The organism is Streptomyces sp. NPDC059866 (assembly GCF_042731325.1).
In the GTDB taxonomy this organism is placed as follows: Bacteria; Actinomycetota; Actinomycetes; order Streptomycetales; family Streptomycetaceae; genus Streptomyces; species Streptomyces flavusporus.
On record NZ_JBHWJT010000023.1, the window covers coordinates 1 to 57671 of the forward strand.

39 protein-coding genes and 6 pseudogenes (1 of these 45 running past the window's edge) are annotated in these 57671 nt (G+C 69.7%); 40 read left to right on the forward strand and 5 right to left on the reverse strand.

From position 1 onward, the window contains the following. Positions 1–1257 precede the first annotated feature (1257 nt). Positions 1258–1353 (forward strand): annotated as a pseudogene (locus ACFV7R_RS31270) (carbohydrate ABC transporter permease); the annotation flags it as partial. Between the two features lie 512 nt (positions 1354–1865). Beyond that, a complete protein-coding gene (locus ACFV7R_RS31275) occupies positions 1866–3404 on the forward strand; it encodes a ricin-type beta-trefoil lectin domain protein (protein WP_385269447.1) in 1539 nt (512 codons plus the stop codon). A gap of 260 nt (positions 3405–3664) precedes the next feature. Here the strand turns inward: ACFV7R_RS31275 and ACFV7R_RS31280 are convergent, their stop codons facing one another. Continuing rightward, complete coding sequence (locus tag ACFV7R_RS31280; protein WP_385269449.1) at positions 3665–5188, reverse strand: long-chain fatty acid--CoA ligase; 1524 nt, start codon at positions 5186–5188, stop codon at positions 3665–3667. Positions 5189–5352: 164 nt separating this feature from the next. On the opposite strand from ACFV7R_RS31280, the gene ACFV7R_RS31285 reads away from it, so the two are divergent. The 9 genes and pseudogenes from ACFV7R_RS31285 to ACFV7R_RS31325 all read left to right on the forward strand — a co-directional run bounded on the left by ACFV7R_RS31285 (position 5353) and on the right by ACFV7R_RS31325 (position 17245). Then, positions 5353–6522, forward strand: a complete 1170-nt coding sequence (locus ACFV7R_RS31285) for a PucR family transcriptional regulator (protein WP_385269705.1) — start codon at positions 5353–5355, stop codon at positions 6520–6522. Between the two features lie 729 nt (positions 6523–7251). Continuing rightward, complete coding sequence (locus tag ACFV7R_RS31290; RefSeq protein ID WP_385269451.1) at positions 7252–9567, forward strand: FdhF/YdeP family oxidoreductase; 2316 nt, start codon at positions 7252–7254, stop codon at positions 9565–9567. 34 nt (positions 9568–9601) lie between these two features. Beyond that, positions 9602–10295: pseudogene (locus ACFV7R_RS31295) on the forward strand (chorismate-binding protein). Between the two features lie 265 nt (positions 10296–10560). Further along, on the forward strand, positions 10561–12312 hold the full coding sequence (locus ACFV7R_RS31300; RefSeq protein WP_385269453.1) for a BCCT family transporter: 1752 nt from the start codon (positions 10561–10563) through the stop codon (positions 12310–12312). Positions 12313–12532: 220 nt separating this feature from the next. After that, positions 12533–13618 carry an S-(hydroxymethyl)mycothiol dehydrogenase gene (locus ACFV7R_RS31305; protein WP_385269455.1) on the forward strand — a complete coding sequence of 362 codons (1086 nt, stop codon included), beginning with the start codon at positions 12533–12535 and terminating at the stop codon, positions 13616–13618. Beyond that, positions 13618–14247 carry an MBL fold metallo-hydrolase gene (locus ACFV7R_RS31310; protein WP_385269457.1) on the forward strand — a complete coding sequence of 210 codons (630 nt, stop codon included), beginning with the start codon at positions 13618–13620 and terminating at the stop codon, positions 14245–14247. Before ACFV7R_RS31305 ends, ACFV7R_RS31310 begins: the two co-directional genes overlap by 1 nt. Positions 14248–14461: 214 nt before the next feature. Then, on the forward strand, positions 14462–14824 hold the full coding sequence (locus ACFV7R_RS31315; protein WP_067276415.1) for a bifunctional 3-phenylpropionate/cinnamic acid dioxygenase ferredoxin subunit: 363 nt from the start codon (positions 14462–14464) through the stop codon (positions 14822–14824). Beyond that, positions 14821–15984: an NAD(P)/FAD-dependent oxidoreductase gene (locus tag ACFV7R_RS31320; protein WP_385269459.1), complete on the forward strand. Its 1164-nt coding sequence runs from the start codon at positions 14821–14823 to the stop codon at positions 15982–15984. The genes ACFV7R_RS31315 and ACFV7R_RS31320 overlap by 4 nt, the downstream gene beginning before the upstream one ends. Positions 15985–16114: 130 nt before the next feature. Then, positions 16115–17245: an aromatic ring-hydroxylating dioxygenase subunit alpha gene (locus ACFV7R_RS31325; RefSeq protein WP_385269461.1), complete on the forward strand. Its 1131-nt coding sequence runs from the start codon at positions 16115–16117 to the stop codon at positions 17243–17245. Between the two features lies 1 nt (position 17246). On the opposite strand, the gene ACFV7R_RS31330 is transcribed toward ACFV7R_RS31325, so the two are convergent. Further along, positions 17247–17993: an IclR family transcriptional regulator gene (locus ACFV7R_RS31330; RefSeq protein WP_385269707.1), complete on the reverse strand. Its 747-nt coding sequence runs from the start codon at positions 17991–17993 to the stop codon at positions 17247–17249. A 202-nt stretch (positions 17994–18195) separates the two neighbouring features. On the opposite strand from ACFV7R_RS31330, the gene betA reads away from it, so the two are divergent. The 3 genes and pseudogenes from betA to ACFV7R_RS31345 all read left to right on the forward strand — a co-directional run. Then, a complete protein-coding gene (betA, locus tag ACFV7R_RS31335; protein ID WP_385269463.1) occupies positions 18196–19866 on the forward strand; it encodes a choline dehydrogenase in 1671 nt (556 codons plus the stop codon). A 3-nt stretch (positions 19867–19869) separates the two neighbouring features. Further along, positions 19870–20706 carry a 5,10-methylenetetrahydrofolate reductase gene (locus ACFV7R_RS31340; RefSeq protein ID WP_385269465.1) on the forward strand — a complete coding sequence of 279 codons (837 nt, stop codon included), beginning with the start codon at positions 19870–19872 and terminating at the stop codon, positions 20704–20706. A 12-nt stretch (positions 20707–20718) separates the two neighbouring features. Continuing rightward, a pseudogene (locus ACFV7R_RS31345) lies at positions 20719–21339 on the forward strand (alpha/beta fold hydrolase); the annotation flags it as partial. 183 nt (positions 21340–21522) lie between these two features. On the opposite strand, the gene purU reads toward ACFV7R_RS31345, so the two are convergent. Continuing rightward, the gene (purU, locus tag ACFV7R_RS31350) at positions 21523–22404 is read right to left on the reverse strand and encodes a formyltetrahydrofolate deformylase (protein ID WP_385269467.1); all 882 of its coding nucleotides are present in this window, start codon (positions 22402–22404) and stop codon (positions 21523–21525) included. A 217-nt stretch (positions 22405–22621) separates the two neighbouring features. On the opposite strand from purU, the gene ACFV7R_RS31355 reads away from it, so the two are divergent. The 11 genes and pseudogenes from ACFV7R_RS31355 to ACFV7R_RS31405 all read left to right on the forward strand — a co-directional run bounded on the left by ACFV7R_RS31355 (position 22622) and on the right by ACFV7R_RS31405 (position 37479). Further along, the gene (locus ACFV7R_RS31355; protein WP_385269469.1) at positions 22622–24091 is read left to right on the forward strand and encodes an aldehyde dehydrogenase family protein; all 1470 of its coding nucleotides are present in this window, start codon (positions 22622–22624) and stop codon (positions 24089–24091) included. Between the two features lie 20 nt (positions 24092–24111). Then, positions 24112–25197: a glycine betaine/L-proline ABC transporter ATP-binding protein gene (locus ACFV7R_RS31360; protein ID WP_385269470.1), complete on the forward strand. Its 1086-nt coding sequence runs from the start codon at positions 24112–24114 to the stop codon at positions 25195–25197. Beyond that, positions 25197–27206 (forward strand): ABC transporter permease, encoded by a 2010-nt coding sequence (locus ACFV7R_RS31365; protein WP_385269471.1) that lies wholly within the window; start codon positions 25197–25199, stop codon positions 27204–27206. The genes ACFV7R_RS31360 and ACFV7R_RS31365 overlap by 1 nt, the downstream gene beginning before the upstream one ends. Positions 27207–27219: 13 nt before the next feature. Beyond that, positions 27220–28197 carry an ABC transporter substrate-binding protein gene (locus ACFV7R_RS31370; RefSeq protein ID WP_385269473.1) on the forward strand — a complete coding sequence of 326 codons (978 nt, stop codon included), beginning with the start codon at positions 27220–27222 and terminating at the stop codon, positions 28195–28197. 225 nt (positions 28198–28422) lie between these two features. After that, positions 28423–30861: an FAD-dependent oxidoreductase gene (locus tag ACFV7R_RS31375; RefSeq protein ID WP_385269475.1), complete on the forward strand. Its 2439-nt coding sequence runs from the start codon at positions 28423–28425 to the stop codon at positions 30859–30861. Positions 30862–30897: 36 nt separating this feature from the next. Next, on the forward strand, positions 30898–31758 hold the full coding sequence (locus ACFV7R_RS31380; protein ID WP_385269477.1) for a bifunctional methylenetetrahydrofolate dehydrogenase/methenyltetrahydrofolate cyclohydrolase: 861 nt from the start codon (positions 30898–30900) through the stop codon (positions 31756–31758). A 58-nt stretch (positions 31759–31816) separates the two neighbouring features. Continuing rightward, the gene (locus ACFV7R_RS31385) at positions 31817–33049 is read left to right on the forward strand and encodes a sarcosine oxidase subunit beta family protein (RefSeq protein WP_385269479.1); all 1233 of its coding nucleotides are present in this window, start codon (positions 31817–31819) and stop codon (positions 33047–33049) included. Positions 33050–33060: 11 nt separating this feature from the next. Then, positions 33061–36303, forward strand: coding sequence for a sarcosine oxidase subunit alpha family protein (locus ACFV7R_RS31390; protein ID WP_385269481.1), 3243 nt, complete (start codon positions 33061–33063; stop codon positions 36301–36303). After that, the gene (locus tag ACFV7R_RS31395) at positions 36296–36898 is read left to right on the forward strand and encodes a sarcosine oxidase subunit gamma (protein ID WP_385269483.1); all 603 of its coding nucleotides are present in this window, start codon (positions 36296–36298) and stop codon (positions 36896–36898) included. Before ACFV7R_RS31390 ends, ACFV7R_RS31395 begins: the two co-directional genes overlap by 8 nt. A 94-nt stretch (positions 36899–36992) precedes the next feature. Then, positions 36993–37124, forward strand: a pseudogene (locus ACFV7R_RS31400) (dihydropteroate synthase); the annotation flags it as partial. 88 nt (positions 37125–37212) lie between these two features. Then, positions 37213–37479: a dihydropteroate synthase gene (locus ACFV7R_RS31405; RefSeq protein ID WP_385269709.1), complete on the forward strand. Its 267-nt coding sequence runs from the start codon at positions 37213–37215 to the stop codon at positions 37477–37479. A gap of 249 nt (positions 37480–37728) precedes the next feature. Here ACFV7R_RS31405 and ACFV7R_RS31410 read toward each other — a convergent pair whose 3' ends face one another. Both ACFV7R_RS31410 and ACFV7R_RS31415 read right to left on the reverse strand, forming a co-directional pair. Continuing rightward, positions 37729–38526 (reverse strand): IclR family transcriptional regulator, encoded by a 798-nt coding sequence (locus ACFV7R_RS31410; protein ID WP_385269485.1) that lies wholly within the window; start codon positions 38524–38526, stop codon positions 37729–37731. Between the two features lie 57 nt (positions 38527–38583). Further along, complete coding sequence (locus tag ACFV7R_RS31415) at positions 38584–38808, reverse strand: hypothetical protein (protein ID WP_385269717.1); 225 nt, start codon at positions 38806–38808, stop codon at positions 38584–38586. Between the two features lie 322 nt (positions 38809–39130). On the opposite strand from ACFV7R_RS31415, the gene ACFV7R_RS31420 reads away from it, so the two are divergent. The 15 genes and pseudogenes from ACFV7R_RS31420 to ACFV7R_RS31490 all read left to right on the forward strand — a co-directional run. Further along, complete coding sequence (locus tag ACFV7R_RS31420; RefSeq protein ID WP_385269487.1) at positions 39131–40216, forward strand: S-(hydroxymethyl)mycothiol dehydrogenase; 1086 nt, start codon at positions 39131–39133, stop codon at positions 40214–40216. Continuing rightward, positions 40213–40571, forward strand: a pseudogene (locus ACFV7R_RS31425) (hypothetical protein). Before ACFV7R_RS31420 ends, ACFV7R_RS31425 begins: the two are co-directional and overlap by 4 nt. A 36-nt stretch (positions 40572–40607) precedes the next feature. After that, positions 40608–43055, forward strand: a complete 2448-nt coding sequence (locus ACFV7R_RS31430; protein WP_385269489.1) for an FAD-dependent oxidoreductase — start codon at positions 40608–40610, stop codon at positions 43053–43055. Between the two features lie 61 nt (positions 43056–43116). After that, a complete protein-coding gene (gene solA / locus ACFV7R_RS31435) occupies positions 43117–44265 on the forward strand; it encodes an N-methyl-L-tryptophan oxidase (RefSeq protein ID WP_385269491.1) in 1149 nt (382 codons plus the stop codon). A gap of 20 nt (positions 44266–44285) precedes the next feature. Then, positions 44286–45419, forward strand: coding sequence for an aromatic ring-hydroxylating dioxygenase subunit alpha (locus ACFV7R_RS31440; protein ID WP_385269493.1), 1134 nt, complete (start codon positions 44286–44288; stop codon positions 45417–45419). A gap of 366 nt (positions 45420–45785) precedes the next feature. Continuing rightward, entirely contained in the window at positions 45786–46967 is a 1182-nt protein-coding gene (locus ACFV7R_RS31445) for an NAD(P)/FAD-dependent oxidoreductase (protein ID WP_385269495.1), read from the forward strand. 47 nt (positions 46968–47014) lie between these two features. Then, a complete protein-coding gene (gene gcvH, locus ACFV7R_RS31450; protein ID WP_385269497.1) occupies positions 47015–47404 on the forward strand; it encodes a glycine cleavage system protein GcvH in 390 nt (129 codons plus the stop codon). Continuing rightward, positions 47401–48663 carry a serine hydroxymethyltransferase gene (gene glyA, locus ACFV7R_RS31455; RefSeq protein WP_385269499.1) on the forward strand — a complete coding sequence of 421 codons (1263 nt, stop codon included), beginning with the start codon at positions 47401–47403 and terminating at the stop codon, positions 48661–48663. The genes gcvH and glyA overlap by 4 nt, the downstream gene beginning before the upstream one ends. Before the next feature lie 67 nt (positions 48664–48730). Beyond that, entirely contained in the window at positions 48731–50113 is a 1383-nt protein-coding gene (locus tag ACFV7R_RS31460; protein WP_385269501.1) for an L-serine ammonia-lyase, read from the forward strand. A 49-nt stretch (positions 50114–50162) separates the two neighbouring features. Beyond that, positions 50163–50801 (forward strand): annotated as a pseudogene (locus tag ACFV7R_RS31465) (GTP 3',8-cyclase MoaA); the annotation flags it as partial. 69 nt (positions 50802–50870) lie between these two features. Further along, the gene (gene fdhD / locus ACFV7R_RS31470; RefSeq protein WP_385269503.1) at positions 50871–51731 is read left to right on the forward strand and encodes a formate dehydrogenase accessory sulfurtransferase FdhD; all 861 of its coding nucleotides are present in this window, start codon (positions 50871–50873) and stop codon (positions 51729–51731) included. Between the two features lie 8 nt (positions 51732–51739). Then, complete coding sequence (gene mshA / locus ACFV7R_RS31475; protein WP_385269505.1) at positions 51740–53104, forward strand: D-inositol-3-phosphate glycosyltransferase; 1365 nt, start codon at positions 51740–51742, stop codon at positions 53102–53104. A 299-nt stretch (positions 53105–53403) separates the two neighbouring features. Continuing rightward, on the forward strand, positions 53404–54330 hold the full coding sequence (locus tag ACFV7R_RS31480) for an oxygenase MpaB family protein (protein WP_385269507.1): 927 nt from the start codon (positions 53404–53406) through the stop codon (positions 54328–54330). After that, positions 54312–56537 (forward strand): tetratricopeptide repeat protein, encoded by a 2226-nt coding sequence (locus tag ACFV7R_RS31485; RefSeq protein WP_385269509.1) that lies wholly within the window; start codon positions 54312–54314, stop codon positions 56535–56537. The genes ACFV7R_RS31480 and ACFV7R_RS31485 overlap by 19 nt, the downstream gene beginning before the upstream one ends. Before the next feature lie 52 nt (positions 56538–56589). After that, positions 56590–57671 carry the 5' portion of a phytoene desaturase family protein gene (locus ACFV7R_RS31490; protein WP_385269511.1) on the forward strand. 496 nt of this gene lie beyond the right edge of the window, so only the first 1082 of its 1578 coding nucleotides appear in the window; it begins with the start codon at positions 56590–56592; its stop codon lies beyond the right edge, outside the window.

Consider the following 57671-nt stretch of genomic DNA (forward strand, 5'->3'; position numbering starts at 1 on the left):
GGACGACTCGACGGCCGCCCACAAGACCCTGCTGGACGCGGCCCGGCTGATCCGGTCGGGAGGCTGACCCCGTCGGGACCGCGTGAAGCAGCGGCCCTGTGCGGGGCCCCGGCCGGGCCGGGGCGCGGATTGGTTTCACGGAACTCTTGATCTCTCTTCGACGTGCACCGGCGACCTACTGGCATGTCCCGGCCTGGGGGCAGCCCGGCTAGGAAGTCCGAGCGACCGCCCCCAGAGGGTAGGAAGACCGGTCGTTCTACCGTCTGACGATAACTCCCTCGACGTCCGTGCGCCACTTATCGACCCGCTTGTGGGCTCCCTCACGAGTTCCTGCTCCGGCTGGGTGGTGACGGAGCCCGGTAGGTTCGGTTTTATGTAGATTTTCTACAGGCATTCTCAGTCGCGTGACCAGACGAGTGCGTCATGCGTTCCGAGCCGGTTGAGCCCGTGTCGACTTGCGTATTTCTGCAGGCAGAGGGGATCTTCAGCCGAGGCGGGGGCAAGGATGCTGCCCGGATCCGCTCGGAGCGTGTCCATTCACTGCCCGCGTCTTCTTCTGTGGATCGGCAACGTTCCAGGGCGGCCGGTAGGCAGCATCGAGGTCGGGTGCGTGCTGCGGCAGTCGGACGCCTCCTTGGCTCGCAGGGCTGAGTGCGAGTCTTGTCGAGGTTGTTGCCCGTGGGTCGGGTTCGCGGCGGTTTTGGGGGTGATTGGCGTTCCCGGTTCTTCGTCGCCGACATGCTGACACCCCTGCCCGATGTTCGGCTGCCGCGCTTACGGCTCGACTTGAGATGGCTCCAACGGTGCTGCGCCCGGAAACTTAGGAGTTCCACAGGGCTTCTGCAAGGGGTTAGGGGAAGCCTCTTCCAATCTCTCGGAGCTGCGTGCGGGAGTCGCGCCTGTGACGCCCTGTCGCTCGACGGCCCCTGCGACTGCGAGTGCCGGCAGGCGGATTCACGCCATGGAGGCGTGCCCATCACTCCCGGCCTGCGGAAATCCATCAATGACCGCCCAGGGAAAGCGATTTCTCCAGCTCACCGGTTTTCATAAGGGTCAGAAGAATCGGATGCACGACTCTTGACGTTCGGCAGGCCGAACGGATCTCATGGGCGCGCCGTTTGGTCTCGTTTGCTTCTGATTGAAGTTGTGTCCTCGTGGGCTGCACCCCAAGGGCCCGCTGCTCTGCCCCAGGAGTCGTCATGCAACTTTCTTCCTCCGGTCTTTCCTCTCCCGGCCCCGACCGCCGCGCGCTGTCGCGGGGGCTGGGCGCCCGCGATCCCCACGCTGATCGTCTACTTCGTGCTCCAGCGGCAGTTCGTCAGCGGCCTGACGCTCGGCGCCAACAAGGGCTGACTCAGCGGTTGTCAGAGGCCGGTCCGAGCCGTTGAGGACCGAACACACAAGTCTGCCGGAGGCAGGAGTTGTTCGCTGCGCGCTCCTGCCTCCGGTACCCAGCACCGATCCACCCATCCGCGAGTGGCGGACGACTACGCCGCAAGGCAGCGGCGGCGCGCGTGGCGCCGTCCGAACAAGTCCATGAGATGGGCCGCTCGGCAGGCGAAGCCTTGCTGGCTCGACTCCTGGAGACAGCGAAGAAGGAGCCCGAGGCCGGGCTGATGAAGGACCTTCCGCAGTCTCTGCGACATTTGCGTGATCAGCCTGCCAACTCGGACACCGGCGTCTCCGCCACTTCACACCACGCGGGCACCACAGGCGAAGCCGACTCCAGCGGACTCACCTTGAGCCGACAGCTGCCACGGCTCGAACGAAGTCGACCCTCGGCCTCGGCGCCCGTCCGCGCCACTTCGATCGGCGGCCGGCACAGAGCCGTATGTACAGAGTCGCAAGCACAGAAGGGACACGACATGCTCAACTACCAGCGCACCCGACCCAGCCCTCACCCCACCGCACCCCCTCTCGCGGGTACCCGCTCCCTGCGCCGCGCGGCAGCTGGTCTGCTGGCCGGGCTGATCACCGTGTTGATCAGTGCCGTGTCAGGGGCATCACCGGCCGCCGCCGAAGAGCCCACGCTGGACGCCGGCCAGTTCCAAGGCGTGAACTGGGCCAGAGTGGGGGACAACTTCACCTACGGCGCCGTTGTCCCCGAGGGGCTGAACGAAGCCGACAGCTACGAGGCCGTCAAGGTCAAGGCCAACGCCATCCTCAGCGGGTTCCGGAGCACGCTCGGCGCCAACACCGTACGGCTGCCGATCAACAGCCACTCCGTCCCGGGCACGACGTGGGGCGACAGGTACGCCGGCGCCATCGATGCCGCGACAGCCAAGGGCTTCAAGGTCATCCTCTCCTACTGGGAAGGGGACGGCGAGGACAGGAACAACGACGGGAAGCCGGACGGGCCCGGCTGGAACGGCAAGGTCGTCGACGCGGATGCGTTCAAGTCGATGTGGAAGGCCGTGACGGACAGGTACGGGTCCAACGGCCTGGTCTACTTCGAGCCGTTCAACGAGCCCCATGGACACAGTGCCACCGAGTGGGCGGACATCGCCGCCAAGTGGATCGCCGACCACCCGTCGGTCCCCAGGAACCGGATCATCGTGAGCGGACCCGGCTACAACGACTACGTCACGAGCGTGTGCGCCGACTCCCGCCTCGACGGGACCTACCTCTCGCTGCACCACTACGCCTTCGGTAAGCCGGCGAGGACCTATGGCGAGTGGGTCACCGACTTCAAGAGCAAGGTCGGCACCTGTGCCAAGCGCACCATCCTGGACGAGTTCGGCGCACCGATGGGCGGCGCAGGGGCAGACGCCGGCAAGGACTACAACGACGCCAACAGCACCGACAACTTCGTGCGGTACCTGCGCGCCGACACCGACACCGTCCACGAACTCGGCATGGGCGCGGTCTACTGGCCGGCCATCGGCGGCAAGTACCAGGAGTACCCCGACCACGACTACTACTCGCTCTTCGACCTCGAGGGCAGCGGTGCCAACCTGACGCTGGGCATCCGCAACATCAGCGGTATCGACGCCGTCAAGCGTGCCTGGGGTGCCGATCCCGGCTCACACACGAGCATCCTGCGCAACGCCGACGGCAACGGCTGCCTCGACGTCCCCTATGTCAGCCACGACAACGTCCAGGTTCAGGTCTATGACCAGTGCTCGGGCGGCGCCAACCAGCAATGGACCCTGACGCCCTCCGGACAGCTCACCGTCTATGGCGGCACGAAGTGCCTGGACGCCTACCGTGAAGGCACGAGCAACGCCACCGAGGTCGGCACCTACGACTGCAACGGGCAGAACAACCAGAAGTGGATGTTCTACTCCGACGGCACGATCCGCTCAGTGAAGTCCGGTCTGTGTCTGGACAAGGACCTGGCCACCTCCAAGGTCCAGCTCTGGTCCTGCTGGGGCGGCGACAACCAGAAGTGGAAGACCAGCTAGCGGAAATCCCCACGGGGCACGCCCGTAGGCCGGTCGCGGACGCCGAGAGCCGCGACCGGCCTTCCTCGGGGCGCCCCTGAGCACCACCCTGATTCATTCGCCCACGGTGTGTCCTACGAATTGCTGCTGCGCTACAAGTCATCCCGGCACGCGGGGGAGTGCGAGCGAGCCGGTCGTATGGCCCCAGAGCAAGAACGTGTCGACGTCCCTCAAGGGCAGCCGGGAGCTGCCCTCCCCTCCCACCTTGATCAACCAGAAGATCATCCCACCGGGTCGGTCAAAGTGACAGAGCCCGTCCGGTGGGTCGGCGCGGTGATCTCCCTTTTAAGGATCTTGCCGCTGGGGCCCGTGGGCAGTGTGTCCACGAGCCACACCTGGCGCGGGTACTTGTACGCCGCCACGCGCTCCTTGACGAACTGCTGGAGCTCGTCGGGCGTGACCTGCGCCTTCGGGCGCAGCACCACCGCGGCCGCGATCTCCTCGCCCAGATGTGCGTCGGCCACGCCCACCACCGCGGCCAGCGCAACGGCCGGGTGCTCGTGGAGGACCTCCTCGATCTCGCGCGGGTAGACGTTGTAGCCGCCGCGGATGATCATGTCCTTCTTGCGGTCGACGATGTAGAGGTAGCCGTCCTCGTCCTGGCGCGCGAGGTCGCCGCTGCGCAGCCAGCCGTCCGGGATGGTGGCCGCCGTCTCCTCCGGCCGGTTCCAGTAACCCTTCATCACGTTCGGGCCGCGGACGGCCAGTTCGCCGACCTCGCCGGGCGCCACGTCCTGGCCCTTGTCGTCGAGGAGCCGCACCTCCACGTCCTTGATCGGGGTGCCGACGGACCCGGCCTTGCGCGGCCGGTCGGGGTGGTTGAAGGTGACCACCGGACTGGTCTCGGACATGCCGAAGCCCTCCAGCACCACGCAGCCGAAGCGACGCTCGAAACCGTGCAGGATCTCCACCGGCAGCGAGGCCCCGCCGGAGACGCACATCCGCAGCGTGGACACGTCGGCCTGCGACGGGTGCTGGAGCAGCGCCGCGTACATGGTCGGCACTCCCTCGAAGATCGTCGCCCGGTCGCGGGCGATGGCGTCCAGGACGGTCTGCGGGTCGAAGCGGGGGATCAGGGTGAGCGAGGCACCGGCGCGGACGGTCACGCTCATCGTGCAGATCTGGCCGAAGATGTGGAACAGCGGCAGACAGCCCACCACCACGTCCTCCGCCGTCATCTGCTGCACATGCACCGCGTTGACCTCGGTGTTGTGCCGCAACCCGGTGTGGGTGAGCGTGGCGCCCTTGGGACGGCCGGTGGTGCCCGAGGTGTACAGCAGCACGGCCACGTCCTCACCGTCCGGCTCGCTCACCTCCGCCAGCGGCTCGTGACCGGCCAGCAGGCCCGCGAAGGCTGCGGGCTCGACGGCCATGTGCCGCACTCCGGCGGCGGCCGCGCCCTGCGCGCCCTCGCCCGGCGCCTGGTGCCACTCGAAGAGCAGCACCGCGCCGGAGTCGCGCAGGTGGTACTCGGTCTCCCGGGTCTTCAGCAGCGGGTTCATCGGTACGACGACCGCCCCGGCGCGCAGCACGCCGTAGTACAGGACGACGAACTCAGGCACGTTGGGCAGCATCAGAGCGACCCGGTCTCCCGGTCGTACGCCCTCGGCCCGCAGCAGCGCGGCGGCGCGGGCGCTGCGCTCGTCGAGCTCCGCGTAGCTGGTGACCTGGCCCCCCAGTCGCAGTGCGGGGCGTTCCGGCTGCCGCCGTGCCGTCTCCACCAGGAACTGAGCCAGATTGGCCATGACCGCCTCCACGAACGTCGCCGTCGAAATCCGCTGTTCACGCTGACGACATCGTGCAGATGTCCGTGGCGACGGCCTATGTGCGGTACGACAGCGTCTGGCCTCCCGGATTGTTCCCGAGAACAAAACAGGGGCGTTACGCTGCGGGAATGAACCTCTCAGGGGTGGTCTCGGCGCTGCATGCGAGGCTGCCGGAACTGGGCGAGCGGATGGCGCAGCGCATCCGCTCGGACGTCGACGCCTACAAGGACGAGGCGCTGATCCCCTTCGACTCGCTGCGCCGCTCGTGCACCGCCAACGCGGACCTGCTCCTGGACCAGCTCGGCCGCGCGGGCGCACAGGACCCGAGCCCGGCCCGGGAGACCGGCCGCCTGCGCGCCGAGCAGGGCGTGCCGCTGGCGGACACCCTGCACGCGTACCGGATCGGCTTCGAGCTCCTGTGGACGGACATCCTCGCCGAGGCACGCACCCATCCCGAGGTCACCGACGCCCAGTTGGTCTCCCAGTCGGCGGAGATCTGGGCCCTGTTCGGCCGCTACGCGGAGGCGGTGGCGGCGGCCTACCGGGAGACCACCGCCGAACTGACCTTGCGGCGTCAGGCCCGCCGCTCGGCCCTGGTGGAGGCGCTGTTCACCGGCGTCATCGCCGACCGCACGCTGTGGGAGGCCGCCCGCGAGCTGGGACTGCCCGACCGCGGGCCCTACGTGGTCGCAGCGGCTGCCGCCGACGCCCCCGGCGAGGAGCCGCTGGCGGGGACGGAAGCGGCGCTGCGTCAGGCCCAGGTCCACTTCGCCTGGCGGCTGCTGCCCGACCAGCAGATCGGTCTGGCCGCCCTGCCCACCGCGACCGCGGAGGGCACCTTCCTGCGCATCCTGCGCCGCGCGGGCGCCCGCGTAGGCATCAGCCCGTGCTTCCACTCGCTGCAGGACACCCCCCGGGCTCTGCGCTTCGCCCGTCTTGCTCTGGCCGGCCTCCCGGGCACCGGCCCCGGCGTCGCGCGCTTCGACGACGACCCACTGGCGATGGTCGTCTCCGCGGCCCCAGCCGAGGCGGCGCACCTGGTGGAGGTGGTCCTCCAGCCCCTGCTCGATCTCCCGGCCGCCGAGCGTGCCCGGCTCCTGGAGACCATGGAGCACTGGTTCGCCGCCGCAGGCTCCGCCATGGACGCGGCGCGCAGCCTGTTCGTCCACCCCAACACCGTCCGCTACCGGCTGCGGCGCGTCGAGGAGCTCACGGCCCGCTCGCTGTCCGATCCACGGGCGGCGGCGGACATCCGCGTCGCGCTCCTGGCGGCACGCCGGGCGAGCGCGTCGTTCGGTGACGTCATTCAGTAACTCGGCTGCGTACTGCTGCCGCACACGGCGTGTCGTGATGCTCAGTGCCTCGGGCCGCGCCAGCGTTGGTACACCTTGCGACCTGCGCTGTACCAAAGTGCCAACTATCTCTCTGATTCCGTACCTTCAGTCGCTACACCTGGTTGGTATCAGCACAGGTCATGAACGTTGCCTGGTGCCAACTAGCGATCCTGGTCACATGCTGCGATCACGATCTTTAGTTGGCACAAAACAGGGGTACTTGGCGCCAAGATCACCGTCAGTCCGGAGCGGTGGCGGCATCATTCGACGCATGAGGCGCGGGCCAGGTGTACCTGGCCGTCCTCGCCGGGTCGCTTCTCGTCCAGCATCCCGTGTCCTTGGCGCGGGCGCCTGTCCCGGCTGTGCGAGGAAGGGGGATCGACCGGCACCTTCGCTGGTCGGCCGCCTTTCGCCGTAACCCTTTCGGGGGCGCAGCAGACCGGCCCTTGCCTCCTCGTCCGACGACTGATCCGCAGCTGTCGGGGAGATTGCGAGTCACCGCGCAGGCCGGGCCCGGCCTCGAATCGGCAGAGCAGCGGCCTTGACAGGAGGTCGCAAGTCGGGCTTCCTTAGACGCGTTGCGTATGACGATACTGTTGTGCAATTCGCAACCGATCTGGTCTCCGGTGGCGGCTCCCCTTACGGCGGGCCGCGATGCCCGGCGATGGAATGGCTCTGATTCCCCTACACCGCGGAGTAGCGCTTCAGATGACTCGCAAGGCACCTGCTGAGGATCCCGGCGACGCCCGTCTGCGGGTCGGCCCCCCGAAGGAGTACGCCGCCGGCATCCCAGCGGTCACCTCCTCGCTCCGGCACGCCGGCGAGCAGATGGGGGCCCGCCGCAGCATGCTCGCTCTCCTCCAGGTCAACCAGAAAGAGGGCTTCGACTGCCCCGGTTGCGCCTGGCCCGAGCCGGAACACCGGCACCGAGCGGAGTTCTGCGAGAACGGGGCCAAGGCCGTGGCCGAGGAGGCCACCCTCCGCCGGGTCACCCCGGATTTCTTCGCCGAGCACACCCTCGAGGATCTCTTGCCCCGCACCGACTACTGGCTCGGGCAGCAGGGACGCCTCACCCACCCCATGTACCGCCCGGCCGACAGCGACCGCTACCGACCGATCTCCTGGGACGACGCGTTCGCCGTGATCGCCCGCGAACTCGCCGCACTCGATCACCCGGACCAGGCCGCCTTCTACACCTCCGGACGGGCGAGCAACGAGGCCGCGTTCGTCTATCAGCTCTTCGTCCGGATGCTCGGCACCAACAACCTGCCGGACTGCTCCAACATGTGCCACGAGTCCAGCGGTTCGGCCCTGACGGAGACCATCGGCATCGGCAAGGGCAGCGTCAGCCTGGACGACCTCTACGAGGCCGACCTCATCCTCGTCGTCGGCCAGAACCCCGGCACCAACCACCCCCGCATGCTCTCCGCACTGGAACAGGCCAAGCGTCGGGGCGCTCGCGTCATCGCGGTCAACCCCCTCCCCGAGGCCGGGCTGCTCCGGTTCAAGAACCCCCAGCGCCCCTCCGGCATCGTCGGTGGCGGCACCCGGTTGGCGGACCAGTTCCTGCAGATCAGGCTGGGCGGAGACCAGGCGCTGTTCCAGGCCTTCAACCGCATGCTGCTGGAGGCGGAGGACGAAGCACCCGGCACCTGCCTGGACACGTCTTTCATCGACCAGTACACGCATGGTTTCCAGGAATTCGCCGAGCACGCCCGCAAGGCGTCGTGGGACGACATCCTGAAAGCCACGGGCCTGCCCGAGGAAGAGATCCGGGCCGCGTTCCGCCAGGTGCTGGCCGCCGAGAAGATCGTCGTCTGCTGGGCGATGGGACTCACCCAGCACCGCCACTCGGTACCCACCATCCGAGACGTCGTCAACTTCCTTCTGCTGAGCGGCAACATCGGCCGCCCGGGCGGCGGCCTCTGCCCGGTACGCGGCCATTCCAACGTGCAGGGCGACCGGACGATGGGCATCTACGAGAAGCCGGACGACGCGTTCCTGGACAGGCTTGGCGCCGAGTTCGCCTTCACACCCCCGCGGCACCACGGGCACGACGCGGTCGACAGCATCCGCGCCATGCGCGACGGTGACGTACGGGTCTTCGTCGCGCTGGGCGGCAACTTCGTCGCCGCGGCCCCCGACACCGAGCTGACCGAGCAGGCGTTGCGCAGTTGCCGCCTCACCGTGCAGATCTCGACCAAGCTCAATCGATCACATGTCATCGCCGGGGAGCAGGCGCTCATCCTCCCGTGTCTCGGCCGAACCGAGGCCGACCTGCGGCCGACCGGCCCCCAACTGGTCACGGTGGAGGACTCCATGGGCATGGTGCACCTCTCGCAGGGGCGGCTGGCCCCCGCGTCCGAGCACCTGCTGAGCGAGGTCGCGATCATCTGTCGGATGGCACGGGCCGCCCTTGGAGAAGCAGGCCCGCAGGTGCCGTGGGACGACTTCGAGTCGGATTACGACCGCATCCGCGACCGCATCGAACGCGTGATCCCCGGCTTCGAGGACTTCAACGCCCGGGTACGGCAGCCGGGCGGCTTCGCCCTGCCCCACCCGCCCCGCGACGAGCGCCGGTTCACCACCGCCACCGGCCTGGCCAACTTCACCGTCAACCTGCTGGAGAGCCCCCACGTCCCGCCGGGCCGGCTGCTGCTGCAGACGCTCCGCTCCCACGACCAGTACAACACCACCATCTACGGCCTGGACGACCGCTACCGCGGCATCCACCAGGGCCGCCGGGTCCTCTTCCTGCACCCCGACGACCTCACCGAGCGAGGTCTGGCCGATGGGGACCTCGTCGACATCGTCAGTGAGTACGGGGACGGCGTGGAGCGGAGGGCGCCGGCCTTCCGGGCGGTGCCGTACCCGACGCCCCGCGGATGCTGCGCCGCTTACTTCCCCGAGACCAACGTCCTGGTACCCCTGGACTCCACCGCAGCCACCAGCAACACCCCCACGTCGAAGTCGATCGTCGTTCGGTTGGAACCGGTCTTCGCCGGAGCGGACGCGAGTGCTTGACCTCGATGAGCAGAGCCGAGCACCACTCGCCCCTCTGGCCCGCTTCGGCGGCCTCGTCGCCACCGGCCTCCGGGACGTGACCAGTGATCCCGCTGCCCTGGACTCCACCGGTTTCTGGGCCGTGGTCGCCGACTTCGAGGGGCGCCTGGTCCGCGCGCGCTTCGGGGACGTACGCCGTGCACCCGTGCCCGCCGCCGAGCCCGGTGCGGCCTCGCCCGAGCTCTTCCTCCGCCGCGACGGCCGTACGGTGGAGTCCGGCCCCGTCAAGGGCACCGGCCGGACCGCCGCGGACCTCCTCGAAAAGGACCACGCCGAGAACGTCATGATCGTGGACCTGGTCCGCAACGATCTGGGACGCGTCTGCGCCACCGGCTCCGTGACCGTTCCCGAGCTGTGCGCGGTCGAGGAACACCCCGCTTGGTGCACCTGGTGTCCACCGTGCGCGGCGAGCTCGCCGAGGGCGCCGGATGGCCGGAGCTGCTGGCCGGAACCTTCCCAGCCGGTCGGTCACGGGCGCCCCCCAAGTCCACCACGGCACGGGTGAACTCGCGGTCGGTATCCGTACGTTCTGGATCGACCGCACCGCTCCCGGCGGCCCGTTACTGCGCTTCGGGACGGGGGCCGGGATCACCCGGGCCTCTCATGCCGAGCGCGAGTGGGCCGAGACGGAGCTGAAGGCGCGCCGGCTGCTCGGGGTGGCGTCGGCTGCGTACCAGCTGACCGGTTGACCGCGGTCGGGCAACTCTCCTCGACGTGCCCCTTGACAGCCTCTCTGAGGCGTCAGATTGTTGTTGCTCATAGTGAATAATCATGCATTATTCGCAACAGTGTCCGGATGGTGGCCGCTCCACCCCCCTTCCCTCGCCGATCTCCCACCCGATCCGGTGTGTCCATGGGGCACGGCGGAATCACCGACGAATTCCCCTCTTGCTCGGTCGCGCATCCGTCGTCCGCGACAGAGAGTGCACCGCCGTCTGCGGAAAGGACGAGCTGATGAACAAAACCCGCGAAAGGAACGGGAGCCGAAGCCATCCCGGCGGGGCGGATCTGCCGGGAAGCCCGCCGGCATCCGTCGGTCCCCGGACCGACCTTGTCGTCTTCGGCGTCGCCGCGGTCCTCACCCTCGCCTTCGTCGTGTGGGGAGCCACGGCGACCGACACGCTGGAGAGCGTGTCCGGGAAGCTGCTGGACGGGACCATCCGAAACGGCGGCTGGGCATTCGTCCTCGCCGCCTCGGGCTTCGTCGTCTTCGCCCTCTGGCTGGCGATGAGTCGTTACGGGCGGATCACCCTGGGCGGGGAGGGCGAGCAGCCCGAGTTCCGCACCGTCTCCTGGATCGCCATGATGTTCAGCGCGGGCATGGGCATCGGCCTGATGTTCTACGGCGTGAGTGAACCGCTGTCCCACTTCACCACGCCACCGCCGGGCACCGACCCGGCCGACGCCGCCCAGGCCATGGAGACCGCCATGGCCACCACCCTCTTCCACTGGACGCTCCACCCGTGGGCGATGTACGCGGTCGTCGGCCTTGCCATCGCCTACAGCACCTTCCGGCGCGGACGCCGGCAGCTGATCAGCGCCGTGTTCACCCCGCTGATCGGCGAGAAGCGGGCGAACGGCTGGGGCGGCAGGGTCATCGACATCCTCGCCATTTTCGCCACCCTCTTCGGCTCTGCGGCCTCTCTGGGACTCGGCGCCCTGCAGATCGGCAGCGGCATCACCGGACTGGGATGGATGGGATCTGTCGGCACCGGCCTGCTGGTCGCCGTGATCGCGGTGCTGACCGCGGCATTCGTCGCCTCGGCGGTGTCCGGGATCGCCAAGGGCATCCAGTGGCTGTCCAACATCAACATGGTGCTGGCGGTGACGCTGGCGGTCTTCGTGTTCGTCGTCGGGCCGACCATCTTCATCCTTGACCTGCTGCCCACCTCCATCGGCGCCTTCCTCGGCGACCTGACCCAGATGGCAGGACGTACCGAGGCATCGAGCGGTGAGGGAGTCGCCGACTGGCTGGCCGGCTGGACGGTCTTCTACTGGGCCTGGTGGATCTCCTGGACGCCGTTCGTCGGCATGTTCATCGCGCGCATCAGCCGCGGCCGGACCATCCGGCAGTTCGTGGGCGGGGTCATCCTGGTACCCAGCACCGTCAGCCTGCTGTGGTTCGCGATCCTCGGCGGCTCGGCGATGCACCTGCAGGACGAAGGCCGCCTCAGCGACGCCGCGACAGCCCAGGGACAGCTCTTCGACGTGCTCCAGCAGTACCCGATCGCCACGGTGACGAGCATTGTGGTGATGATCCTCGTCGGGATCTTCTTCGTGTCCGGCGCCGACGCCGCCTCGATCGTGATGGGGGCGCTCTCGCAGCGCGGATCCCTGGAGCCGACCCGGGCCATGGTGGTGTTCTGGGGTGTGCTGACCGGTGCGGTCGCGGCGATCATGCTGCTCATCGGAGGCGGCAAGGGTGACGCGCTCACCGGACTGCAGAACCTCACCATTCTCGCGGCGGCCCCCTTCACCGTGGTGATGGTCGGGCTGTGTGTCGCCCTCACCCGCGACCTGCGGCACGACCCGCTCATCATCCGTGGGCGGGAATGCAAGGAAGCCATCGAAACGGCCGTCATCGCCGGCCATGAGAAGTACGACGGCGACTTCGAGCTCCGCATCGGACCCGCCACGTCCACCAACGGCACGGAGTCCAGGGAGCCCGAGCAGCCCAGGGGGTCCACATCCTCCTCCGCCCGCTGAGGCCGGAGGAACCCTTGCCCGGGGGGTCGTGGAACCGACATGTGCGGCCATGACCTCGCCGGGCGTTCGCGCTGTTCCGCCGCGCTCATGGCCGGCTGAGGGAACCCCGTCGAGCTCCTTGACCCCCGGTCGGCACTCCACGATGCTGTGTTGCGGCACATGAGATGTGTGCCGTAATGAGCAACATCTGATTCAAGTCTCGACCAGCCGAGGAGTGGCCATGACGCACCAGGTCCGTGCTGTCGTCGCGCGGGGCAAGGGCGCCCCCGTCAGCCTGGAAACGATCATCGTGCCCGACCCGGATCCGGGTGAGGCGCTGGTGAAGATCGAGGCCTGCGGGGTCTGCCACACCGATCTGCACTATCGCGAGGGCGGCATCAACGACGACTTCCCGTTCCTGCTGGGCCACGAGGCCGCGGGTGTCGTGGAGTCGGTGGGGGAGGGGGTCACCGACGTCGCCCCCGGAGACTTCGTCATCCTCAACTGGCGTGCGGTGTGCGGCCAGTGCCGGGCCTGTCTGCGCGGACGGCCGTGGTACTGCTTCAACACCCACAACGCGAAGCAGAAGATGACCTTGACCGACGGCACCGAGCTCTCGCCGGCGCTGGGCATCGGTGCGTTCGCAGAGAAGACGCTGGTCGCGGCCGGGCAGTGCACGAAGGTCGACCAGACCGCGTCGGCGGCCGCCGCCGGTCTGCTGGGGTGTGGCGTGATGGCGGGTATCGGCGCGGCCATCAACACCGGGAACGTCGGACGGGGCGACTCGGTTGCCGTCATCGGCTGCGGCGGGGTCGGGGCCGCGGCGATCGCCGGGTCGAACCTGGCGGGCGCGGCGAAGGTCATCGCGGTGGACATCGACGACCGCAAGCTGGAGACGGCCAAGAAGCTGGGCGCGACCCACACCGTCAACTCCAAGGACGCCGACGCGGTCGAGGCGATCCGCGAGCTGACCGGCGGCTTCGGCGCCGACGTCGTCATCGAGGCGGTCGGCCGCCCGGAGACGTACAAGCAGGCCTTCTACGCCCGCGACCTCGCCGGCACCGTCGTCCTGGTCGGTGTGCCGACCCCGGAGATGAAGCTGGAGCTGCCGCTGCTGGACGTCTTCGGCCGGGGCGGCGCGCTGAAGTCCTCCTGGTACGGCGACTGCCTGCCGAGCAGGGACTTCCCGATGCTCATCGACCTCTACCTGCAGGGCCGTCTGGACCTGGATGCCTTCGTCACGGAGACCATCGCGCTGGACGAGGTCGAGAAGGCCTTCGAGCGGATGCACCACGGCGACGTGCTGCGCTCGGTGGTGGTCCTCTGATGGCCGCCCGCATCGAACACCTCGTCACCTCGGGGGCGTTCTCGCTGGACGGCGGCACCTGGGACGTCGACAACAACGTGTGGATCGTCGGCGACGACACCGAGGCGATCGTCATCGACGCCGCGCATGACGCCGAGGCGATCGCCCAGGCCGTCGGTGGGCGTACCCTGCGGGCCATCGTGTGCACGCACGCGCACAACGACCACATCGACGCCGCGCCCCAACTCGCGGCGCGCACGGGTGCTCCGGTCCTCCTCCACCCGGACGACCTGCCGCTGTGGAAGCAGACCCACCCCGACAAGGCGCCGGACGCCGAACTGACCGACGGCCAGGGCCTCACGGTGGCCGGCATCGAGCTGACCGTTCTGCACACGCCCGGCCACGCCCCCGGCGCGGTCTGCCTGTACGCGCCGGCCCTGACGGCGCTCTTCAGTGGCGACACGCTGTTCGCCGGTGGGCCGGGGGCGACAGGAAGGTCGTACAGCCACTTCCCGACCATCATCGAGTCGATCCGGGACCGGCTGCTGACGCTGCCGGGCGACACCGTCGTGCACACCGGGCACGGGGAGGCGACCAGCATCGCGGCCGAGGCCCCGCACCTCCAGGAGTGGATCGACCGAGGTTTCTGACGCCCACCGGCGACCCTCACGCGCCCGCCCTCGGCTCGCTGCCATCGCGAGCCGATGCGGCGGGCTGCTGTTGTTCTATGTGAACTGTGTTCTGAATCGCGCAACACGATGGGTGGCTCGGGGTGCCCTCTGAATGCCTTGACAAGGGTTCTGGGCGACCTCAGACTGATGTTGCGCTTACCGCAATCCGTTTCGTTATACGCACCGAGGTGTCATGATGATTCCCGCGTGCCGTCTCGAGGATCTCCCGCGAGGCGAGGCCCACCGGCTCGACATCGATCCGCCGGTCTCGGTGTTCCACACCGACGACGGCGAACTCTTCGCCATCGACGACACCTGCACCCACCAGGACGCCTCGCTCGCCGACGGCTGGCTGGAGGGCTGCGAGGTGGAATGCCCGCTGCATGCTTCGAAGTTCGACCTGAGGACCGGTGCGGTCGACGCCCCGCCGGCCAAGCTTCCGGTCCGGACGCACGAGGTCGTCGTCGAGGACGGCATGATCTACGTCCGGCTGTCCACGGAGGCGCCCAACCTGCCGCCCTGCGTCGCAGCCCGGCTCGCCGGGGGTCCCGCGTGAGGACCGTCGCCGTGGTCGGCGCCTCGCTGGCCGGCCTGTCGGCGGCGCGCTCACTGCGGAAGCAGGGCTACGACGGTCGGCTGGTCGTCATCGGAGACGAGCTCCACCGCCCGTACGACAGGCCCCCGCTGTCCAAGGAGTTCCTGGCCGGCACTTTCGGCGAGGCCGAACTCGCCCTGGAGACGGACGACGAGGACCTGCAGGCGGAGTGGCTGCTGGGCGTCCGCGCCACCAGACTCGAATACGCGCAGCGTGCCGTCCGGCTCGCTGACGGACGGGAGGTGCCCGCCGACGGTGTCGTCATCGCGACCGGCGCCGCGGCGCGCACCCTTCCCGGTTCCGAAGGTCTGGCCGGAGTGCACACCCTGCGCACCCTTGACGACGCCCGCGCCCTGCGGGACGAACTGGCCCGCGGCGGACGGCTGGTGGTGATCGGCGGCGGCTTCATCGGCGCCGAGGTCGCCTCCACCGCGTACGCCCTCGGGCTCGAGGTGACCGTCGTGGAGGCGGCCCCGACGCCGCTCGCCGGACCGCTCGGCGAGACCATGGGTGCCGTCGTCTCCGCCCTCCATGCCGACCACGGCGTACGGCTCTTGTGCGGCGTGGGTGTCAAGGGGCTGAGCGGGGAGACCCGCGTCGACGCCGTCCTGCTCGAGGACGGCCGCAGCATCCCCGCCGACATCGTCGTGGTCGGTGTGGGCGCGCGCCCGTGCGTCGAGTGGCTGGAAGGTTCCGGCCTCGTTCTCGACAACGGCGTCAAGTGCGGTGCGGACGGCCGCACCAGCCTGGCCGGTGTGGTCGCGGTCGGTGACTGCGCCAACTGGTACGACCCGCGCGCGGGCCTCCATCGCCGCGTCGAGCACTGGACCGGTGCGCGTGAGCGCCCTGACGCCGCGGTGGCCACGCTGCTGGCGGGGGGTGCGGTGGAACCGGGTGTGCCCAGGCCGCCGTACTTCTGGTCCGACCAGTATGGCGTGAAGATCCAGTTCGCCGGTCACGCGGCCGGCGCGGACAGTGTGACCATCGAGGCGGGCGCCGCGGACGAACGCGATGTCCTGGCCGTCTACCGGCGGGCCGGGGACCCGGTCGCCGTGCTCGGGATGAACCAGCCGCGGCTGTTCATGCGCTGGCGCAAGCAGCTCGCCGCCACCGCATCTTGACACCGCCCCACCGCCATCTCATGCTCGGTTTCACATAGCACACATCGTTGCTCCATACACAACGCCGTCCGGAGTCGCTCTTCCCGGCGCGTGAATGACCCCTCCACGACGTTCTCCCGAGGAGTGCACCGTGACCTCGACCAGCCTGCCGGACAGCCTGATCGCCACTCTCCCCGGCTCCTCCTACACGGATCCGCAGATCTTCGCGCAGGAGCAGGAGCGCATATTCGAGACCATGTGGTTCTGCGTCGCGCGCGCCTCGGAGCTGGCGAAGCCCGGCGCCTTCCGCACCGTAGACGTGGGCCGCGAGAGCATCCTCGTCACCCGGGCGCGTGACAACTCCATCCGTGCGTACTTCAACGTGTGCCGGCACCGTGGAGCCAAGCTCTGCACCGAGGAGGCCGGCGAGGTCAAGCGTGCCTTCCAGTGCCCGTACCACGCCTGGACCTACGACCTGAACGGCAAGCTCGTAGCGGCGCCCAACCTCACCAAGATGCCCGATGTCGGCCGCACCGAGTACGGCCTGGTGAGTGTGGCGGTGCGGGAATGGCTCGGCTATGTGTGGGTCTGCCTGGCGGAGAACCCGCCCTCCTTCGAGGAGGACGTCATCGGTGAGGTCGTCGCCCGTCTCGGCGACGTCGAGTCGATCGAGCGTTACGGCATCGAGAGCCTCTCCGTCGGCAAGCGGATCGTCTACGACGTGAAGGCCAACTGGAAGCTCATCATCGAGAACTTCATGGAGTGCTACCACTGTGCCACGATTCACCCCGAACTCACCGAAGTCCTGCCTGAGTTCGCGGACGGTTACGCGGCCCAGTACTACGTGGGCCATGGTGCCGAGTTCGGTGAGGAGGTCCAGGGCTTCACCGTGGACGGCTCGGAGGGCCTGGACCGCATTCCCGGGGTCGCCGAGGACCAGGACCGCCGCTACTACGCCATCACCGTCCGGCCGCAGGTCTTCATCAACCTCGTGCCCGACCACGTGATCTTCCACCGGATGTATCCGGTGTCCGTGGACCGCACGATCGTCGAGTGTGACTGGCTCTACCTCCCGCACGTCGTCGAGAGCGGCAAGGACGTCAGCCGGTCCGTGGAACTCTTCCACCGGGTCAACCAGCAGGACTTCGACGCCTGCGAGCGCACGCAGCCCGGAATGAGCTCCCGGATGTACGCCAAGGGGGGCGTGCTGGTGCCCAGCGAGCACCACATCGGCGTCTTCCACGACTGGGTGAACGAGCGCCTGGGCACGCCTCAGGGGTGACTCAGCCCAGGTAGCCCATCCGGTGGCTGATCTCCTCGGCGCCCTTGATCAGCACCGGGGAGAGCTCGTGCAGGCGCTCCTCGGTGAACCGGTAGGAGGGCCCGGAGGCGCTGAGCGCCGCGATGACCTCGCCGTCCCGGTTGCGGACCGGCGCGGCCATGGCGTGCAGACCGATCTCCAGCTCTTCCAGGGTGAAGGCGTAGCCCCGCTCCCGCGCCTCGGCGAGGTTCTTCTCGAGCTTCGTCTTCGCGGTGATGGTGTGCGGGGTGACCTTCTTCATGCCGACGGCGGACAGCAGCGCGGCGCGCTCCTTCGCGGGCAGGTGGGCCAGCAGGATCTTGCCGCTCGACGTGGCGTGCAGCGGCGTCAGCTGGCCGACCCAGTTGTGCGCGGTGACCGCGCCCGGGCCGCGCACCTGGTAGAGGTTGATCGCGTAGTGCTCCTGCATGACGGCGATGTTGACGGTCTCGCCGATCTCCGCGGCGAGGCGTTCGCAGACCGGGCGGCCCTGCTGTGTGATGTCGATACGGCCGGTGACTGCGCCGGCCAGGCGGACGATGCCGAAGCCGAGCCGGTACTTGCCGCGCTCGCCGGCCTGCTCCACCAGGCCGCGCGCCTCCAGGGCGCCGAGCAGGCGGAAGGCAGTGGACTTGTGCACGTCGATCTCGCCCGCCACCTCGCTGACGCCCGCTTCGCCACGCTGGGCGAGGATCTCCAGGACGCTGATGGCGCGGTCCACCGACTGCACGCCGCCGGCTTGCGAATTCGACGTTTCTGTGTCAGGGCTGTAGTTGCTCACAGTGAAACTATACGCGTAGTAAACAACGCCCTTGCAAGTAACCGTACCGAAACGAAGGCGTTGGAAGTTGCGCTGTTCGCAACCTGGTGCGTATAGCGCGACCGGGTTTAGCATGCCTCGCATATCTACGGCGCGAGCGAGACGAGGCACCATGGCTCCCCTGCAATACGACTTCGTCATCGTCGGTGGCGGTTCGGCCGGCAGTGCACTGGCGAACAGACTCTCCGCTGACCCGGCCAACCGGGTGCTGGTCCTGGAGGCAGGCCGGTCGGACTACCCGTGGGACGTCTTCGTCCACATGCCGGCGGCGCTGACCTACCCGATCGGCAGCCGGTTCTACGACTGGAAGTACGAGTCCGAGCCCGAACCTCACATGGGCGGCAGGCGCATCTACCACGCGCGCGGCAAGGTGCTGGGCGGCTCCAGCAGCATCAACGGCATGATCTTCCAGCGCGGCAACCCCATGGACTACGAGCGCTGGGCCGCCGACCCGGGCATGGAGACCTGGGACTACGCACACTGTCTGCCGTACTTCCGGCGGATGGAGAACTGTCTGGTGGCCGACCCGGACGACGAGTTCCGCGGCCACGACGGCCCCCTCGTCCTGGAGCGCGGCCCGGCGACCAACCCCCTCTTCGGCGCCTTCCTGAAGGCCGCCCAGGAGGCGGGCCACGCCCCCACCGACGACGTCAACGGCTATCGGCAGGAAGGTTTCGCCAAGTTCGACCGAAATGTCCATTGCGGACGCCGTCTGTCGGCCTCGAAGGCATACCTCAAGCCCGCGATGAGGCGGCCGAACCTCACCGTCAAGACCCGGGCCTTCGTCACCCGCGTCCTCTTCGAGGGCAAGCGCGCCGTCGGTGTCGAGTTCCAGCGCGGCTGGGGAGCGCTCCAGCAGGTCCGCGCCAGGGAAGTCATCCTCTGCGGCGGCGCCATCAACTCCCCGCAGTTGCTCCAGCTCTCCGGCGTCGGCAACGCCGAGGAACTGCGCGCCCTCGGCATCGACGTCGTCCACCACCTCCCGGGCGTCGGCGAGAACATGCAGGACCACCTGGAGGTCTACGTCCAGTACGCCTGCAAGCAGCCGGTCTCCATGCAGCCGTACATGGCGAAGTGGCGCGCCCCCTTCATCGGACTGCAGTGGCTCTTCCGCAAGGGTCCGGCTGCCACCAACCACTTCGAGGCAGGTGGCTTCGCCCGCAGCAACGAGGACGTCGACTACCCCAACCTGATGTTCCACTTCCTGCCGGTCGCGGTCCGCTACGACGGCTCCTCGCCCGCCGGTGGCCATGGCTACCAGGTGCACGTCGGACCCATGTACTCGGACGCCATCGGCTCGGTGAAGATCAAGAGCAAGGACCCGCGCGAGCACCCGGCGCTGCGCTTCAACTACCTCTCCACCGAGCAGGACCGCCGCGAATGGGTCGAGGCGATCCGCGTGGCCCGCAAGCTCCTCAACCAGCCCGCGCTCGCCCCCTACAACGGTGGGGAGATCTCGCCGGGACCGTCGGTGGAGACGGACGAGGAGATCCTCGCCTGGGTCGCGAAGGAGGGCGAGACCGCCCTGCACCCATCCTGCACCTGCAAGATGGGCACCGACGGGATGTCCGTCGTCGACCCCACGAGCATGCGGGTACACGGCGTGAAGGGTCTGCGTGTGGTGGACGCGTCGGTGATGCCTTACGTCACCAACGGCAACATCTACGCCCCGGTGATGATGATCGCCGAGAAGGCCGCCGATCTGATCCTCGGCAAGGAGCCGCCGGAGCCGTCGAAGGCCGCGTACTACCGCCACCGCGACGTCCAGAAGCAGGCGGAGTAGGCGTTGGGCGCCGCAGGGCTCCGGGCGCTGCTGGACAGCGTCCGCTACGAGGTGCTGCCCGCAAAGGCGACCGAGGACAAGGTCCTCGCCCATGTCCCGCGCGACGTCGTCGTCACCGTGACGGCGTCGCCGGTCAAGGGCCTGGAACCGACCCTCGATCTCGCCGGCCGGCTCGCGGCGCACGGTTACCGGGTCGTCCCGCACGTACCGGCGCGGCTGCTGCGGGACGACCTGCACCTGAAGGAGGTCACGGGCCGACTCCGCGAGGCGGGCGTGGACGACATCTTCGTCCCGGCCGGCGACGCCGACCCGCCCGCCGGGGCGTACGAGGGGGCGCTGCCGGTGCTGCGCAGGTTGAGCGAGCTGGGCAGGCCCTTCACTCACGTCGGCGTCACCGGCTACCCCGAGAGCCATCCGCTCATCCACGACGACGTCACCATCCAGGCGATGTGGGACAAGCGCGAGCACGCCACGTACATCGTGAGCAACCTCTGCTTCGACCCGCGGGTGCTGGGGGAGTGGCTCGTTCGTATACGGCGCCGGGACGTCACCCTGCCGGTCCATGTGGGCATTGCGGGGCCCGTACAGCGGGCGAAGCTGCTGGCGATGGCCACGAAGATCGGGGTGGGGGAGTCGACACGCTTCCTGACGAAGCACGCCTCGTGGTTCCTGCGTTTCGCGGCACCCGGAGGGTATGCACCCGAGAGGCTGCTGACCCGCACGGAGGAGGCCATCACCGCACCCTCGGCGGGGGTGGCCGGTCTGCACCTGTTCACGTTCAACCAGATCGCCGAAACGGAGCGGTGGCGCCGCGCGCTGCTGGACCGGCTGGGCGGCTGAACCAGGAGAAGGATGGCAACGGACACCGATTGGAAGCTGCCTCGAACCTTCAACAGCACATCAGGTGACGTCCGTTGGGACCGGCTGGGGCAGCCCGGCCGACTGCCGGTCGTCCTTCTGCACGGCACCCCGTTCTCCTCGTATGTCTGGCGTGCCGTCGCCCGCTCGCTCGCCCGACACCATCAGGTGTTCGTCTGGGACATGCCCGGCTACGGGACCTCCGAGAAGGCAGTGGGCCAGGATGTGTCCCTGGCCGCCCAGGGACAGGTCTTCACCGAGCTCCTGAGCCACTGGGGTCTGGAGGAACCGCTCGTGGTCGCCCACGACTTCGGCGGCGCGGTCGCCTTACGGGCGCATCTGCTGCACGGCGCCCCCTACCGGGCCCTCGCACTGGTGGATCCGGTCGCGCTGGCGCCGTGGGGCTCTCCGTTCTTCCGGCTGGTCGGCGAGCACTCCGATGTTTTCGAGCAGTTGCCGCGCGCACTCCTACCGACAGATCGCCCAGGCCGACCAGCGTTACACCGACGAGATCCAGGCCGGTACAGCGGGATCGGCGTCCCCACGCTTGTCTGCTGGGGCGAGGACGACACCTGGGTCCCGGTGGCGAAGGGGCGCGAGCTCGCCGCTCTCATCCCCGGCGCGCGATTCGAACCGATCGCCGGCGCCGGCCACCTTGTCCAGGAGGACGCCCCGCGGAACTCACAGCCGCGCTCATCGCCTTCCTCCACCAGCCGCTCTGATCGAGGAACAGCGCGCGTGGGCCGTATACGACAAGGGCGGGACCGGAATCCGGTCCCGCCCCACGATCAGTGCGGCTCAGCGGAAGACCACCGTGCGGTTGCCGTCCACCATCACGCGGCTCTCGCTGTGCCACTTCACCGCGTGCGCGAGCACCTGCGCCTCCACGTCCCGCCCTACCGTGACCAGCTCACCGGGGTCGAGCGAGTGGTCCACCCTGACCACGTCCTGATCGATGATCTGGCCCTCGTCGAGGTCCGGCGTCACATAGTGCGCCGTCGCGCCGACGAGCTTCACTCCGCGCGCGTAGGCCTGCTCGTAGGGGCGCGCGCCCTTGAAGCTGGGGAGGAAGGAGTGGTGGATATTGATGGCGCGGCCCTCCAGCTGCTTGCACAGGTCGTCGGAGAGGATCTGCATGTAGCGGGCCAGCACCACCAGGTCGATGTCCAGCTCACGCACGAGCTCCAGCAGCCGCGCCTCGGCGTCCGCCTTGGTCTCCTTGGTCACCGGGATGTGGTGGAAGGGGATGCCGTACGTCTCCGCGAGTCCCTCGAAGTCCCGGTGGTTGGAGACGATCGCGGGGATCTCGATGTTGAGGGCGCCGGTGCGCCGGCGGAAGAGCAGGTCGTTCAGGCAGTGGCCGAACTTGGACACCATGATCAGCGTCCGGGTCGGCGTGGCCGCGTCGCTCAGGGGCCAGGAGATGCCGTAGGCCTGGGCCACGGGACCGAACCGGTAACGCAGTTGTTCCAGCTCGGCGTTTGGATCGGAAACGTCGAAGTGGACCCTCATGAAGAAGCGGCCCTGGAGCCGATCGTCGAACTGCTGGCTTTCCAGGATGTTGCCGGAGTTCCTGACGAGGAAGCCGCTCACGGCGTGGACCAGTCCGGCGCTGTCCGGACAGGAGAGGGTGAGGACGTACTCACGGCCAGATTGCGGTCGAGGGAACTTAGGGGACACGTCGGCCTCCGTCGGTGCGCATTGCACAACATGGTGAGCGATACGCAACATGGTCGGCTCGGTGTTGCTTGTGGTCAAGGGCGGCCGGGTAAGTGATCGCATGGCCAAATCGTCATCGGTCAACCTCTTGACGTCTGTTCGGGCATTCGCCAAGGTGTTCCACCACAAGCAATCCGGTGCACGATGCGCAACGAATTTCGGTTGAAAGGCTCGGCGCGTGGCAGACCTGTATGTGGATGGCGAATGGCGGGACCCGGTGGCCGGTGGGCACCGGGACATCCGATGTCCCGCTGACGGCACGCTCGCGGCGACCGTCTCGGAAGCGACACGCACCGACACCGAGGCGGCGATCGCCGCGGCCCGCCGGGCCTTCGACGAGGGGCCCTGGCCGAGCTCCTCCGAGCGAGAGCGCGGCGCACTGCTGCTGCGCACCGCCGACCTCATCGAGCGCGACGCCAAGGAATTCGCCCGCGCGGAGTCTCTGGACACCGGCAAGCGGCTGGTGGAGAGCGAGTACGACATCGCCGATGTCGTCTCCTGCTTCCGCTACTACGGCGGCCTCGGAGGCACCGACGCCGGCCGGGTGATCGACACCGGCCGCGATGACGCCGTAAGTTGCGTCGTGTATGAGCCGGTTGGCGTGTGCGGACTGATCATCCCTTGGAACTACCCGCTGTTGCAGGCGAGTTGGAAGGTGGCCCCCGCACTCCTCGCCGGCAACACGATCGTCCTCAAGCCCAGTGAGCTCACCCCCTCCACCTCGATCCTGCTGATGAAGGCACTGGAGGAGGCAGGGCTCCCGGCGGGCGCCGCGAACCTCGTCCTGGGCACCGGGTCCGAGGTGGGCGCACCACTGTCCGAGGACCCGGCCGTGGACATGGTCTCCTTCACCGGAGGTCTGGAGACCGGCCAGCGCATCATGGCCACCGCCGCCGCGACCGTGAAGAAGGTCGCGCTGGAGCTCGGCGGCAAGAACCCGAACGTCGTTTTCGCCGACGCCGACTTCGAGACGGCCGTGGACTTCGCCCTCACGGCCGTCTTCCTGCACTCGGGGCAGGTCTGCTCGGCCGGTGCACGGCTGATCGTCGAGGACTCGCTGCACGACCGCTTCGTCGACGAGGTCGTCCGCCGAGCCCGGCACATCCGCCTCGGCGGTCCTTTCGACCCCGAGGCCGAGACCGGAGCACTGATCTCCGCACAGCACCGGGAGAAGGTCGAGGCGTACGTCGCGTCCGGCCTCGCCGAAGGCGCCGTACTGCGCTGCGGCGGCGCACGGCCCGACGACCCCGCGCTGGCGAACGGCCACTACTACCTGCCCACCGTGCTCGACGAGTGCCGGCAGGACATGCGCGTGGTGCACGAGGAGTCGTTCGGGCCGGTGCTCACCGTGGAGCGCTTCACCGACGAGGACGACGCCGTACGCATCGCCAACGACACCGAGTACGGACTCGCCGGAGCCGTGTGGACGCAGGACGCCGGCAAGGCCCAGCGGGTTGCCCGGCGGCTGCGCCACGGCACGGTGTGGATCAACGACTACCACCCCTATGTGCCGCAAGCGGAATGGGGTGGCTTCGGGCATTCGGGTGTGGGCCGGGAGTTGGGACCGACCGGCCTGAACGAGTACCGAGAGCCCAAACACATCTGGCAGAACATCCAACCCCGGCCGCAGCACTGGTTCCGCGGCTGAACGCCGAAAGAAGGTCGAACGTGACCACACAGACCGAGGTGCTGCAGCGGCTCGGCACGCCCCAGGACTCGGGCTCCACCCCGATCATATCCGTGCGCAGGCTGTGGAAGGTGTTCGGGCCGAAGGCCGACCAGGTCCCGGACTCCGAGGAGCTGTGCGGGCTCACCCGCCGCGAGCTCATGGACCGCACCGGATGCACCGCCGCCGTACGCGACGTCCACTTCGACGTCTCGCCCGGTGAGGTCTTCGTCGTCATGGGCCTGTCCGGCTCCGGCAAGTCCACGTTGGTGCGATGTCTGACCCGGCTGATCGAACCCACCGTCGGTGAGGTCGTGTTCGAGGGCGAGGACATCCGCGAGGCGGACGACAAGCGCCTGCGCGACCTGCGGCGCCGGAAGTTCTCCATGGTGTTCCAGCACTTCGGTCTGCTGCCTCACCGCCGCGTCGTCGACAACGTGGCGTTCGGTCTGGAGATCCGCGGCATGGGCAAGGCCGAGCGCACCAGGCGGGCCCAGGAGGTCGTCGAGCTGGTCGGCCTCGCGGGCTATGAGAACTCCTACCCCGACCAGCTGTCCGGCGGTATGCAGCAGCGCGTCGGTCTGGCCCGTGCGCTGGCCGGTGATCCGGACGTGCTCTTCTTCGACGAGCCGTTCTCGGCGCTCGACCCGCTGATCCGCCGCGACATGCAGAACGAGGTCATCCGCCTGCACCACGAGGTCGGCAAGACGATGGTGTTCATCACCCACGACCTCTCCGAGGCCCTCAAGCTGGGCGACCGCATCCTGATCATGCGCGACGGCAAGATGGTCCAGTGCGGCACCGGCGACGAGCTGGTGGGTGCCCCGGCGGACGACTACGTGCGCGAGTTCGTGAAGGACGTGCCGCGCGGCGACGTGCTGACCCTGCGGTGGATCATGCGCCCGCCGGCGGACGGCGACGCCCTGGACGGTCCCGAGCTGGGCCCGGACGTCGTGGTGAAGGAGGCCACCCGGGCGGTGCTCGCGGCCGACAAGCCGGTCAAGGTCGTCGAGAACGGCAAGCTGCTCGGCATCGTCGGCGACGAGGAGATCCTCGTGGTGGTCGCCGGGCAGGAAGGCGGCGCGTGATGACCGTCGCCGTGGAGAAAACAGAGAAACCGGAGAAGACTCAGGCCGTGGAGCAGGCCGCTCCCGCCAAGAGCGTGCGCAAGGTCAGCCGGTCCATGGTGGTGGCGGCGATCCTCGTCGTCTGGCTGGTGCTGTTCCTTGTGCTGCGCGGAAAGCAGACCCTGGCCCTGGCCGCGGCGGACCTGACTGATCTGCACCGGTGGTTCAACGACGTCAACGACTCGATCGGCGCGAACCGCAACTCCAACCCGCTCTTCCTGTACTTCTTCAACGAGATCCGCCTGGTCATCGACTCCCTGGTGACCTTCGTCCAGGAGCTGATCTCACAGCCCTCCGTCGACCGCCCCGTCCCGCAGATCGGCTGGCTGGGTGTCGTCGGCATCGCCGGCTATGTCTCCTGGGCCGTGGGCAACTGGCGGGTCGCGCTGCTGGCGGTGGCCGGCTTCACCTTCCTGGGCCTGCAGGGCCTGTGGCAGGAGAGCATGGACACCCTGGCGCTCACCGTCTCCGCGGTGTTCGTGGCGCTGCTGTTCGCGATCCCGCTGGGTGTGTGGGCGGGGCTGTCCGATCGGGTCAACCGGATCATCACGCCCTTCCTGGACTTCATGCAGACGATGCCGACCTTCGTCTACCTGGCCCCGCTGACCCTCTTCTTCCTCATCGGCCCGGCGTCCGCCACCATCGCCACGCTGATCTATGCGGCTCCGCCCGCGATCCGCATCACCGCGCACGCCATCCGTTCCGTACCGAAGACCACGGTCGAGGCGGCCGACTCGCTGGGTGCCACGCGACGGCAGGCCCTGATGAAGGTTCTGCTGCCGATGTCCAAGCGGACCGTGGTCATGGGCGTGAACCAGACCATCATGGCCGCTCTGGCCATGGTGACCATCGCCGCCTTGATCGACGCGCCCGGCCTCGGCAAGACGGTCGTCCAGGCGCTGCAGTCGCTCGACGTCGGCACGGCCTTCAACGCGGGTCTGGCCATCGTGGTCATGGCCATAGTGCTGGACCGGGTCACCACGGCGGCGAGCGGACGCGAGGAGGCGGCCCGGCGTTCGAAGTACCGCTTTCTGACCTGGCGACGCCCGTTGCTGGGCGTGGGCGCGGCGGTCACGGCTGTCCTGATCTACCTGTCGCACACCTATGTATGGGCGGCGGAGTTCCCCGGCGAGGGAGGCACCGGCAGTGCCGTCTCGAGCGGGGCCGACACCGTGACCACCTGGGCGCAGGACAACCTGTCGGGCATCACCAACGCCTTCCGCGACGCCATCACCAACGGTCTGCTCAACCCGTTCCAGACACTGCTCACCGACTCCCCGTGGTGGCTCGTGGGCGCGGCCCTGATCGCGCTCGGTGTCGTCCTCGGCGGCTGGCGCGCCGGCATCACCACGACGGTGTGCGTGGGACTGCTGGTCGGCACCGGAGTGTGGTCGGACAGCATGACGACGCTGGCGTCGACCGTCGTCGCCACGGTGCTCGTGATGCTGCTCGGCATGGTCTTCGGCGTGTGGATGGGACGCAGCGCGCTCGTGGACCGGATGCTCAGGCCCAGCCTGGACGCGGCACAGGTCATGCCGCCGTTCGTCTATCTCGTGCCGTTCCTCGCGCTGTTCGGCGCGACCCGCTTCACGGCAATCGTCGCCGCCGTCGTCTACGCGGCTCCCGTCGCCATGAAGATCATCGCGGACGGGGTGCGGAACGTGCCCGCCACCACCGTGGAGGCGGCCACCTCCGCCGGGTGCAACACCTGGCAGATCATCACCAAGGTCCAACTGCCGATGGCACGCGGCGCCCTGACTCTCGCCACCAACCAGGGCCTGATCTACGTGCTGTCGATGGTTGTGGTGGGCGGCCTGGTGGGCGCGGGCGCCCTCGGCTACGACGTCGTGGCCGGCTTCTCGCAGGGACAGCTGTACGGGAAGGGGCTCGCCGCGGGGCTGGCCATCGTCCTTCTCGGAGTCATGTTCGACCGGATCACTCAGGCAGCGGCGCGGCGTGCCGGCGCGTAAGGAGCAACTGACCATGGCAGGGCAAGCAAGACAGTGGAGAGTCGGCGCGGCCGGCATAGCGGTCCTCGGCCTCACCCTCACCGCCTGCGGCGGTGCGAAGGTCGGTGACAGTTCCTCGGAGGCCGGCGGCTCGGGCAGCTCCGGCAAGTGCGGCACCTTCAACCTCGCGGTCAACCCGTGGGTGGGGTACGAGGCCAACGCGGCGGTCATCGCCTACGTCGCGGAGAACGACCTCGGCTGCAAGGTCACCAAGAAGGACCTGAAGGAAGAGATCGCCTGGCAGGGCTTCGGGACGGGCGAGGTCGACGCCGTCGTCGAGAACTGGGGCCACGACGACCTGAAGAAGAAGTACATCACCGACCAGAAGACCGCCGTCGACGCCGGCCCGACCGGCAACGAAGGCCTCATCGGCTGGTACGTGCCGCCGTGGCTGGCCAAGGAACACCCGGACATCACCGACTGGAACAACCTCAACAAGTACGCGGCCGAGTTCAAGACGTCCGAGTCCGGCGGCAAGGGCCAACTCCTCGACGGCGACCCGTCGTTCGTGACCAACGACGAGGCCCTGGTGAAGAACCTGAAGCTGGACTACAAGGTCGTGTACGCGGGCAGCGAGACCGCCCTCATCCAGGCCTTCCGCAAGGCGGAGAAGGACAAGGAATGGGTGATCGGCTACTTCTACGAGCCGCAGTGGTTCATGTCCGAGGTACGGCTGGTGAAGGTCAAGCTGCCCGAGTACAAGGCGGGCTGCGACGCCGACGCCGAGAAGGTCAACTGCGACTACCCCGTGTACAAGCTGGACAAGATCGTCAGCGCGAAGTTCGCCGAGTCGGGCAGCCCGGCCTATGACCTGGTGAAGAACTTCACCTGGACGAACGACGACCAGAACGTCGTGGCGAAGTACATCGCGGTGGACAAGATGACCCCCGAGGCGGCGGCGGAGAAATGGGTCGAGGCCAACCGCGACAAGGTGGACGCCTGGCTCAAGTAGCGCCGGAAGTCGGGAGTCGGAAGCCGGTCGGAACATGCCCGGTGGGCGGTGTGCGCGGGGTGCGCACCGCCCACCGGGCATTGCCGTGTTCCGGCCGGTTTTCCGAGGTCGCGGACCCCTTGACACCCACCTGCACGGAAGGCACATTGAGTTGCGCAACCTGAATCAAGTTGCGTAGACAGCAACTGGATCGGCTCGACTGGTTATCAAACCGGAGGTGCGGCGATGGCGGGACCGCGAGTGGTCATCATCGGAGCGGGCGTCGTTGGCGCGGCACTCGCGGACGAGATCTCCGCGCGAGGCTGGACCGAAGTGACCGTGGTCGACCAGGGCCCGCTCCCCGCCACCGGGGGCTCCACCTCGCACGCCCCGGGCCTGGTCTTCCAGACGAACTCCTCCAAGACCATGACCGAGCTGGCCCGCTACACCGTCGAGAAGTTCTGCTCCCTCGATGTCGACGGCAAGCCCTGCTTCCTGCAGGTCGGCGGGCTGGAAGTGGCGACCACCCCCGAGCGTCTCGCGGAGTTGCACCGCCGCCACGGCTGGATCTCCGCCTGGGGCATCGAGTCACGGATCCTGACTCCCGACGAGTGCGTCGAGCAGCACCCGCTGGTCAACCGCGACAAGGTCCTCGGCGGCCTCCTCGTCCCGACGGACGGCCTCGCCAAGGCCGTCCTCGCCGTCGAGGCGCAGATCCGCCGGGCCACCGAGCGCGGCGTGCGCTTCCTGGCCCGCCACGAGGTCCTCGACGTACTGCGGGCCGACGGCGAGGTGACCGGCGTCCTGACCGACCAGGGCGAGATCCCCGCCGACATCGTCGTGTGCTGCGCCGGCATCTGGGGCCCGAAGATCGCCCGCATGGTCGGCATGAACCTGCCGCTCACGCCGCTCGCCCACCAGCTGGCCTGGACCGGCCCCGTCCCGGCCCTGGCCGGCCAGACCGAGGAAGCGGTCCGCCCGATCCTGCGCCACCAGGACGCCGACCTCTACTACCGCGACCGCTTCGACGGCCTGGGCATCGGCTACTACGGCCACCGCGCGATGCCGATCTCCGCCGACGACATCCTCTCCGTGGACGAGGCCGACCAGATGCCGTCGGTCCTGAAGTTCACCGAGGAGGACTTCGAGGACGCCTGGACCGAGACCCAGTCCCTGCTCCCCGCGACCATGGAAGCGAAGGTCGAGGAGGGCATCAACGGCCTGTTCTCCTTCACCACCGACAACTTCCCGCTCCTCGGCGAGTCCCCGGACGTCAAGGGCTTCTGGGTCGCCGAGGCCGTGTGGGTCACCCACTCCGCGGGCGTGGGGCGGGCGATGGCCGAATGGCTGGTCGACGGCCACTGCTCGTCCTTCGACCTGCACGAGTGCGACGTCAACCGCTTCGAGCCGCACCAGCTGTCCCCGGAGTACGTCCTGGCCCGCGACTGCCAGAACTTCGTGGAGGTCTACGACATCCTCCACCCCCTCCAGCCCTCGGGTGACCCGCGTCCGATCCGCACCAGCCCCTTCCACCCTCGCCAGCAGGAGCACGGCGCCTTCTTCCTGGAGGCGAACGGCTGGGAGCGCCCGCAGTGGTACGAGGCCAACGCGTCCCTGGTCGAAGGCCGTAGCATTCCCACCCCCAACGACTGGGCAGCCCAGTACTGGTCTCCCATCGTCGGCGCCGAGGCGCAGGTCACCCGCGAGACCGTCGCGATGTACGACATGACGGCCCTCAAGCGCCTGGAGGTGAGCGGCCCAGGCGCCTCCGCCTTCCTGGAGCGCCTGTGCACCGGCAAGGTCGCCAAGTCCGTCGGCTCGGTCACCTACACCCTGCTCCTCGACCACGACGGTGGCATCCGCAGCGACATCACCGTCGCCCGCCTGGCCCGCGACCTCTTCCAGGTCGGCGCCAACGGCAACCTGGACCTCGACTGGTTCACCCGCCACCTCCCCACCGACGGCACGGTCCAGGTACGTGACATCACCCCCGGCACCTGCTGCATCGGCCTGTGGGGCCCGCTCGCCCGCAAGGTCCTGCAACCCTTGACGGACGAGGACTTCTCCAACGACGGCCTGAAGTACTTCCGCGCCAAGCGCGCCTACATCGGCTCGGTGCCCGTCACCGCAATGCGCCTGAGTTACGTCGGTGAGCTCGGCTGGGAGCTCTACACCACCGCCGACCAGGGCCTGAAGCTGTGGGACACCCTGTGGCAGGCGGCGGGGCCCCTCGGCGGCGTCATCGCCGGCCGCGGCGCCTTCAACAGCCTCCGGCTGGAGAAGGGCTACCGCTCCTTCGGCACCGACATGACCTACGAGCACGACCCCTACGAGGCCGGCGTCGGTTTCGCCGTCAAGCTCGACAAGAACGACTTCATCGGCAAGGCCGCGCTGGAGCGCCGTAAGGAAAACGTGCGGCGCAAGCTGACCTGCCTCACCATCGACGACCCGCGGTCGGTGGTCATGGGCAAGGAGCCGGTGTACGACGGGGACCGTGCGGTCGGCTACGTCACCAGCGCCGCCTATGGCTACACGATCGGCAAGGGCATCGCCTACGCCTGGCTCCCGGCCGAGCTCACCGCCCCCGGCACGACCGTGCACATCGGCTACTTCGACCAGCGCGTCGAGGCGGTCGTCGCCGAGGAGCCCCTGTTCGACCCCACCATGTCTCGCCTCCGTGGCTGACACCCAGAGTCGACTCCGAGGGAAGGAACACCGCCGGTGAACGCACAGCTGCTCGACGGCAAGGCGACCGCCGCCGACATCCGCCGCGAACTCGGGGAGCGCGTAGCCAAGTTGACGGCCACCGTCGGCCGCCCGCCGGGCCTGGGCACCGTGCTGGTCGGCGACGACCCGGGCAGTCACGCCTACGTCGCCGGAAAGCACCGCGACTGCGCCCAGGTGGGCATCGCGTCCATCCGCCGGGACCTGCCCGCCGACGCGTCGCAGCAGCAGGTCGAGGAGACGATCGACGAGCTCAACACCGACCCGGCCTGCACCGGCTACATCGTCCAGCTCCCGCTCCCGCGCCACCTGGACGCCAACGCCGTACTGGAACGCATGGACCCGGCCAAGGACGCCGACGGACTGCACCCTGTCAACCTCGGCCGACTCGCCCTGGGCGTCGAGGCCCCGCTGCCGTGCACCCCGCGCGGCATCGTCGAACTGCTCCGCCGCCACGACGTACCCCTCGCCGGGGCGCGGGTGTGTGTGATCGGCCGGGGCATCACGGTCGGTCGCCCCATCGGCCTCCTCCTCACCCGCCGCTCCGAGAACGCCACCGTGACTCTGTGCCACACCGGCACCAAGGGCCTGGCCTGGCACGTACGCGAGGCCGACATCGTCATCGCGGCCGCCGGCTCACCCGGCCTGGTCACCAAGGACATGCTGTGCCCCGGCGCGGCGGTCCTGGACGTAGGCATCACCCGCGCCGACCAGGGGCTGGTCGGCGATGTGCACCCGGACGCCGCCCAGGTCGCCGGATGGCTCGCCCCCATGCCCGGGGGCGTGGGACCCATGACGCGGGCCATGCTGCTCGCCAACGTCGTCGAGGCCGCCGAGAGGAACGCCACCGCCGCATGAACGCTCCAGTCCCCAAGTACCCGCAGTATCCGCACCTTTCAGAAGACGGAGACGTCCGATGAGCCCCCGCACCCCCGGCGCCGACCTCCCCGACCACCCCGACTGGCTGTGGCGTACGCCCGAGCCCAAGCGGTCGTACGACGTAGTGATCGTCGGCGGTGGCGGTCACGGCCTGGCCACCGCCCACTACCTGGCGAAGAACCACGGCATCACGAACGTCGCCGTGCTGGAGAAGGGCTGGCTCGCGGGCGGCAACATGGCCCGCAACACCACGATCATCCGCTCCAACTACCTGTGGGACGAGAGCGCCGGCATCTACGAGCACGCGCTCAAGCTGTGGGAGGGACTGGCGGAGGAGCTCGACTACCCGATCCTCTTCTCCCAGCGCGGCGTGCTGAACCTCGCGCACAGCCTGCAGGACGTCCGCGACAGTGTGCGCCGCGTGGAGGCGAACCGCCTCAACGGCGTGGACGCGGAGTGGCTCGACGCGGACGGCGTCAAGGAAGTCTGCCCGATCGTCAACATCTCCCCGGACGTGCGCTACCCGGTCCTGGGCGCCACCTACCAGCCACGCGCCGGCATCGCCAAGCACGACCACGTCGCCTGGGGCCTGGCCCGCTCCGCGGACGCCGCAGGCATCGACATCATCCAGAACTGCGAGGTCACCGGCCTGGACGTGGTCGGCAACCGAGTGGTCGGAGTCCAGACCAACCTCGGCCCCATCGCCGCCGGCAAGGTGGCGCTCTGCTCGGCGGGCCACACCTCGGTCCTCGCCGCGATGGCGGGCATCGAACTCCCCCTCCAGAGCCACCCGTTGCAGGCGCTCGTGTCGGAGCTGCTGGAGCCCGTGCACCCGACCGTCGTCATGTCCAACGCGGTCCACGTGTACGTCAGCCAGGCCCACAAGGGCGAGCTGGTCATGGGGGCGGGCATCGACGCCTACAACTCCTACACCCAGCGCGGCGCCTTCCACATCATCGAAGAGCAGATGTCGGCGGCCCTGGAACTGTTCCCCGTCTTCGCCCGCGCCCACGTCCTGCGCACCTGGGGCGGCATCGTGGACGTCAGCCCCGACGCCTCGCCGATCATCGGGCTCACCCCCGTCGACAACCTCTACCTCAACTGCGGATGGGGAACGGGCGGTTTCAAGGCCACCCCGGGCGTCGGCTGGGTCTACGCCCACACCATCGCCCACGACACCCCGCACGCTCTCAACGCCCCCTTCTCGCTCGACCGTTTCACCACCGGCGCGCTCGTCGACGAGCACGGCGCGGCCGCGGTGGCCCACTAGGGAGCCGATCCATGCTGCTCATCCCCTGCCCGTGGTGCGGGCCCCGCGACGAGGCCGAGTTCCACTACGGCGGCCAGGCCCACGTGCCGTATCCGGAGGACCCGGCGTCCCTCAGCGACGAGGAGTGGGCCCGGTACCTGTTCTTCCGCGACAACCTGAAGGGCCCCTTCGCCGAGCGCTGGAGCCACGCGGCGGGCTGCCGCCGGTGGTTCAACGCGGTGCGGGACACTTCGACGAACGAGATCTTGACGGTGTACAGGTCGGGAGAGGAACGCCCGGTAACCATTGAGCCGAGGCCGGCTGTCTCAGCCCGTCCGGCGTTTGAGGACAAGGCCCTTTCGGGGCCGACGGGGGTCCAGGGGGCAGAGCCCCCTGGCAGGGTCGAAGGGGCGGAGCCCCTTCAGGATGGGACGGGTAGGGGCGGCGGGGGCGAGACTCAGCCGTTCCGCCACACCACCCGCGGCCGAATCGACCGCGACACCCCCCTCACCTTCATCTTCGACGGCACCGAATACCGAGGCTACCGAGGCGACACCCTCGCCTCCGCCCTCCTCGCGAACGGCGTCATCCAGGCCGGCACCAGCATCAAGTTCGGCCGCCCCCGCGGCATCTTCTCCGCCGGTGTGGAGGAGCCCAACGCGGTCGTCCAGATCGAGGCCCCGTTCCCCGAGCCGATGCTCCCCGCGACGACGGTCGAGCTCTACGACGGCCTCGTGGCAACCAGCCTCCCCGGCCAGGGCCGCCTCGCCACCGAACCGGACCCCGCCCGCTACGACGCCGTACACGCCCACTGCGACCTGCTGGTCGTCGGCGCGGGCCCGGCCGGCCTCGCGGCCGCGGCGGCAGCAGCAAAGAGCGGCGCGCGCGTCATCCTCGCCGACGACCAGCCGGAGCTGGGCGGCAGCCTCCTTGGCACGGCCGAACACCTCGACTGGGTGCAGAAGATCACCGGGCAGCTCGACACCGCCCCCGAGGTCCGCGTCCTGCGCCGTACCACCGTCTTCGGCTACTACGACGACAACCACCTCCTCGCCGTCGAGCGCCGTACCAACCACCTCGGCGCCGAGGCCCCCGAGAACGTCTCCCGCGAACGCGTCTGGCGCATCCGCGCCCGCCGCGTCGTCCTCGCCACCGGCGCCCACGAGCGCTCGCTGGCCTTCGCGGACAACGACCGCCCCGGAGTGATGCTGGCCTCCTCGGCCCGCACGCACGTCAACCGCCACGGCGTCCTGCCCGGCCGCCACGCGGTCGTCTTCACCACCAACGACAGCGCCTACGCCGCGGCGCTGGACCTCACCACGGCGGGCCTGGCCATCACGGCGATCGTCGACACGCGCCCCGAACCGGGGGAGTGGGCGGAGCGTGCGAGGGCGGCCGGCATCGAAGTCCTGCCCGACCACGCCGTCACCGGCACGGAAGGCGACACGCGCCTCACCGCCGTGACCGTCGCCCCGTACGGAGAGTCCGCGGGGCAGCGGCAGTTCGCCGCCGACCTGCTGCTGGTCTCCGGCGGCTGGAACCCGGTGGCGCACCTGTTCAGCCAGTCGGGCGGCAAGCTGCGCTACGACGAGACGCTGGGCTCCTTCGTGCCCGACACCTGCCACCAGGCGGTCGAGGTCGTGGGCAGTGCGAGCGGCGTCCTCGACCCGGCTGCCGTCCTGGCACAGGGCGCGGCCGCCGGTGCCCGCGCCGTCGAAGCCGAGGGATACCCGCCCGAGGCCCCCCGCCTCCCGGCGGTGCCTGCTCAGCCACGGCTGACGCCCCCCATGCATGTGTACGTCGTCCCGGGCACCCCCGACGCCCCCCGTTTCGTCGACCTCCAACGCGACGTCACCGTCGACGACCTGGCCCGCGCGACCGGCGCCGGTCTGCGCTCGGTCGAGCACACCAAGCGCTACACCACGGCCGGCACCGCCAACGACCAGGGCAAGACCTCCGGTGTCCTGGCCAGCGGCGTCGTCGCCGAGCTGCTCGGCGTGGACATCTCCGCGCTCGGCACGACGACGTTCCGCCCGCCCTACACCCCGGTCTCCTTCGCCGCCCTCGCGGGCCGCGACCGAGGCGCGCTGAGTGACCCGATCCGCACGACCGCCATCCACGAGTGGCATGTCGCGCACGGCGCCCTGTTCGAGAACGTCGGCCAGTGGAAGCGCCCCTGGTACTACCCGCAGGACGGCGAGGACATGGAGACCGCCGTGCTGCGCGAGTGCCGGGCGACCCGCGAGAGCGTGGGCTTCATGGACGCCTCAACTCTCGGCAAGATCGACGTCCAGGGCCCGGACGCCGGCGTCTTCCTCGACCGGCTCTACACCAACATGATGAGCACCCTGAAGGTCGGCATGATCCGCTACGGCGTGATGTGCCGCCCGGACGGCATGGTCTTCGACGACGGCACGGTCATCCGCGTCGCCCAGGACCGTTTCCTGGTCACCGCGACGACGGGCAACGCGGCCACGGTCCTGGACTGGATGGAGGAGTGGCTCCAGACGGAGTGGCCCGAGCTGAAGGTCCACTGCACGTCCGTGACCGAGCAGTGGGCCACGGTCGCCCTGGTCGGTCCGAAGTCCCGCGAGGTGCTCGGCTCGCTCGCGCCCCAACTCGCCGTCGCCAACGACGACTTCCCGTTCATGGCATGGCGCGAGACGACCGTCGCGGGCATCGAGGCCAGGGTGTGCCGGATCAGCTTCTCCGGAGAACTCGCCTACGAGATCAACGTGTCACCGTGGGAGGCCCTCGCCCTCTGGGAGGCCGTGTACGAGGCCGGCGCCCCGTACGGCATCACCCCGTACGGCACGGAGACCATGCACGTCCTGCGCGCCGAGAAGGGCTACCCGATCATCGGCCAGGACACCGACGGCACCGTCACCCCGCAGGATCTCGGCATGAGTTGGGTGGTGTCGAAGAAGAAGCCCGACTTCATCGGCAAGCGGTCCTACGCCCGTGCCGACACCGCCCGCCCCGACCGCAAGCACCTGGTTGGTCTGCTGCCCGAGGATCCGGGCACCTTCCTCCCGGAGGGCACCCACCTGGTGGCCGACGGCATACTGCCTGCGCCGCCCGTCCCGATGCTCGGCCATGTCACCTCCAGCTACCGCAGCGCGGCCCTCGGCCGGACCTTCGCCCTGGCCCTGATCAAGGGCGGCCGGGACCGCATCGGCGAGCGGCTGTACGCCCCCGTGGGCGACCAACTGGTCCCGGTGACCGTCGCAAGCCCCGTCCTCTACGACCCCGAGGGAGCCCGCCGCGATGGCTGACAACGCCCTGACCGCCCCGCTCCGCAGCCCTCTGTCGCACGTCGCGGATCACCTGGCCGCCGCGACACGCACGTCCAGGGGTGCGATCCGGCTGGCCGAACTCCCCTTCCTGGCCCAGATCAACGTGCGCCTCGACGCCAAGGGGGCGGCGGCGGAAGCCGTCGGGCTCGCACTGGACCTCCAACTGCCCCTCCAGCCGAACACCGTCGTACGCGCGGGGGAGTTGACCGCGCTGTGGCTCGGTCCGGACGAGTGGCTGCTGGTCGGACCGCCGGGGAGGGAACGGGACCTGGAGAGCCGGATCCGGGAGGCCGCGGAAGACGAGCCGGTCTCGGTCACCGACGTCTCCGCCCAGCGCACCACGCTCCTCATGACGGGCCCCCGCGCCCACGACCTGCTGGCCCACGGTTGCCCGCTGGACCTGCATCCGCGGGCCTTCGGGCCTGGGCGCTGCGCCCAGACGACACTGGGCCGCACGCAGGTGGTCCTGGTCGCCCGGGGCGAACCCAGGGCCGGATTCTGGGTGCTGGTCCGCTCGTCCTTCGCCGGCTATCTGGCGGACTGGTTGCTCGACGCGGCGACGGAGTACATCTGAGCGACCACGATGGCGTTGCCCCCCCGTCGCTCCGCACCCGGGAACGCCGGAACTCCACCCGCACGGGCTTCCACGCCCCGGCCGGACGTTGGTCATGGGCGTGGTGAACGTCACCCCGGACTCGTTCTCCGACGGCGGGCTGTCGTTCGCGGCGGACGCGGCCGTCGCGCACGGACTCGCCCTGCTCGCGCAGGGAGCGGACATCGTGGACGTGGCGGTGAGTCGACCCTCCCCCAGACTCCGTCCGGGGGGACCCCCATCTCGCTTCGCTCGGCGCGGCACGCCCGCCGGTCGAGGAGGAGCTGCGACGCGTTCTGCCCGTCGTCCGGGAACTCGCCGCGGCGGGCGCGATCATCAGTGTCGACACCATGCGGGCCGAGGTCGCCGCCCGCGCGCTGGACGCGGGTGCACGACTGATCAACGACGTCTCAGGGGGCCTCGCCGATCCCGCGATGCTGCCGCTGATGGCCCGGGCGGGCACGCCGTACGTGGTGATGCACTGGCGTGGGCACTCCGCCGGCATGCAGGCGAACGCCGTTTACGACGACGTCGTCACCGACGTGCTCGACGAGCTGCGATAGAGGATCGAGACCGCGCTGGAGGCGAGGATCCCGCCCGGCTGCCTGATCATCGACCCCCGGCTGGGCTTCGCCAAGGCGCCCGAGCACAACTGGGAGCTGCTGGGCCATTTGCTGGCGGACCGGACGACGGGACAACCGCGCCCAGCACGGCTGCGTGATGCCGCGACGACCGCCGTTCCGTCCTCGCCGCCGCGCAGGGCGTCTGGTGCCTGCGGATGCACGACGTCGCCTCGACGCCCCTGCGGAGCCTCAGCCCAGATAGCCCATTCGGCGGCTGATCTCCTCCGCGCCCTTGATCAGTACCGGTGCGAACTCGTGGATGCGCTCCTCGGTGAAGCGGTACGCGGGGCCGGAGGCGCTGAGCGCGGCGATGACCTCGCCGTCGCGGGACCGGATGGGGGCCGCCATGGCGTGCAGGCCGATCTCGAATTCCTCCAGCGTCACCGCGTACCCGCGCTCCCGCGTCTCGGCGAGGTTCTTCCCCAGCCTCGTACTGGCGGTCAGAGTGTGCGGCGTAAGTTTCTGCATTCCGGATGCCGCGAGCACGTCGGCGCGCTCCTTCTCCGGCAGGTGGGCCAGCAGGATCTTCCCGCTCGACGTGGCGTGCACCGGGGTGAGCTGCCCGACCCAGTTGTGGGTGCCGACCGCGCCCGGGCCGCGTACCTGGTAGAGGTTGACCGCGTAGTGCTCCTGCAGGACCGCGATGTTGACCGTCTCGCCGATCTCCTCGCTGAGCCGCTCGCACACCAGCCTGCCCTGCTGGGCGATGTCGAGACGGCCCGTTACCGCGCCGGCCAGGCGCACGATCCCGAAGCCCAGCCGGTACTTGCCCCGCTCGGCCGTCTGCTCGACCAGACCGCGCGCTTCCAGTGCCCCGAGCAGACGGAACGCGGTTGACTTGTGGACGTCGATCTCGGCGGCGACCTCGCTGACACCCGCCTCGCCACGCTGGGCCAGGATCTCCAGGACGCTGACGGCACGGTCGACGGACTGCACTCCGTTCACCGCGGGACCTGCTGTTTCGCTATCTGCGGTGTAGTTGCTCATAGCGCAACTATATGCAGTCGTGTCCATGGATTCCACAGGTGCCGTGGAAGGCGACCCTCATGGCGGGATCCGGCCGCCCGCATGGTTGCCCGGCCCGTCCCGTCGGCGGAAGACCACTGTGCAGTTCCCGTTGACCGGCACACGGCTCTCGCTGTGCCACTCGACGGCGCGGGCGAGTATCTGGGCCTCGATGTCACGGACCGGCTCCCCGCGGCCCGCGACGGCCGGCGGGGAGTGGTCTCGGACGATCCTGACCGTGTAGGGCGCCGAACCAGGCGACATGCGGCCGGCCGGCCTCTCAGGGGTGGGCCGGCTACATGTCTGTGGGTGTCCGGCGGACGACTTCCAGCGGGATGGCAAGTTCGCTCGGCCAACCCCTTGACAGTGGGTGTTCGCAGGGAGACAGTTTGGTCGATCGTTGCTTATAGCGATGAAGGTTGCGCAATATGAAACACGCGCCTCGGTCTCGGTCCTCACCCGGGCCCCAGTGAAGTCCTCTGCCTCCCCTCGTCGATCGCGCCGGGGAGCGATCGACGTCCTCTCGCCATCCAGAACATCAGGCCGAAGATCGCATTCGGCCGTCCCCTCGACGAGGAGATCGACCGTGACACACGAGGTACGCGCCGTCGTCGCCCGGAAGAAGGGCGCACCGGTCTCGGTGGAGACCGTCCTGGTGCCGAACCCCGGCCCCGGTGAGGCGCTGGTGCGGGTGCAGGCCTGCGGCGTCTGCCACACCGACCTGCACTACCGGGAGGGCGGGATCAACGACGAGTTCCCGTTCCTGCTCGGTCACGAGGCCGCGGGTGTCGTCGAGGCGGTCGGCGAGGGCGTCACCGACGTCGCGCCCGGCGACTTCGTCGTCCTCAACTGGCGCGCCGTCTGCGGCATGTGCCGGGCCTGCAGCAAGGGCAAGCCGTGGTACTGCTTCGCCACCCACAACGCCACCCAGCCGATGGCCCTGGCCGACGGCACCCCGCTGTCCCCGACCCTCGGTATCGGTGCCTTCGCAGAGAAGACCCTGGTCGCCGCCGGCCAGTGCACCAAGGTGGACTCGACCGCCTCTCCCGCCGCGGCCGGGCTGCTCGGCTGCGGTGTGATGGCCGGGTTCGGTGCCGCGGTCAACACCGGCGGCGTGGGCCGCGGCGACTCGATCGCGGTGATCGGCTGCGGCGGCGTGGGCATGGCCGCGATCGCGGGCGCCAAGGTGGCCGGTGCCGGCCGCATCATCGCGGTCGACGTCGACGAGCGGAAGCTGAAGTGGGCCGAGCAGTTCGGCGCCACCGACACCGTCGACTCCTCCCGGACCGATGCCGTCGAGGCGATCCGTGAGCTCACCGGCGGCTTCGGCGCCGACGTCGTCGTGGACGCGGTGGGTCGTCCCGAGACCTTCAAGCAGGCCTTCTACGCCCGCGACCTCGCCGGCACCGCCGTCCTGGTGGGCGTCCCCACCCCGGAGTTGACCCTCGACCTGCCGCTGCTGGACGTCTTCGGCCGTGGCGGGGCACTGAAGTCCTCCTGGTACGGCGACTGCCTGCCTTCCCGGGATTTCCCCGCCCTGATCGACCTCTACCTCCAGGGCCGCTTCGACCTGGACGACTTCGTCACCGAGACGATCAGCCTGGACGAGGTGGAGGCAGCGTTCGCCAAGATGCACCACGGCGACGTCCTGCGCTCGGTGGTGGTCCTGTGAGCGCGCGGATCGAACACCTCGTCACCTCCGGAACCTTCGAACTGGACGGCGGCAGCTGGGAGGTGGACAACAACGTCTGGCTGATCGGCAACGATGACGAGGTCCTGGTGATCGACGCCGACGCGATCGCCGCCGCCGTCGGCAGCCGGCGCCTGGTCGCCGTCGTGTGCACCCACGCCCACAACGACCACGTCAACGCCGCTCCTTCTCCGACTTCGACACCATCATCGCCTCCATTCGCGACCGGCTGCTCAAGTTCCCCGCCGACACCGCCGTCCACACGGGCCACGGCGCCACCACCTCGATCGGAGCCGAAGCGCCCCGTCTCGACGACTGGATCGCCCGAGGCCACTGACCCGCCCGTCACAGCACACGAATCTGGAGGAAGACCATGGCGGCACAGCCGAAGGTGGTCATCATCGGCGCCGGCATCGTCGGGTGCGCACTCAGCGACGAACTGACCGCACGCGGCTGGACGGACGTCACCGTTCTGGAGCAGGGCCCGCTCTTCGCCACGGGCGGCTCCACCTCGCACGCCCCCGGTCTGGTGTTCCAGACCAACGGGTCCAAGACGATGACGGAGTTCGCCCAGTACACGGTGGAGAAGTACAGCGCTCTGACCCTGGACGGGCAGTGGTGCTTCAAGCAGGTCGGCGGCCTGGAGGTGGCCACCAGCCCCGAACGGCTCGCGGAGATCCAACGCCGGCACGGCTGGCTTACCTCCTGGGGAGTCGACAGCCGCCTGCTGACGCCCGAGGAGTCCGCCGCACTGCACCCCCTGCTGGACCCGGAGCGGATCCTCGGCGGCTTCCACATCCCCAGTGATGGCCTGGCCAAGGCGCTGCGGGCGAGCGAGGCGCAGGCCCGCCTGGCGACGGCCCGCGGAGCCCGGTTCCACGCCCACCACACCGTGACCGGGATCGAGACGACCGGAGACCGGGTCAGCGCGGTCGTCACGGACCAGGGGACCTTCCCGGCAGACATCGTGGTCTCCTGCGCCGGTTTCTGGGGACCGAAGATCGGCCGGATGGTCGGGCAGCCGGTGCCACTGGTGCCCATGGCCCACCAGTACGCCCGCACCACCGAGCTCCCGCTGCTCGCGGGGCGAAACGACGAGCACACCGAGGCGTCCCTGCCGATCCTGCGCAACCAGGACGCCGGCCTCTACTACCGCGAACTCGTCGACCGCATCGGCATCGGCTCCTACGCCCACCGGCCCATGCCCGTCAGCCTGGACGACGTGGCGCACCCGCGTGACGCCGTGATGCCGTCCTCGCTGGAGTTCACCGAGGCCGACTTCGAGGGCGCCTGGGCCGACTCCCTCGCCCTGCTCCCGTCGCTGGCCGACGCGAAGATCGAGGAGGGCTTCAACGGCATCTTCTCCTTCACCTCCGACGGCATGCCGCTGATGGGCGAGTCGCCCAAGGTGCAGGGCTTCTGGCTCGCGGAGGCCGTGTGGGTCACCCACTCGGCCGGCGTGGCCAAGGCCATGGCCGAGTGGCTGGTCGACGGCCGGCCCGGCACCGACGTCCACGAGTGCGACGTCAACCGCTTCGAGGAAGTCCAGCTGGCACCCTCGTACGTGCACGAGCGCAGCTGCCAGAACTTCGCCGAGGTCTATGACATCCTGCACCCGCTGCAGCCCGCGGAACGCCCGCGCCCCCTGCGCACCAGCCCCTTCCACGCCCGTCAGGAGGCCCTCGGCGCGGTCTTCCTGGAGGGCGGCGGCTGGGAACGCCCGCACTGGTACGAGGCCAACGCCGACCTGCCCGAGGTGGCCCGCGTCCCCGGCCGGGGCGACTGGGCGTCCCGCTACTGGTCGCCGATCGCCGGCGCCGAGGCCCTCGTCACCCGCGAGCGCGTCGCCCTGTACGACATGACCCCGCTGAAGCGGCTGGAGATCACGGGACCCGAAGCACTCGCCTTCCTCCAGAAACTGACCAGCAACCAGCTCGACAAGCCGGTCGGGTCGGTCACCTACACCCTGCTGCTCGACGCCGCCGGTGGTGTCCGCAGCGACCTGACCATCGCCCGCCTGGAGACCGAGCGCTTCCAGATCGGCGCCAACGGCAACCACGACCTGGACTGGCTGCGCCGGCGCCTGCCCGGTGACGGCTCCGTGCAGGTACGGGACATCACCGCCGGCACCTGCTGCCTCGGCGTCTGGGGCCCGCGCGCCCGCGACCTCGTCGAGCCGCTGACCGACACCGACTTCTCGCACAAGGGCTTCGGCTACTTCAAGGCCAAGCAGGCCTGCCTCGGCGACGTCCCGGTCACCGCGATGCGGCTGAGCTACGTGGGCGAGCTGGGCTGGGAGATTTACACGACCGCCGACCTCGGCGCCAGGCTGTGGGACACCCTGTGGGAGGCCGGGCAGGAGCTGGGGATCATCGCCGCCGGCCGCAGCGCCTTCAACAGCCTGCGCTTGGAAAAGGGTTACCGCTCCTGGGGTCATGACATGACCACCGAGCACAACCCGTACGAGGCCGGCCTGGGCTTCGCCGTCCAGCGCACCAAGGAGCACTTCACCGGCAAGGCCGCACTCGAGGGGATCAGCGACGAGACGGTCACCCGCCGGCTCACCCCTCTGCTCATCCAGGACCAGCAGTCCGTGGTGATGGGTCACGAACCGGTCCACGTGGACGGCCGACCGGTCGGCTACGTGACCAGCGCCGCCTACGGCTACACCATCGGCGCACCGATCGCCTACGCCTGGCTACCTGCCGAACACGCCGCCCCCGGAACCCCGGTGGAGATCGAGTACTTCGGCGCCAAGCTCGCGGCCGTCACCGCCGCCGAGCCCCTGTTCGACCCCGAGATGTCCCGTATCCGTCGCTGAACCGGCTCCGAGCACCAGCAGAACCACACCCTCATCGGCAAGATTCCCAGGAGATGGACACATGGCCTCTTCGTACGACGTGATCGTCGTCGGCCTGGGCGGGATGGGCAGCGCAGCCGCCTATCACCTCGCCGCCCGCGGTCAGCGAGTGCTCGGCCTGGAGCGCTTCGCCCCGGCCCACAATCTCGGCTCCAGCCACGGCGGATCACGGATCTACCGGCAGGCCTACTTCGAGGACCCGGCCTACGTGCCGCTGCTGCTGCGCGCCCACGAACTGTGGGAGAAGCTCGCCACCGACTCCGGGCGCGAGGTCTTCACCGAAACCGGCGGTCTCGTGATCGGCCGCGAGGACAGCGCGGCCTTCGCCGGCACCCTGCGCAGCGCCCACGAGTGGGGCCTGGACCACGAGACCCTGGGCGCCGCCGACATCCGGCGCCGCTTCCCCACCTTCAATCCGGCGGCGGAAGACGTCGCCTTCTACGAGCACAAGGCCGGCATCGCCCGGCCCGAGGTGACCGTCACGGCCCACCTGGACCTGGCCCGGGCCCACGGCGCCGACCTGCACTTCGCGGAAATGGTCCTCGGCTGGGAGGCCGACGGCCCGGGTGGCAAGGCCTGGGTGGTCACCGACCGCGGCGCCTACACCGCCGACCGGCTGGTCATCGCTCCCGGGGCCTGGGCGCCGAAGCTCCTGACCGACCTCGGCGTGAGCGTGACGGTGGAGCGTCAGGTCATGTACTGGTTCCAGCCCGAGGGCGGAACCGGCCCGTTCACCGCCGACCGGCATCCCGTCTACATCTGGGAGGACCCCGACGGCACCCAGATCTACGGCTTCCCCTCGCTCGACGGCCCCCACGGCGGCGCCAAGGTCGCCTTCTTCCGCAAGGGCGTCCCCAGCGACCCCGACACCCTCGACCGCCGGATCCACCCGGACGAGATCGCGGCCATGGCCGAGTATCTGCGCCCGCGCATCCCCACCCTGCCCGGCCGCTTCCTCAAAGCTGCGGCCTGCATGTACGCCAACACCCCGGACGAGCACTTCGTCCTCGCCCGGCACCCCGAACACCCGCAGGTGACCGTGGCCTGCGGATTTTCCGGCCACGGGTTCAAGTTCGTCCCCGTCATCGGCGAGATCCTCGCCGACCTGGCAACCGTTGGCACCACCGACCACCCCATCGCCCTGTTCGACCCCCGCCGCGTGCGCGTCTGACGTCTTCCGAAGGTGACACGATGACCATCACGAATCTGCCGCCCAGCCTGATCCCCACGCTGTCCGGCGAGTACTACACCGACCCCGAGGTCTTCGCCCAGGAGCAGGAGCGGGTCTTCGAGGCCATGTGGTTCTGCGTGGCCCGCGCCGACGAACTGGCCAAGCCCGGTGCCTTCCGCACCTACCAGGTCGGACGGGAGAGCGTGCTGATCTCCCGCTCGCGGGACGGCTCGATCAAGGCGTTCCTGAACATTTGCCGACACCGCGGGGCCAAGCTGTGCACCGAGGAGTTCGGCGAGGTCAAGCGCGCCTTCCAGTGCCCGTACCACGCCTGGACCTACGGTCTGGACGGCAAGCTGGTCGCCGCGCCGAACCTGACGTCGATGCCGGACATCGACCGGGTCGAGTACGGCCTGATCAACGTCCATGTGCGGGAGTGGCTCGGGTATGTGTGGGTGTGCCTGGCCGACAACCCGCCCTCCTTCGAGGCGGACGTGCTGGGCGCGGTCGTCGAGCGGCTCGGCGACCTCGAGTCGATCGAGCGCTACGGCATCGAGAACCTCCAAGTGGGCCGCCGTATCACCTACGACGTGAAGGCCAACTGGAAGCTCATCATCGAGAACTTCATGGAGTGCTACCACTGCGCCACGATCCATCCCGAACTCACCGAAGTCCTGCCTGAGTTCGCGGACGGTTACGCGGCCCAGTACTACGTGGGCCATGGTGCCGAGTTCGGTGAGGAGGTCCAGGGCTTCACCGTGGACGGCTCGGAGGGCCTGGACCGCATTCCCGGGGTCGCCGAGGACCAGGACCGCCGCTACTACGCCATCACCGTCCGGCCGCAGGTCTTCATCAACCTCGTGCCCGACCACGTGATCTTCCACCGGATGTATCCGGTGGCCCACGACCGCACGATCGTCGAGTGTGACTGGCTCTACCTCCCGCACGTCGTGGAGAGCGGCAAGGACGTGGACCGTTCGGTGGAGCTGTTCCACCGGGTCAACCAGCAGGACTTCGACGCATGTGAGCGCACCCAGCCGGCGATGAGCTCGCGGGCGTACGCCAAGGGCGGAGTCCTGGTGCCCAGCGAGCACCACATCGGCGAATTCCACACCTGGCTGCAGAACAAACTCGGGGTGCGGCCCACGCACTGACCCTTCCCCACCTCAGTACCGCCCGTCCACCTGCTGTTGCGGCCCCTCCGGCAGGTGGACGGGCTATGGGGCTTGTCCGCTCGGGGCTCGGCAGGACCCCGCAGGAAGCGCGGCCACCACCGACGAAGGCGGCCGAGGCCTGTTCCTCGTCGCTCACATGCTGCTGGCTCAGTGGGACGAGCCGACGCTGTAGCCGTAAGCGCCCAAGACCCCTTTCAGGCTCCCGTTGCGAAATGCGCAACGTCGAGCGCCATCGGGAACTGATATGCAACCCCTCCCTTGACAACCCCCGTACCCCGCGGAAAGCATGTTGCGTATAGCGGAGGTCGTTGTGTTATGTGAGACAATTCCCCGTCTGGAGTCGGCATGAGGAGCATCACCGTCGTCGGAGCGTCGCTGGCAGGCCTGAGTACGGTCCGCGCGCTGCGCGCAGAGGGCTACGACGGCGAGATCGTCGTCGTGGGGGAGGAGCGCCACACCCCCTACGACCGCCCGCCGCTGTCCAAGGACTTCCTCAAAGGGGACCTCGACGCCGGCGCGCTCGCGCTCGGTGACGCGGACGAGTACGAGGACTTGGACGTGCGGTGGCTGCTCGGCGAGCGCGCGGTGCGGCTCGACCCCGTCGCCCAGACCGTCACCCTGGCAGGAGGACGGCATGTGCGCACCGACGGGGTCGTCGTCGCGACCGGCGCCAGTCCCCGGACGCTCCCCGGCACGGACGGGCTGGCCGGTGTCCACACTCTGCGCACTCTGGACGATGCCCAGGCCCTGCGTGCCGAGCTGCTGGACGGCCTGCCCAGGGTCGTCGTCATCGGTGCCGGCTTCATCGGCGCCGAGGTGGCGGCCACCGCCCATCGGCTCGGGCTTCACGTCACCGTCGTCGAGGCGCTCGACGTACCGCTGGAACGCCAACTGGGGCGCGAGATGGGGCTGGTGTGCTCCTCGCTCCACAACGATCACGGGGTTCGCCTGCTGTGCGGAACCGGCGTGGCGGGACTCGTCGGCGAGGGCCGGGTCACCGGCGTACGGCTGGTGGACGGGCGGGTGCTGCCCGCCGACATCGTGGTGGTCGGGGTGGGTGTCAGGCCCGCCACCGACTGGCTCGCCGGTTCCGGCGTGCAGGTGGACGACGGCGTGGTGTGCGACGCCGGCTGTTCGACCGGTGTCCCGGGCGTGGTCGCCGTCGGTGACGTCGCCCGCTGCCCCAACCCGTTCACCGGACGGCACGCCCGCATCGAGCACTGGAGCAACGCCACCGAGCAGGCGAAGACCGCCGCCCGTACGCTGCTCTCCGGTGTGTCGGCCCCCGCCCCGCTCACCGCGCCGTACTTCTGGTCCGACCAGTACCAGGTGCGCATCCAGCTCGCCGGACACGTCGCCCCCGGCGCCGAGCCCCAGGTCGTCGAGGGCGATGTCGACAGCCGTTCCTTCACGGCCGTCTACCGGCGCGAGGGCACCGCCGTCGCCGTGCTCTCCCTCAACCAGCCGAAGTTCTTCAACCGGCTCCGCCGCACCCTCGTTCCCGCCGTCGTGGCCGCCGTCTCATGAGTTCCCCGCCTCAACTCCCCCTCACGCAATCCGCACGGGAGACCGCCATGAGCATTCCGCGGCACTTGCGTTACACCTGGGATCACGAGTGGCTGGTCGTGGACGAGGGCAACGCCACCGTCGGCATCACCGCGTTCGCGGCGAAGGCCCTCGGTGACGTCGTCAACCTCCGACTGCCCGAAGTCGGTACCTGGGTCGAGGCGGGGGAGAACTGTGGAGAGATCGAGTCACTGACAGCCGTCAGCGGCTTGTACGCCCCCGCCTCGGGCCTGGTCCTGGAAGTCAATGCCGCGCTGACCGACGACCCCGGCGTCGTCACGGCCGCTCCCTACACCGTCGGCTGGCTGTTCAGGCTACGGGTCGAGAACATCGCCGGCGCACTGTCCGCAGATGCCTATGCCGCCCACTGCGCCCACATACAAGGAGACTGCCGATGACCCTGTTCAACCAGCCCCTGCACGAGCTCGACCCCGAGGTCGCCGCCGCCGTCGACGCCGAGCTGGAGCGCCAGCAGTCCACCCTCGAGATGATCGCCTCCGAGAACTTCGCGCCGGTCGCGGTTCTGGAGGCGCAGGGCTCGGTCCTGACCAACAAGTACGCCGAGGGCTACCCCGGCCGCCGCTACTACGGCGGCTGCGAGCACGTCGACGTCGCCGAGCAGATCGCCATCGACCGGGTCAAGGAGCTGTTCGGTGCCGAGTACGCCAATGTCCAGCCGCACTCGGGTGCCTCCGCCAACCAGGCCGCCCTGTTCGCGCTGGCCCAGCCCGGCGACACCGTCCTCGGCCTGGACCTGGCCCACGGCGGTCACCTCACCCACGGCATGAAGATCAATTTCTCGGGCAAGCAGTTCAACGTGGTCGCGTACCACGTGGACTCCAAGACGGGTCTGGTCGACATGGCGGAGCTGGAGCGGCTGGCCAAGGAGCACCGCCCGAAGGTGATCATCGCCGGCTGGTCGGCGTACCCGCGGCAGCTGGACTTCGCGGAGTTCCGCCGGATCGCCGACGAGGTCGAGGCGTACCTGTGGGTGGACATGGCGCACTTCGCGGGTCTGGTCGCGGCGGGTCTGCACCCGAACCCGGTCGAGTGCGCGGACGTGGTGACGTCCACGACGCACAAGACGCTGGGCGGGCCGCGTGGCGGCATCATCCTCGCCCGCAGCAAGGACTTCGCGAAGAAGCTGAACTCGTCCGTGTTCCCGGGGTTCCAGGGCGGCCCGTTGGAGCATGTGATCGCGGCCAAGGCGGTGTCCTTCAAGATCGCTGCTTCGGAGGAGTTCAAGGAGCGTCAGCGCCGTACGGTCGAGGGCGCGAAGATCCTCGCCGAGCGGCTGACGGCCGCCGACGCCCGTGAGGCCGGCGTGAACGTCCTGTCCGGCGGCACGGACGTCCACCTGATCCTGGTCGACCTGCGTGAGTCCGAGCTGGACGGCAGGCAGGCCGAGGACCGCCTGCACGAGGTCGGCATCACGGTCAACCGCAACGCCGTCCCGAACGACCCGCGCCCGCCGATGGTCACGTCGGGCCTGCGCATCGGCACGCCCGCGCTGGCCACCCGCGGCTTCCAGGCCGAGGACTTCGCCGAGGTCGCGGACGTCATCGCCGAGGCACTGAAGCCGTCGTACGACGCGGAGGTGCTGAAGGCCCGGGTGAAGGCCCTGGCCGACAAGCACCCCCTCTACCCCGGCCTGTAACCGACACCTCCCGCAGGGGCGTGCCCGTGACCGCTCGGCACGCCCCTCCAATCCCTCGGAGTATGGCGTGGCAATCAGCGTCTTCGACCTGTTCTCCATAGGCATCGGCCCGTCCAGCTCGCACACCGTCGGCCCGATGCGCGCCGCCGGGATGTTCGTCGCCCGGCTGAAGCAGGACGGCGTGCTCGCCCAGACCGCAGCGGTGCGGGCGGAGTTGTTCGGCTCCCTCGGTGCCACCGGCCACGGCCACGGCACCCCCAAGGCGGTCCTGCTCGGCCTGGAGGGCAACGAGCCGCACACGGTCGACGTCGCCCAGGCCGACCTGGACGTCGAGCGGATCCGCGGCACCGGGCGCATCCGCCTCCTCGGTGCCGAGATCGGCTCCGCCCACGAGATCGACTTCGACGTCTTGACCCAGCTGGTCCTGCACCGTCGGCGCTCGCTGCCGTACCACGCCAACGGCATGATCCTCTTCGCGTACGACGCCGACGGTGTGCCGCTGCTGGAGAAGACGTACTACTCGGTGGGCGGTGGCTTCGTCGTCGACGAAGACGCGGTCGGCGCAGACCGGATCAAGCTTGACGACACGGTGCCGGCCTACCCGTTCCGCACCGGTGACGAGCTGCTGCGGCTCTCCCGGGAGACCGGCCTGTCGATCTCCGCTTTGATGCTGGAGAACGAGAAGGCCTGGCGCACCGAGGAGGAGATCCGCGCGGGTCTGCTGGAGATCTGGCGGGTCATGGAGGCCTGCGTCTCCCGAGGCCTGGGCCGCGAGGGCATCCTCCCCGGCGGACTGAAGGTCCGTCGCCGGGCCGCGGCGGCGGCTCGGGCCCTGCGCAGCGAGGGCGACTCGGCGGGCCGCGCGATGGAGTGGGTGACCCTCTATGCGATGGCGGTGAACGAGGAGAACGCTGCGGGCGGCCGGGTCGTGACGGCCCCCACGAACGGCGCGGCGGGCATCATCCCCGCCGTACTGCACTATTTCCTCGACTTCGTGCCGGGCGCCGACGAGGACGGCATCGTCCGCTTCCTGCTCGCGGCGGGCGCCATCGGCATGCTCTTCAAGGAGAACGCGTCCATCTCCGGCGCCGAGGTCGGCTGCCAGGGCGAGGTCGGCTCCGCCTGCTCGATGGCCGCCGGTGGTCTCGCCGAGGTCCTCGGCGGCAGCCCCGAACAGGTGGAGAACGCCGCCGAGATCGGCATGGAACACAATCTCGGCCTCACCTGTGACCCGGTCGGTGGCCTTGTCCAGATCCCGTGCATCGAGCGCAACGGCATGGCCGCGGTCAAGGCCGTGACCGCCGCCCGCATGGCCCTGCGCGGCGACGGCCGTCACCACGTCTCCCTCGACAAGGTCATCAAGACCATGAAGGAGACCGGCGCCGACATGAAGGTCAAGTACAAGGAGACCGCCCGCGGCGGCCTCGCCGTCAACGTCATCGAGTGCTGAGGAGACGGACGGAACAGGAGAAAGGGCCGCAGCCATGCTCATCGACACGTTGCTCATCGACACGTTCGGTCACGTCGCCACCGACCTGCGGGTCTCGCCAACCGACCGGTGCAACCTGCGCTGCACGTACTGCATGCCCGAAGAGGACCTGCGGTGGCTGACCAAGCCCGATCTCCTCACGGACGACGAGATCGTACGGCTCATCCGCATCGCGGTCACCGAACTCGGGGTCGAGGAAGGCCGCTTCACCGGCGGCGAGCCGCTGCTGCGCCCCGGCCTCGTCGGCATCGTCGAGCGCTGCGCAGCCCTCGCACCGCGCCCCAAACTGTCGCTGACCACCAACGGCATCGGCTTGCGGCGGCCCGCCGAGGCGCTCAAGGACGCGGGCCTGGACCGGGTCAACGTCTCGCTCGACACGCTGCGCCCCGCCGTCTTCGAGGCCCTGACCCGCCGTGACTGCCACCGCGACGTCCTGGAGAGCCTGCGCACCCGCTTCACGCGCACCCCTGAGCCGGGCGAGGCTCGCGGCTCCGCGCCCGCCGAACGCCGGCTCGTCGACGGGGGTCCGGCCCGGGCCGGCGTCATCGCCTCCGTCACCCGCCCCTTCTGCGGGGCCTGCGACCGCACCCGGCTCACTGCCGACGGCCAGGTGCGCACCTGCCTGCCTGCGGCCCGACCGGCCGATGTCGGCCATCGGAGGCTGACGCCCCAGGCGTAGAGCGGAACGACGTGCACAGACAGAACTGGGAGTGAGGCCATGGGACGGGTCACCGAGCGACGGCGCGTGCTGCGGATCCGGGACGGTGCGCTGAGCACGCGCCCCGACACGCTGGTCGCGGAGGAGCCACTGGAGATCCGGCTGGGCGGCAAGCCGCTGGCGATCACCATGCGGACGCCCGGGGACGACTTCGCGCTCGCCGCCGGGTTCCTGGTGAGCGAGGGCGTCGTGGGCCGGGCCGAGGACGTGGCGAACATCGTGTACTGCGCCGGCGCCACGCAGGACGGCTCGAACACGTACAACATCGTCGACGTGCAGCTTGCCCCCGGCGTGCCGCTGCCCGACATCACGCTCGAGCGGAACGTGTACACCACGTCGTCGTGCGGCCTGTGCGGGAAGGCCAGCCTGGACGCCGTACGGACCACGGCATGGTGGCCGATCGCCGACACACCCCCGGTCCGAGTCGCCCCCGAACTGCTGGCGATCCTGCCCGACCGACTTCGGGCCGCGCAGCGGGTGTTCGACCGCACCGGTGGGCTGCACGCCGCCGGGTTGTTCTCGCCCGAGGGCGAGCTGCTGGACCTGCGGGAGGACGTCGGCCGGCACAACGCGGTCGACAAGCTGATCGGCCGCGCCCTGCAGAGCGGCGGTCTGCCGCTGTCCCGGAGCATTCTGCTGGTGTCCGGGCGGGCGTCCTTCGAGCTGGCGCAGAAGGCGGTGATGGCGGGCATTCCGCTGCTGGCGGCGGTCTCAGCACCGTCATCCCTCGCGGTGGACCTGGCGGCGGAGACCGGGCTCACCCTCGTCGGCTTCCTGCGCGGCGGCTCCATGAACGTGTACGCGGGCGAGCACCGCCTCGACCTGTATGCCGAGCCCATGGCCGGAGGGCCGGCGAGGTGAACCAGTACATGACCCGGTTCGAAGGGCTCCAGGACAGCCGTACCCACGGCAGCACGCTCGTCGGCCCGCCCCGGGTGCGGCCACCCGACGCCCACGGCCGCCCCCGCCGCGTCGCGATGCTCAGCGTGCACACCTCACCGCTGCACCAGCCCGGCACCGGCGACGCCGGCGGGATGAACGTCTACATCGTCGAGCTCGCCAAGCGCCTCGCCGCCATCGACATCGAGGTGGAGATCTTCACCCGGGCCACTTCGGCCGCGCTCCCGTCCAGCGTCGAACTCGCGCCCGGCGTCCTGGTACGGCACGTGGACGCCGGACCCTACGAGGGCCTCGCCAAGGAGGACCTCCCCGCCCAGCTGTGCGCCTTCACCCACGGCGTGACGCAGGCCTGGGCCGGCCACCACCCCGGCCACTACGACCTCGTGCACTCCCACTACTGGCTCTCCGGCCACGTCGGCCGGCTCGCCGCCGAGCGCTGGGGCGTCCCGCTCGTCCACGCCATGCACACCATGGCCAAGGTCAAGAACGCCTCCCTCGCCGACGGCGACACCCCCGAGCCGACGACCCGCGTGTTCGGCGAGACACAAGTCGTACGGGCCGCCGACCGGTTGATAGCGAACACCGAGAAGGAAGCGGACGAACTGCTCCGGCACTACGACGCCGACACCGGCCGGGTCGCCGTCGTCCACCCAGGTGTCGACCTGGAGCGCTTCCGGCCCGACGCCCGTGGTGTCGAGGCCGGCCGGTCCGCGGCCCGATCCCGCCTCGAGCTGCCGCAGGACGCGCTCATACCGCTGTTCGTGGGCCGCATACAGCCGCTGAAGGCGCCGGACGTCCTGCTGCGCGCGGTGGCCCGGCTGCTGGACGAGCGGCCGCGGCTGCGTGAGCGGATCGTGGTGCCGGTCGTGGGAGGGCCGAGCGGCAGCGGCCTGGCCCAGCCGGAAGGACTGCAGAAGCTGGCGGCCTGCCTCGGCATCTCGGATATCGTGCTGTTCCGGCCACCGGTCGGCCAGGACCAGCTCGCCGACTGGTACCGGGCGGCGTCCGTCCTGGTCATGCCGTCCTACAGCGAGTCCTTCGGTCTGGTGGCCGTCGAGGCGCAGGCCTGCGGCACCCCGGTGATCGCCGCCGAGGTCGGTGGCCTGCCGGTGGCAGTACGAAACGGGGTGAGCGGCGTTCTCGTACCAGGGCACGATCCAGCGCACTACGCGCGGGTGCTGTGCGGCTTCGCCGACGACGCGGCCGGCTCCGCCCGCATGAGCGAGGCCGCGGTCCGGCATGCCCGTTCCTTCGGCTGGGCCACGGCCGCAGCGGCCACGGCAGACGTGTACACGGCGGCCCTGCACGAGCGTCGGCTTCACCGAATCTCGTGATCGAGCAGGGGGGCGGCGCTCCGTGTCGCCGCCGAACTCGACACCGCCCGTCCGCACACTTTCGAGTGAATGATCCACTGTCAATCTGGGCAGAGACTGGTAGTAGAGCGGTGTTCCGAGGCGTGCGATCAGTGTCGTCGATGTTGTGGACGGCGCGAGCAGCGGGAAACCGTCGGCCTGTACCGATGTGCCAAGAAGGCTCGGTAGTCGGCTCAGTGTGATGCTGCCGCTGGTTGGCAAAAGCGCAGATCGACAGCAACAAGAGGTGACAATCAGTGGCCGTGGTCACACCTGCCGGCATGGCGGCTGATCCGGGGCTGTTCACTCCGCGGTCCGTGACCTGGCAGATGCACGGCGACCCCATGATGTGGGTCGCCGGAATCCGCGCGCTCTACCTCCAGGCGCTGCATCCTCGCGCGGTGCGCGGCGTCATGCAGAACTCCGACTTCCGGCGTGACGCCTGGGGGCGGCTCATGCGCACCGCGAGCTTCGTCGGCACCACGACGTACGGCACCACCGAGGCTGCCGAGCGGGCGGGCGCCCGGGTCCGGAAGATCCACAGCATGCTCACGGCGACCGATCCGGAGACGGGTCAGGAATACGGGATCGACGAACCCGACCTGCTGCTGTGGGTGCACTGCGCCGAGATCGACTCCTACCTGCACGTCCTGCGCCGCTCCGGCTACCCGCTCACCGACGCCCAGGCCGACCGCTACATCGCCGAACACCGGGTCAGCGCCCGCCTGGTGGGCCTCGACCCGGCCGCCGTACCCGCCGACCGGGCGGAGATGGCCGCCTACTTCGCGAAGGTGCGGCCCGAACTCACCGCCGGACCCGAGGCGCGGGACGTCGACGACTTCCTGCGCCGGCCGCCGACGCACCCGCTGCTGGTACCGGCGCGCGAACTGCTGTGGCGGCGCGTGGCCGGACTGGCGTACGCCTCCCTGCCGTCGTACGCCCACGAGCTGTACGGGCGTGCGGCCCCCGCACCCGCGACCGTCACCCGCCACCTGCGGCTCACCGGCACCCTGCTGCGCGCCGTTCCCGCCCGGGTGCGCTGGCAACTCCCGCCCCGGCACATCCTGCGGGCGATGGCGCGACTCGGCCCCGGCGCCCGCCCGGCACCGTACAAACTCGAACCACAGGTCGCCATACTGGACGGGCCAGGGGAGGGCGCGGCGGACAGCGACGGGGGCGACGGCACGCGATGGGGGAGACCAGGCTGATCCAGGGCCGGTACCGGCTGCTGGACCTGATCGGGCGCGGGGGCATGGGCGAGGTGTGGCGGGCGCGCGACGAGTCGCTGGGCCGGCACGTCGCCGTGAAGTGCCTCAAACCCCTCGGCCCGCACCACGACCAGTCCTTCACCCGGGTCCTGCGGGAAAGGTTTCGCCGCGAGGCCCGGGTGGCCGCCGCGCTCCAGCACCGCGGCGTGACCGTCGTCCACGACTTCGGCGAGTCCGACGGCGTCCTCTTCCTCGTCATGGAACTGCTGCAGGGCCGCAACCTCAGCCAGCTCCTGGAGGACAACAAGCACCATCCGCTGCCCGTGCCCGACATCGTCGACATCGCCGACCAGGTGGCCGCGGCCCTCGCCTACACACACCGGCAGGGCATCGTGCACCGGGACCTGAAACCCGCCAACATCGTGCGGCTGACCGACGGCACGGTGAAGATCTGCGACTTCGGCATCGCCCGCCTCGGGGCCGACATCGGCTTCACCTCCCGGCTGACCGGCACCGGTGTCGCGATGGGCACCCCGCACTACATGTCGCCGGAGCAGATCGGCGGCGACGAGGTCGACCAGCGCAGCGACCTGTACTCGCTGGGGTGCGTCCTGTACGAACTCGCCACCGGGGTACCGCCGTTCGACCTCGACGACGCCTGGGCGATCCTCGTCGGCCACCGCGACACGCCGCCCGCGCCGCCGCGCACCCACCGTGCCGAGCTGCCGGCCTACCTGGAGCAGATCATCCTGGATCTGCTGGCCAAGCTTCCGGAGCAACGTCCGCGTGACGCCGCCGAGCTGGGGCACAGGATCAGCGCGGGCCGCACCACGCCCCCTTACGTGCCGACGGTCGCCACCGCGCAGCCGCCCGAACCGGCGGCCCGCGAACCGCGGCTGCCGTCCTGGACCCGTGGCATGACCACCGGCCACAAGGCGGCCGGTGCCGCGCTGCGCACCACACCGCCGGACGCCGGCGCCGCGCTCACCAGCGAGTGGATCGCCCGCCCGGGCACGGACCGCATCCCCGCCCCCGTCCCGGACACACCGCCGACCCCGTCCACGGAGGTGCTCACGGCCCTGGCCGGCCGCCACAACGCGGGCCTGAGCCTGGGGCGGCTGGGTCGCTGGGCCGAGGCGGGCGAAGTGCACCGCGCGGTCGCCGCCGAACGCGAGCACCTCCTCGGCCCGGATCACCCCGACACCCTCGCCAGCCGCTACGAGATCGCCTTCACCCTCAGCCGCACCGGACGCGCGGCCGACGCGCTGCGCGAGTACACGCACGTCGCCCGGGCCCGGGAGCGGGTGCTCGGCGCCGACCACGCCGACACCCTCGCCGTCCGGCAGGAAACGGCCTACGTACTGGGCCAGTTGGGGCGGCCCTTCGACGCGCACCAGGAGTACACGCGGGTGCTCGCCGCCCGGGAGCGCACGATGGGCCCCGACCACCCCGACACTCTGCGCTGCCGGCACAACCTCGCCTTCAACCTCAGCAGGCTGGGTCGCCTGGAGGACTCGTACCGCATGGCGTCCGACGTCGCCGCCGCCCGCGCCCGGGTCCTCGGACCCGGCCACCCCGACACCCTGGTCACCCGCTACGAGGTCGCCTACGCGCTGGGCCAGTTGGGCCGCTGGCCGGAGGCGCTGGAGACCTACCGCGAGGTCGCCGAGGCCCGCGCCCAGGCCCTGGGCCCCGACCACCCCGACACCCTCGCCGCCCGCTACGAGATCGGCATCAGCCTCGGCCGCCTCGGCCGCAGCACGGACGCGCTGAAGCTGTACCGCGACCTGATCGACGACCGCACCCGTGTGCACGGCCCCGACCACCCCGAGACCCTGCGCGCCCGGCACGGCCTCGGCGTCAACCTCGGCCGCCTCGGCCGCTGGGAGGAGGCCCTCGCCGAGTCCCGCGACGTGGGCGCGATCCGCGAACGCGTCCTCGGCCCGGACCATCCCGACACCCTGGTCAGCCGCCGCGAGGTCGCGGTCGGCCTGGGCTGGCTCGGCCGCTGGGCGGACGCGCTGGCCCAGTACCGCGCGGTGGCCGCCGCCCGCGAACGCGTCCTCGGCCCGGACCACCCCGACACCCTCGCCAGCCGCAACGACGAGGCCCACTGCCTGGAACAGCTCGGCCGCGGACAGGAGGCGGTCGAGCTGTACCGCAGGGTCGCGGTGCTGCGCCGGCAGCGGGCGGCCGGCGACGCGTGATCCGCACCGGCCCGCTCTGGCCGATTCGGATCACTCCGTGTTACGAAGAGCCATGCCTGCACACGAGGGACATCGCGCATACGACGCCGTCATCGTCGGCGGCGGCCACAACGGCTTGGTCGCCGCCGCCTACCTGGCCCGGGCCGGACGGTCGGTCCTGGTGCTGGAACGGCTGGACCACACCGGGGGCGCCGCCGTCTCCACCCGCCCCTTCCCCGGCGTCGACGCCCGGCTGTCGCGCTACTCGTACCTGGTCAGCCTGCTCCCCCAGAAGATCGTCCGGGACCTCGGCCTGGACGTCCGCCTGCGCACCCGCACGATCTCCTCGTACACGCCCGTCCAGCGCGGCGGCCGTCCGGGCGGCCTGCTCGTGGGCGGCGGCGAGCAGCGGACCCGCGAGGCCTTCGCCCGGCTGACCGGCGGCGAGCGCGAGTACGAGGCCTGGCAGCGCTTCTACGGCAGGACCGCACGCGTCGCCCGAGCCGTGTTCCCCACGCTGACCGAGCCGCTGCCCACCCGGGACGAACTGCGCCGCCGGATCGACGACGAGGACGCCTGGCGGATGCTCTTCGAAGAGCCGATCGGCGTCGCCGTCGAGCACCACTTCGCCGACGACCTGGTCCGCGGTGTGGTCCTCACCGACGCGCTGATCGGCACCTTCGCCGACGCCCATGACACCGAACTCCGGCAGAACCGCTGCTTCCTCTACCACGTGATCGGCGGCGGCACCGGCGACTGGGACGTACCGGTCGGCGGCATGGGTGCCGTGACCGGCGCGCTGACCGACGCGGCCCGCCGGGCGGGCGCCGTCATCGCCACCGGGCACGAGGCGCTGCGGATCGTCACCGACGGCAGCACCGCCGAGGTCACCTACCGCACCCACGACGGGGAAGGCGTCGCCGTCGCCCGGCACGTCCTGGTGAACGCCTCGCCGCAGGAGCTGGCCGCGCTCACCGGTGACACCCCGCCCGCTCCCGCCGAGGGCGCCCAGCTGAAGGTCAACATGCTGCTCAAGCGGCTGCCCCGACTGCGCGACACGTCGGTCGACCCGCGCGAGGCATTCGCCGGCACCTTCCACATCGCTGAGGGATACGAGCAGTTGGCCACCGCGTACGCCCAGGCCGCGGCCGGTGA

Excerpts from the sequence above, each read along its gene's own strand:
- ACFV7R_RS31415 (WP_385269717.1), bottom strand. The coding sequence starts at position 38,808 with ATGTCGCCTGGTTCGGCGCCCTACACGGTCAGGATCGTCCGAGACCAC.
- mshA (WP_385269505.1), top strand. The coding sequence starts at position 51,740 with ATGACCCGGTTCGAAGGGCTCCAGGACAGCCGTACCCACGGCAGCACG.
- fdhD (WP_385269503.1), top strand. The coding sequence starts at position 50,871 with ATGGGACGGGTCACCGAGCGACGGCGCGTGCTGCGGATCCGGGACGGT.
- ACFV7R_RS31310 (WP_385269457.1), top strand. The coding sequence starts at position 13,618 with ATGGCCGCCCGCATCGAACACCTCGTCACCTCGGGGGCGTTCTCGCTG.
- ACFV7R_RS31365 (WP_385269471.1), top strand. The coding sequence starts at position 25,197 with ATGACCGTCGCCGTGGAGAAAACAGAGAAACCGGAGAAGACTCAGGCC.
- ACFV7R_RS31485 (WP_385269509.1), top strand. The coding sequence starts at position 54,312 with ATGGGGGAGACCAGGCTGATCCAGGGCCGGTACCGGCTGCTGGACCTG.
- ACFV7R_RS31290 (WP_385269451.1), top strand. The coding sequence starts at position 7,252 with ATGACTCGCAAGGCACCTGCTGAGGATCCCGGCGACGCCCGTCTGCGG.
- ACFV7R_RS31445 (WP_385269495.1), top strand. The coding sequence starts at position 45,786 with ATGAGGAGCATCACCGTCGTCGGAGCGTCGCTGGCAGGCCTGAGTACG.
- betA (WP_385269463.1), top strand. The coding sequence starts at position 18,196 with ATGGCTCCCCTGCAATACGACTTCGTCATCGTCGGTGGCGGTTCGGCC.
- gcvH (WP_385269497.1), top strand. The coding sequence starts at position 47,015 with ATGAGCATTCCGCGGCACTTGCGTTACACCTGGGATCACGAGTGGCTG.
- ACFV7R_RS31385 (WP_385269479.1), top strand. The coding sequence starts at position 31,817 with ATGAGCCCCCGCACCCCCGGCGCCGACCTCCCCGACCACCCCGACTGG.
- ACFV7R_RS31305 (WP_385269455.1), top strand. The coding sequence starts at position 12,533 with ATGACGCACCAGGTCCGTGCTGTCGTCGCGCGGGGCAAGGGCGCCCCC.
- ACFV7R_RS31300 (WP_385269453.1), top strand. The coding sequence starts at position 10,561 with ATGAACAAAACCCGCGAAAGGAACGGGAGCCGAAGCCATCCCGGCGGG.
- ACFV7R_RS31375 (WP_385269475.1), top strand. The coding sequence starts at position 28,423 with ATGGCGGGACCGCGAGTGGTCATCATCGGAGCGGGCGTCGTTGGCGCG.
- ACFV7R_RS31395 (WP_385269483.1), top strand. The coding sequence starts at position 36,296 with ATGGCTGACAACGCCCTGACCGCCCCGCTCCGCAGCCCTCTGTCGCAC.
- ACFV7R_RS31280 (WP_385269449.1), bottom strand. The coding sequence starts at position 5,188 with ATGGCCAATCTGGCTCAGTTCCTGGTGGAGACGGCACGGCGGCAGCCG.
- ACFV7R_RS31390 (WP_385269481.1), top strand. The coding sequence starts at position 33,061 with ATGCTGCTCATCCCCTGCCCGTGGTGCGGGCCCCGCGACGAGGCCGAG.
- ACFV7R_RS31430 (WP_385269489.1), top strand. The coding sequence starts at position 40,608 with ATGGCGGCACAGCCGAAGGTGGTCATCATCGGCGCCGGCATCGTCGGG.
- ACFV7R_RS31315 (WP_067276415.1), top strand. The coding sequence starts at position 14,462 with ATGATGATTCCCGCGTGCCGTCTCGAGGATCTCCCGCGAGGCGAGGCC.
- solA (WP_385269491.1), top strand. The coding sequence starts at position 43,117 with ATGGCCTCTTCGTACGACGTGATCGTCGTCGGCCTGGGCGGGATGGGC.
- ACFV7R_RS31370 (WP_385269473.1), top strand. The coding sequence starts at position 27,220 with ATGGCAGGGCAAGCAAGACAGTGGAGAGTCGGCGCGGCCGGCATAGCG.
- ACFV7R_RS31480 (WP_385269507.1), top strand. The coding sequence starts at position 53,404 with ATGGCGGCTGATCCGGGGCTGTTCACTCCGCGGTCCGTGACCTGGCAG.
- ACFV7R_RS31275 (WP_385269447.1), top strand. The coding sequence starts at position 1,866 with ATGCTCAACTACCAGCGCACCCGACCCAGCCCTCACCCCACCGCACCC.
- ACFV7R_RS31440 (WP_385269493.1), top strand. The coding sequence starts at position 44,286 with ATGACCATCACGAATCTGCCGCCCAGCCTGATCCCCACGCTGTCCGGC.
- glyA (WP_385269499.1), top strand. The coding sequence starts at position 47,401 with ATGACCCTGTTCAACCAGCCCCTGCACGAGCTCGACCCCGAGGTCGCC.
- ACFV7R_RS31410 (WP_385269485.1), bottom strand. The coding sequence starts at position 38,526 with ATGAGCAACTACACCGCAGATAGCGAAACAGCAGGTCCCGCGGTGAAC.